The organism is Vibrio gallaecicus, from assembly GCF_024347495.1.
Classification (GTDB): domain Bacteria; phylum Pseudomonadota; class Gammaproteobacteria; order Enterobacterales; family Vibrionaceae; genus Vibrio; species Vibrio gallaecicus.
The window spans coordinates 2191515-2249185 of the sequence record NZ_AP025490.1 but is presented as its reverse complement, the minus strand read 5'-3'; the positions used below and the strand labels follow the sequence as shown (position 1 = coordinate 2249185).

Annotated in this window: 32 protein-coding genes, 1 other RNA gene and 1 pseudogene (2 of these 34 cut by a window edge); 23 read left to right on the top strand and 11 right to left on the bottom strand. The window is 43.1% G+C overall.

Going from position 1 to position 57671, the window contains the following annotated elements:
- Together OCU78_RS09610 and OCU78_RS09605 are read left to right on the top strand one after the other, a co-directional pair.
- Positions 1-368 carry the 3' portion of an Lrp/AsnC family transcriptional regulator gene (locus OCU78_RS09610; RefSeq protein WP_137374622.1) on the top strand. Its footprint begins 91 nt before the window's first position, so only the last 368 of its 459 coding nucleotides appear in the window; the start codon falls outside the window, past its left edge; the stop codon is at positions 366-368.
- Between the two features lie 67 nt (positions 369-435).
- Complete coding sequence (locus tag OCU78_RS09605; protein WP_137374621.1) at positions 436-1098, top strand: hypothetical protein; 663 nt, start codon at positions 436-438, stop codon at positions 1096-1098.
- Between the two features lie 218 nt (positions 1099-1316).
- On the opposite strand, the gene tesB is transcribed toward OCU78_RS09605, so the two are convergent.
- Positions 1317-2180: an acyl-CoA thioesterase II gene (gene tesB, locus OCU78_RS09600; RefSeq protein WP_137374620.1), complete on the bottom strand. Its 864-nt coding sequence runs from the start codon at positions 2178-2180 to the stop codon at positions 1317-1319.
- Between the two features lie 161 nt (positions 2181-2341).
- Here tesB and OCU78_RS09595 point away from each other — a divergent pair, with 161 nt between their 5' ends.
- On the top strand, positions 2342-2770 hold the full coding sequence (locus OCU78_RS09595) for a YbaY family lipoprotein (RefSeq protein WP_137374619.1): 429 nt from the start codon (positions 2342-2344) through the stop codon (positions 2768-2770).
- A 52-nt stretch (positions 2771-2822) separates the two neighbouring features.
- Here OCU78_RS09595 and OCU78_RS09590 read toward each other — a convergent pair whose 3' ends face one another.
- Complete coding sequence (locus OCU78_RS09590; RefSeq protein ID WP_137374618.1) at positions 2823-3125, bottom strand: MGMT family protein; 303 nt, start codon at positions 3123-3125, stop codon at positions 2823-2825.
- Positions 3126-3176: 51 nt separating this feature from the next.
- Between OCU78_RS09590 and OCU78_RS09585 the strand changes: the two genes are divergently transcribed.
- The 6 genes from OCU78_RS09585 to OCU78_RS09560 all read left to right on the top strand — a co-directional run bounded on the left by OCU78_RS09585 (position 3177) and on the right by OCU78_RS09560 (position 10008).
- Positions 3177-3914, top strand: a complete 738-nt coding sequence (locus tag OCU78_RS09585) for a VP0952 family biofilm-associated protein (RefSeq protein ID WP_137374617.1) — start codon at positions 3177-3179, stop codon at positions 3912-3914.
- Positions 3915-4016: 102 nt separating this feature from the next.
- The gene (locus OCU78_RS09580; RefSeq protein ID WP_261856014.1) at positions 4017-6068 is read left to right on the top strand and encodes a GGDEF domain-containing protein; all 2052 of its coding nucleotides are present in this window, start codon (positions 4017-4019) and stop codon (positions 6066-6068) included.
- A 152-nt stretch (positions 6069-6220) separates the two neighbouring features.
- Positions 6221-6317, top strand: an RNA gene (ffs, locus tag OCU78_RS09575) — signal recognition particle sRNA small type.
- Between the two features lie 120 nt (positions 6318-6437).
- Positions 6438-7061 carry a TnsA endonuclease N-terminal domain-containing protein gene (locus OCU78_RS09570; RefSeq protein ID WP_137374615.1) on the top strand — a complete coding sequence of 208 codons (624 nt, stop codon included), beginning with the start codon at positions 6438-6440 and terminating at the stop codon, positions 7059-7061.
- A gap of 2 nt (positions 7062-7063) precedes the next feature.
- Positions 7064-8941: a Mu transposase C-terminal domain-containing protein gene (locus OCU78_RS09565; RefSeq protein ID WP_137374614.1), complete on the top strand. Its 1878-nt coding sequence runs from the start codon at positions 7064-7066 to the stop codon at positions 8939-8941.
- A gap of 17 nt (positions 8942-8958) precedes the next feature.
- Positions 8959-10008, top strand: coding sequence for a TniB family NTP-binding protein (locus OCU78_RS09560; RefSeq protein WP_137374792.1), 1050 nt, complete (start codon positions 8959-8961; stop codon positions 10006-10008).
- Between the two features lie 22 nt (positions 10009-10030).
- On the opposite strand, the gene OCU78_RS09555 is transcribed toward OCU78_RS09560, so the two are convergent.
- Positions 10031-10336, bottom strand: coding sequence for a helix-turn-helix domain-containing protein (locus OCU78_RS09555; protein WP_137374613.1), 306 nt, complete (start codon positions 10334-10336; stop codon positions 10031-10033).
- A 101-nt stretch (positions 10337-10437) separates the two neighbouring features.
- On the opposite strand from OCU78_RS09555, the gene OCU78_RS09550 reads away from it, so the two are divergent.
- Both OCU78_RS09550 and OCU78_RS09545 read left to right on the top strand, forming a co-directional pair.
- Entirely contained in the window at positions 10438-10983 is a 546-nt protein-coding gene (locus OCU78_RS09550) for a hypothetical protein (protein WP_137374612.1), read from the top strand.
- Positions 10977-12356, top strand: a complete 1380-nt coding sequence (locus tag OCU78_RS09545; RefSeq protein WP_137374611.1) for a DEAD/DEAH box helicase — start codon at positions 10977-10979, stop codon at positions 12354-12356. Before OCU78_RS09550 ends, OCU78_RS09545 begins: the two co-directional genes overlap by 7 nt.
- 212 nt (positions 12357-12568) lie before the next feature.
- On the opposite strand, the gene OCU78_RS09540 is transcribed toward OCU78_RS09545, so the two are convergent.
- The 3 genes from OCU78_RS09540 to OCU78_RS09530 form a co-directional block, all read right to left on the bottom strand.
- Positions 12569-13144, bottom strand: a complete 576-nt coding sequence (locus OCU78_RS09540; RefSeq protein ID WP_137374610.1) for a toxin-antitoxin system YwqK family antitoxin — start codon at positions 13142-13144, stop codon at positions 12569-12571.
- Positions 13145-13853: 709 nt separating this feature from the next.
- Positions 13854-16478 carry a putative Ig domain-containing protein gene (locus OCU78_RS09535; RefSeq protein WP_137374609.1) on the bottom strand — a complete coding sequence of 875 codons (2625 nt, stop codon included), beginning with the start codon at positions 16476-16478 and terminating at the stop codon, positions 13854-13856.
- Between the two features lie 966 nt (positions 16479-17444).
- Complete coding sequence (locus OCU78_RS09530) at positions 17445-18290, bottom strand: hypothetical protein (protein WP_137374608.1); 846 nt, start codon at positions 18288-18290, stop codon at positions 17445-17447.
- A 388-nt stretch (positions 18291-18678) separates the two neighbouring features.
- On the opposite strand from OCU78_RS09530, the gene OCU78_RS09525 reads away from it, so the two are divergent.
- The 6 genes and pseudogenes from OCU78_RS09525 (at position 18679) to OCU78_RS09505 (ending at position 27183) form a co-directional block, all read left to right on the top strand.
- Entirely contained in the window at positions 18679-23421 is a 4743-nt protein-coding gene (locus tag OCU78_RS09525; RefSeq protein ID WP_206383707.1) for an Lcl domain-containing protein, read from the top strand.
- A gap of 46 nt (positions 23422-23467) precedes the next feature.
- Positions 23468-23848: a four helix bundle protein gene (locus OCU78_RS09520; RefSeq protein WP_137374607.1), complete on the top strand. Its 381-nt coding sequence runs from the start codon at positions 23468-23470 to the stop codon at positions 23846-23848.
- A gap of 193 nt (positions 23849-24041) precedes the next feature.
- Positions 24042-24116, top strand: a pseudogene (locus OCU78_RS22975) (hypothetical protein); the annotation flags it as partial.
- Positions 24088-25686: an RNA-directed DNA polymerase gene (locus OCU78_RS09515; protein ID WP_373367631.1), complete on the top strand. Its 1599-nt coding sequence runs from the start codon at positions 24088-24090 to the stop codon at positions 25684-25686. The pseudogene OCU78_RS22975 and the gene OCU78_RS09515, both read left to right, overlap by 29 nt.
- Complete coding sequence (locus OCU78_RS09510) at positions 25679-26179, top strand: Lcl C-terminal domain-containing protein (protein ID WP_137374605.1); 501 nt, start codon at positions 25679-25681, stop codon at positions 26177-26179. Before OCU78_RS09515 ends, OCU78_RS09510 begins: the two co-directional genes overlap by 8 nt.
- Before the next feature lie 584 nt (positions 26180-26763).
- Complete coding sequence (locus OCU78_RS09505) at positions 26764-27183, top strand: hypothetical protein (protein ID WP_261856013.1); 420 nt, start codon at positions 26764-26766, stop codon at positions 27181-27183.
- 433 nt (positions 27184-27616) lie between these two features.
- Here the strand turns inward: OCU78_RS09505 and cas6f are convergent, their stop codons facing one another.
- From cas6f to OCU78_RS09485, 4 genes are read right to left on the bottom strand one after another with little or no spacing between them, the layout of a single operon-like run.
- Positions 27617-28222, bottom strand: coding sequence for a type I-F CRISPR-associated endoribonuclease Cas6/Csy4 (gene cas6f, locus OCU78_RS09500; protein ID WP_137374604.1), 606 nt, complete (start codon positions 28220-28222; stop codon positions 27617-27619).
- Between the two features lie 9 nt (positions 28223-28231).
- On the bottom strand, positions 28232-29281 hold the full coding sequence (gene csy3 / locus OCU78_RS09495) for a type I-F CRISPR-associated protein Csy3 (protein ID WP_137374603.1): 1050 nt from the start codon (positions 29279-29281) through the stop codon (positions 28232-28234).
- Positions 29282-29287: 6 nt separating this feature from the next.
- A complete protein-coding gene (locus OCU78_RS09490; RefSeq protein ID WP_137374602.1) occupies positions 29288-31375 on the bottom strand; it encodes a type I-F CRISPR-associated protein Csy2 in 2088 nt (695 codons plus the stop codon).
- Between the two features lie 2 nt (positions 31376-31377).
- Positions 31378-32589, bottom strand: coding sequence for a TniQ family protein (locus tag OCU78_RS09485; protein WP_137374601.1), 1212 nt, complete (start codon positions 32587-32589; stop codon positions 31378-31380).
- 387 nt (positions 32590-32976) lie between these two features.
- On the opposite strand from OCU78_RS09485, the gene OCU78_RS09480 reads away from it, so the two are divergent.
- From OCU78_RS09480 to OCU78_RS09455, 6 genes are all read left to right on the top strand, one after another.
- The gene (locus OCU78_RS09480; RefSeq protein WP_137374600.1) at positions 32977-33672 is read left to right on the top strand and encodes a hypothetical protein; all 696 of its coding nucleotides are present in this window, start codon (positions 32977-32979) and stop codon (positions 33670-33672) included.
- Position 33673: 1 nt separating this feature from the next.
- Complete coding sequence (locus tag OCU78_RS09475) at positions 33674-34315, top strand: hypothetical protein (RefSeq protein WP_137374599.1); 642 nt, start codon at positions 33674-33676, stop codon at positions 34313-34315.
- Positions 34300-34626: a nucleotidyltransferase domain-containing protein gene (locus tag OCU78_RS09470; protein ID WP_167494062.1), complete on the top strand. Its 327-nt coding sequence runs from the start codon at positions 34300-34302 to the stop codon at positions 34624-34626. Before OCU78_RS09475 ends, OCU78_RS09470 begins: the two co-directional genes overlap by 16 nt.
- Before the next feature lie 375 nt (positions 34627-35001).
- On the top strand, positions 35002-36711 hold the full coding sequence (locus OCU78_RS09465; protein ID WP_137374597.1) for an ABC transporter transmembrane domain-containing protein: 1710 nt from the start codon (positions 35002-35004) through the stop codon (positions 36709-36711).
- Positions 36708-38924: an ABC transporter transmembrane domain-containing protein gene (locus OCU78_RS09460; RefSeq protein WP_137374596.1), complete on the top strand. Its 2217-nt coding sequence runs from the start codon at positions 36708-36710 to the stop codon at positions 38922-38924. The genes OCU78_RS09465 and OCU78_RS09460 overlap by 4 nt, the downstream gene beginning before the upstream one ends.
- The gene (locus OCU78_RS09455) at positions 38917-40230 is read left to right on the top strand and encodes an HlyD family type I secretion periplasmic adaptor subunit (RefSeq protein WP_137374595.1); all 1314 of its coding nucleotides are present in this window, start codon (positions 38917-38919) and stop codon (positions 40228-40230) included. Before OCU78_RS09460 ends, OCU78_RS09455 begins: the two co-directional genes overlap by 8 nt.
- Positions 40231-40326: 96 nt before the next feature.
- On the opposite strand, the gene OCU78_RS09450 is transcribed toward OCU78_RS09455, so the two are convergent.
- A protein-coding gene (locus OCU78_RS09450; protein WP_261856012.1) for a VCBS domain-containing protein crosses the window boundary here: on the bottom strand, positions 40327-57671 show its 3' portion. 1189 nt of this gene lie beyond the right edge of the window; the window shows 17345 of its 18534 coding nt (coding positions 1190-18534); the start codon falls outside the window, past its right edge — the gene reads right to left on this strand; its stop codon occupies positions 40327-40329.

Genomic DNA, 57671 nt, shown 5'->3' with positions numbered 1-57671 from the left:
CGACTACACCGTGCTGGAAAAGGTTAAAGCGTTTAGAAGAAGAAGGGGTGATAGAAAAGCGAGTCGCTTTGTTGAACCCAGAAAAGCTGGACCTTTCTTTTACCGCTTTTGTCCTAATAAAAACCAGTGATCATTCTCATGAATGGTATGGTCGATTTGTCAGTACTGTCTCAGAGTTTCCGGAGGTAATGGAATTTTATCGCATGGCCGGCGAATATGATTACATGATGAAGGTGCAGGTGAGAGATATGAAATGCTTCGATGAATTCTATAAGCGTTTAGTGAATAGCGTTGATGGGATTTCGAACGTCACTTCTACTTTTGCCATGGAGCCATTGAAATATACAACCGCTCTGCCTATCTGTTAAACAAAACTGTTGATGGAACGGTTTCATTTCTAATCTAAAGTCCATTAAATCTATTGTGGAGCGACTTATGTTTGCAAAGTTCACTACTGGTGTTCAGCTACTTTTAGCTGTATCGATTTTTTATCTCGGCTACTCCATTCATGGGTTTACGAGTAAAGTGGGTGACGTCATTGATACGTATCCACAAGCCATCACTGATTTGGAAAGCCTTACAAATGGTCTACAAGTCGGAGAGTGGTTAGTTGTTGCGAAAACTGCAGAGGAATTGCTGCCTCAAGCATTAGAAGCCGTTGAGCAAGTTCGACTTACCGTTGAGCAAGTGAACCAAACTGTCAGCTCTGTGGATAAAAAAATACCGTTGATATTAGATGAAGTAGAGAGCATACGCTCAACCTCTGTACCAGCAGTGCTTTCAGAAGTTAAACGCGTTCGAGTGGATATAATCCCACCTATGCTAACTGAGCTAAAAGGGTATCGGACGCAAGTTGTGCCGCCATTATTGTTGGAAAGTGAAGGCTATCGTCACAATACGGTACCGGCCGTTATTGCTGAATCAGAATTGTTACGTGCAGAAATCCCGCCGATACTGGTGAAAGCGGATCAAGTAATTGATAAGTCGAAAAATTTAGCTGAAGAAGCGACTCAAGGGGCTGTCAAAGGTGTTGTTTTATCTCCAATTAATTTACTCAGAGATGCTGGAAATGAATTGAAGCTAAAAGTGCAAGAGTAGCTAAAAGTACAAAAATAGCTTTACTTTGAGCACCCTAAAATTATCTGCCGCTATTGGGATGAACAAGAATAAATAGCTAGCTATGGTAGAAGGGAAATATTGAAGGGTTCAAGTTAATGGTAAAGCAGTAAGTAACAGCGTAAAAATTAAAGCTCTGGTGTTTCCAGAGCTTTAATTATTTTGAAACCATCATAAACATATGGATGATTCAGATTGCGTTATTTATTTGTGAAACGCATTACGCCTTCTTGAACGGCTGTTGCGACCAACTCACCTTTTTGGTTGAATATTTCGCCGCGTACAAGCCCGCGAGTGTTACTTGCTGTTGGGCTTTCGATGACGTAAAGAAGCCATTCATCCATCTTAAATGGGCGATGGAACCATATAGAGTGATCAATGGTTGCAACTTGGAAGTTGGGCGTCATTAAAGATACTTCATGGGGGTGTAATGCGGTTACTAAAAATCCCCAATCCGAAGCGTAAGCCATAAGGTACTGATGGATAAGTTGGTTATCTGGCATCTCACCATTTGCACGAACCCATAAATATTGTTTTGGCTCAGTCTTTTTCGGCTTTAATGGGTTAACGACGGTGACTGGGCGCATTTCAATGGGTTTTTCACCGCAAAAAGTCTTTCGCAATTTCTCTGGTAAAAACTCAGCAATATGGCTGGCTAACTCTGTTTCTGAAGCAAAGTTTTCAGGGCCTGGAATCTCCGGCATGGTGTTTTGGTGTTCAAAACCAGGAGCATCACCGTGATAAGACGCGGTTAAATAGAAAATAGGTCGGCCATTTTGAATCGCTTTCACACGTCGAGTACTAAAGCTTCTGCCGTCTCTCAGGTTTTCTACATCATAAATAATTGGCTTTTCAGGATCCCCAGGGAAGAGAAAGTAGCTATGAAATGAATGCACACTTCTATCTTCTTCTACAGTATATCGAGCTGCAGATAGGGCTTGTCCTAATACTTGACCACCATACACTTGAGGTAATCCGAGATTCTCACTTTGACCACGGAAGAGCCCTTCTTCCAGTTTTTCTAGCTGGAGTAAGTTTAATAATTCTTTTAATGGTTGACTCATTGCCAGCGTCCTTCTTAAAAAATACTCGTCAGAATAATGTGTTAAATTACTAGCTCAGTCAAATAACTGTCAATAAATCATAGGGATTCAAGACAGAAAACGAAAGCTTTCATATACTGAGTCAATGTCGCATTTGACAGGTTTAATTAAAGAGAGAAAATATGAAAAAGGCACTGCTTATTGTGATTTCGCTAGTTACATTGGGGTTACTATCAGGTTGCCAGTCTGCACCCAAACCAGAATTGGAAGGCAGTAGCATTAAAACGGTTTCAGGTACGGTGACTTATAGAGAACGAATTGCATTACCTGAAGATGCATTAGTGACGGTGACCCTTGAAGATATCTCCTTAGCTGACGCACCTTCAATTGTTATAGCAAAACATCGTTTTATGACAAACGGGGAGCAGGTACCATTTAAATTTGATCTGGGCTTTGATAGCAAAAAGATTAAAGAAAATCACCGCTACAGCGTAAGAGCAACGATAGAAGTGAATAACCGCTTACGTTTCACTACAGATACCGTTGCCCCTGTCATTACCGACACATATAAAACGGACTATGTTGACTTGCGTTTAGTTGGAGTGAGATAAGCCACACAATCAAGTTATCCATACGAAGTATGAACATTGTCATTTGGCAGCTTTATGGCTGCCATTTGTATATTCGGAGTTTGACTTTACCTTTTTCACTGACTTCAATACCTTCTCTTTCTAGTGCCGATTTCTGGCGTTCGAAACTTTCACCGACCAGTGACAATTCACCTTTACTATTAATCACTCTAAACCAAGGAAGCTTACTGCCTTTTGGAAGGTTACCCAATGCTTTACCTACATGCCGAGCGTAGCCAGGAAAACCTGCAAAACGTGCGACATCTCCATAAGTTGTTACTTTTCCTTGTGGAATTTGGTGAATTACAGCAAAGATTTGAGATAGAAATTGGTCCATACTAAAAAGTCCTAGTTCAAAGTTACCACGGATCGGTAGAAGGAGAGAGCTATGGTATTTACCACATTTCAATTCCTAATCACTACATTATTAGCAGTAGTGTGTGCCAGAGCAATCAGTTTAAGTGATGGAGACATTCCAGTGCTTGCTATGGTTATTCCTGCGCTTTGGATACTGCCACAAGGCGGTATCGCTGGTTTAGCGCTATTGGCTTCTATGACTGCTTATGGGCTCACGCTTCCGCTGCAACCTATCACACTCTCAGTCAGTGTATGGGTGTTGTTTCCATTGCTAATGGTGGTGTTTTCAAAAAGAAGCAGCCTGTCGGTCGTTATAATATCAGGGCTTATCGTTGCGACATTACAGGTGGGGATTATGGTGACCCAATCGGCAGGAAAGCTTGAAGGCACACCATGGGTGACGATAGTACAAACTCTCGCTATCATGGTTATTTGGTGGGCAGCTAATCATTTGAAACCTATTAGTAAACACAGCTGGTGGTCATTAGGTTTGATACTTCCTTTATGGATAGCTGATTTACCCTATGCGGCATTGATAGCATTAAGTGTCACCGGAATTATGGCCTCAATGGAAGCACTTACAAAATTAAAAACCTTCAGATGGAATAAACTGTTATGTTGGACATTACCTACAGTGGGTTTTGCTGCATTAGTCGTTACCCCAAGTATTGAAGTACCCAATCCCGTTTTCGTTGTTTGGTTGTGCCTGCTTGGCACGGCGTGGATGACAGATTACATTTTAAGAGCTGAAGACGAACAGAATACATAAAAGACAGACCATATCCGGATAAGGGTATTTTGTTCGTTTGTACAGTAAACATGGATAGAGCTTACGGTTTAAACGGTAAGTTAAATACAAGAGAATTGCAGCGTGCAATATTTTTACAGGCTTATCTGCCTACTGCTTAGTGTAATGATGACTACCTCCATTACACAAGCAGGGCAGCAACATGACTCTTATATCGTCGCGACAGAAGCGGATGACATAGTAACGAGAGTACTTTTTGATGCCATTTCTGAAGAATTTCAAATTCCCATCTATTATAAAGACTTTTCCAGTTTTGACGCTATCCTTGACTCTGTAGCGAAAGGTACCAGTGATTTTGCTGCTAATGTCACTCACACTGAACAACGCTCACTAGTCTTTGAGTTTTCTCGTCCAACCAACATTGAATACACTTTTCTATTTAGTGATACAGGCAAAGATTTAGATGAGGTAAGTATCATCGGTGTCCCTAAAGACACAATCTATGGAAGTCTCGTTTTATCTCATTTTCCTAATATGGAAATTATTGAGTACCAAGGGCATGACGCTGCTAAAGCGTTACTCAAAAATAGCCAGGTAGAGGGAGTTGTTGATGCAATTAATCAGCTTAAACCTATGCTTATGGCGGGTTTTAATTCACAACTTTTAAATAACCAACTAACAATCAAACCTGTCTCTATTATTGCAAAGAAAGGTAAACATATTACAGATCTTACTCGATTTACCGATTTCATCTATTCTGAAGGTGTACAACGTTTACTAAGAGAAACGGTTAATCAGTATCAGTATGATCTTAGAAGAAATGCGCTAAGAGAAAGGGTCGTGACGAGCGATATTGATACGACACAGCCGCTTAAAGTGAAGCTGGAAAATATTTACCCCTATGCGCAATTTGATTTACCGGGTCAGCCCTATGGTATTAGCGCTGAAGTGTTATTTGAAGCATGCGATATCCTCACTTTGAAATGCCAAGTTGTAAATGAATCAAATGAAACATGGCAAAGTATGTATCAAGATTTTCTGAATCAAGAAATTGATATTATTGCGCCGTTGGTCATTTCACAGCAAAGAAGAAAAGTTGCCAATTTCACTTCTGCGCATTATTCCCCGCAGTCCATTCTAGTAAAAAGAATTGGTTACAAAGACAGGGTTTATCAGAATATATCTGAGCTTATTTCTGAAAGGATTGGTGTTGTAAAAGACGACTTTTTTGATGAACTATTAAGCTTGTTGCTCCCTAATAAATCTCTTCATTACTATGATAGTAATGCAGAATTGATAGATGCTTTACTTAATGAAGAAGTGGATTATGTAGCACACAGTTTGGCAGGCTTAAGTCATGTGTTTCGTGAGCAAGGCTTATTACCCATTACTCCAGCGCAATCAATCGGCAATATATATCAATCTCAAATAGCGATTGGTTTAGTCAAGAATGAAAAAGGTGCCTTGCTGACCCCTTTATTCGATAAAGCATTAGCAATGATAGACACCGATCGAATTAATCAAAAATACGATCAACTGCCAGATTGGCGAGAAACGTTGGAAGCCGAGCAACAGCTGTCCCGACGATCTCAAGGTCTGTTTGTCATAGTATTAGGGTTTATGCTTGTTACAACTCTCTTGCTCAAGAAGCAAGCTTATACAGACTCACTGACTAAATTACGTAATAGGCGTAGCTTACAGAGCAAGTATCGTAGAAAAGTGAAACCTTGGCATACTGTCGTTTCACTCGATATTAACCATTTTAAACAAGTTAATGATACCTATGGGCATGAGGTTGGGGATTTAGTTCTTCAACAATACGCCAACGTAATAAATACGCATTGGAGAGGGTATAGCTACCGTGTTGGTGGTGATGAATTTGTTTTAATCGGGGAAGCTAAGAGTAGTGACTTAGATACAATTGTTGAGCAACTAAGTGAATTCATGTTTGTGAGTGAAATACATAACTTGTATCTCTCAATTACCGTTTCAGTTGGCGTATCAGCTAATCGTAAACGAGATAAGCACTTATCAGAGATCTTGTCTAAAACCGACTCGGCAATGTATCAATCTAAAAGAGATATTGGGAGGAAATGCACTTTTGTTGATGGCAATGGTAACTGTGACAAAGTGTATAATCGATCTTGTGAGAAAAACGCTCAAAAAAGTGCTTAGTACGATGGCACAATAGGCAGATTGTTTGAATAAGCAACGGTTAAACCAAAAAAGTAAGATTCCTCTACTAAGGTACTTGCAATAGAGATCCCGATGCTTGATAATCCAGTCACTCACTAAGGCAAGCCTTATTGAAACAGAACCTATGGAGGCCCTGGTCCTCCCGCAACACTAACTCGTGAACTCGGTCAGGCCTGGAAGGGAGCAGCCGCAGCGGGCGACGTGTGTGCCGGGATGTGGCTGGGGCTTCCACCCATTTGATGTTTGCAAACTAAGTTAGCATAAATTGCAAAGAAGTTAGCAAATTTGCACTATAAGTCAGCATAGTCTATTTTTTGTTGTAGGTTTACAACAAAAGTGATGCGCACTATGTTCGACCAAACCAAAAAATCCTCTCACGTTCACAACATCTGCAAGTTCATGAGCTTGAAAAATGATGCTGTTGTTCGCACTCTCTCTGTTTTAGAGTTCGATTTTTGTTTCCATCTCGAATATAACCCTGATGTTAAAGGGTACATATCTCAACCACACGGTTTTTATTACTACTTTAATGGTCGCAAGTGTCGTTATACGCCAGATTTTTTAGCCGATAATCATAACGACCAATCTACTCTTATTGAGATTAAGCACTCAAGCCAGATTTTAAAACCAGACTTCAGGCTCCGATTTGCTGAAAAACAGCGAGTAGCACTAGAAGAACAAGGAAAACGCCTTGTTTTAGTGACAGAGAAACAAATTCGTATTGACCCAATATTTAGTAACTTAAAGCTGTTACATCGTTACTCTGGTTTGCATACCATCACTAAAGCGCAAAAGTCTGTTCTCGGATTTATACAACGTAGACAGAAAGTACAATTACGCGAAATCTCCGACCACTTAGGACTGTCTGAGCATGAAACTCTGATATCAACACTCTGTTGGCTATCGTCAGGGAGAGTTAAGACTGATATTAGAAGCTCTGATTTTGGTTTGAATAGCTACGTTTGGTGTTAGGTATGACGTCAGATTTTGATGACGTTTTTGGTTTCATTGATGAAATGGAAGCTTCTGCCAACGAAGCGGAATTAGTAACCCAAATACCGAGTGATTTATTTGAAGAAGATAAATCGTATCTCCCTTCCATTGATACCTATACTGTAAAAACTCAGCAAGAAGTATTACGACGTCTTAAAGTCATTCAATTTACTGAAAAACGTCTAAAAGGTGGGTGGACAGAAAAAAATCTTGTACCGATTTTAAATCAGGTTGAACAAGAGCTAGGGCTATCTCCACCGAGTTGGCGAGTTCTTGCCGGCTGGAAGAAAATGTATTTTGAATCAGGGAGAGCCGTTCTTTCGCTCATTCCTAAACACGCCCAAAAAGGAAATAGAACCGTTCATACAGATTCACAGTCGCTCATTGATGAAGCGATTGAAAAAAAATACCTGACTAAAGAGCGTTTAAGCGTTGCAGAGGCTTACCGCTATTACAAAAGCCGAGTAATTAAAGCCAATCAAGAAATAGTCGAAGGCAAAATCAAGCGAATTAGCCAAAGAGCATTTTATGACAGAGTGAATAGTTTACCACCCTATGATGTTGCAGTGGGAAGGTATGGAAAGCGATATGCAGATAGAGAGTTTCGTTCTGTAGGCCAGCAAATAGAGGCGACGAAACCGATGGAGTACGTTGAAATTGACCACACTCCAGTCCCTGTCATACTGATTGATGATGAATTGGATATTCCATTAGGTCGCCCATATCTAACCATGCTCTATGACAGGTTTAGTAAGTGTATCGTCGGCTTTAGCGTTAACTTTAGAGAGCCTAGTTTTGATTCCGTCAGAAAAGCACTATTGAGTACTTTGCTAGACAAGCGCTGGGTAAGCGAAAAATATCCCTCAATAACAAATGATTGGCCATGTCATGGAAAAATAGACTATCTGGTCGTTGATAATGGTGCCGAGTTTTGGAGTGATAGCCTAGAGGACTCTTTGAGACCTTTGGTGTCGGATATTCGATACAGCCAAGCTGCCAAACCGTGGAGAAAGACCGGTATAGAAAAGTTATTTGATCAACTAAACAAGGGGTTGGTTAACGCTCTGCCTGGAAAAACATTCACAAACCCCACTCAGCTTAAAGATTACGATCCTAAAAAAGAGTCTGCCGTTAGAGTTTCTGTATTTATGGAGTTAATACATAAATGGGTTATCGACCGCTATCACATGGACTCTGATAGTCGAGAAAGGAATGTTCCTTATCATAAGTGGAATGAATCGAAATGGCTTCCAAATTTCTACCAAGGACAAGCTGCGGCCGAGTTACGTATTGAGTTGGGGTTGTTAAGGCACCGGACGATAGGGATCGCTGGGATAAGGTTGCACAATTTGCGCTATCAATCGGATGAGCTCATAGAGTATCGAAAATACAATTCGGTTAATTCACAAAGGAAACTCTTCGTCAGGACAAAAACCGATCCGTCGGACATAAGCGCTATCTACGTTTTTCTTGAATCAGAAAAGAAATACATAAAAGTCCCAGCGGTTGATAACAGTGGGTATACCAATGGACTTTCGTTGTTCGAACATGAGCGAATTCAAAGAGTGCGCAGGTTGAATACCCGAAGCCTCGTCAATGAAGAGTCTTTAGCCGATACCTATCTCTATATGGAAGCTCTTATTGAAGGGGAAGCAGAGAGAATGCGTAGTTCTAAAAACAAAAAGCTCACCCAACCTAAAACAGGGAACACTTCTAAGATTGCAAAATACAGAGATGTTGGCACGGAAGGACCTAGCTCAATCGTTAGAAAAAATGAAAGCAGTAATTCAGCATTAAACGTTGTTAGTACTCAACTATCATTGGACGATGATGATCTTGAAGAGATAGAGGGCTACTAATCGTGAATGTTACTTCCATGCAGTGTGAACAGTTGAAAGCCTACGATAATTGTTTTATTGAGTACCCCGAAATTACGGAGATCTATTCGATATTTGACCAACTTCGCTTTAATCAATTACTAGGCGGTGAACCTGAGTCATTCCTATTAACAGGCGAATCGGGAAGTGGAAAAACCGCTTTGATCAATAACTACCTTTCACGCTTCAATACAGGAACGAGTTGGTCCAAGCAAACAGTCCTAAGTACCCGAATTCCTAGTCGAGTAAATGAACAAAATACTTTGACTCAATTTCTCGTTGATCTGGACTCAAAATCAGGAGGACGTTCAGTACGAAAGAGGAATGAAATTGCACTTGCTGAAGGAGTGGTAACTCAGTTAAAACGTAAATCTGTCGAGCTCATTATTGTTAATGAGATTCAAGAGCTTGTGGAGTTTTCGACTGCGGATGAAAGACAAACCATCGCTAATACATTTAAATATATCAGTGAGGAAGCCGGTGTATCCTTTGTATTGGTTGGAATGCCTTATGCTGATGTTATCGCGAAGGAGCCGCAGTGGAACTCTCGATTGAGTTGGCGCAGAGAAATCAATTATTTTAAATTGCTTCAGGTTGAAAGTGACGCGAAAAATACCAACACTCAATACAGTATTGATGCTAAACAAAAGAAACACTTTGCTAGATTTGTGGCTGGACTAGCCTCTAGAATGGGCTACGAGCAAACACCAATACTGACTAAGAATGAAATTCTATATCCCTTATTTTCAATGTGTCGTGGAGAGTGTCGAAGGCTCAAGCACTTTTTGAAAGATGCCATGATAATGAGCTTTAAAGAGAACAAAAGTACGTTGAACAAAGAAGTACTATCTAGGACATTCATACTGAAATTCCCCTATTTGGAGAACCCATTTGAATGTTCATTAGAACAGGTGATGTTAGAGCAAATAGATAAAGGTTCAGCGTACAATACGAGAGCGATTACAGCAGAGGATAGGATTCTCGCCCCCCGATTTACAGATGCATTACCGCTGAGTACGTTGTTAAGTACAAGTAGCCTAAAAGTATAAAGCTGCGATGTTGATAACCAAATCATTGAGACGCTAGTTTTTCCAGCAACGCCACCTTCTCTTCATCACTCATCTTATCAATGGCGCACGCTAACTCAGCGCTTAATTCGCTCCTACAGAAAAAGTAGTTTAGCGGCACGTCTAACTCTTCAGCCATGCGCTCAAGCGTACCAATATCAGGTACATGCCTGCCTTTCTCGTAATGATTCATACGACCGCTAGCAGAACTCTGCTCCATACCAATTTTCACCCCTAAATCTTTTTGGGTGATCTTGGCTTTTTTACGCGCAGCTTTGAGCCTCGCTGGGATGGGGTTGTCTTTTTGCACTTACACATTTCTTTTCAACCTTTAGATAACTTAGATTGTCTAAGTTTTACTGATTTTTGTATACTTAGCAATCCTAAGTTTTTATTGCCTGTAAGAGTCACATGAAGAAAGTAACCAGAATTAACCCTCACATGTTTAACCTATTGATTGAAAAAGGGATGGATAATTTCTCCGTCACAGAAGCTAGGGATGCTTTGCTGACCAGTTGTGCGACCTTCCCGAGTAAGGACGACGCTCGAAAGTATGTTTATAAGCAACTTCTATCACTTGAGGAGAAAGGTTGGCTTTCTGTTATTGGGACTCGCAGAGACAAACGCTACCATCAAACTAACGAATTCAAAGCGCTCACAATTGAGCCTAGATCGGCTCGAAATAGGAAAGCTAAGGTCGATTCAATAGCTGTTCAAACTCCAGAGTGCTCTCTAAATGCATTAGAGCAAGAGAAGAAGCAGCATGAAGGTGAGCTGGCGATTACTTTAGGTGAGATTGAGGAATACCAATCGTTGTTAACGCGTTTCCCAAACAACAAGCAAGATATGCAGCCGCTATTCAATGCAGCAAGAGAACGCTCAGCTAAGCTATTAGGCAGAATTAATGCACTAACCAACTGGATGCAAGTCACGCAAAGTAAGGCTCATCAATGTTAAGAGCATGGCAAGCCGAGTGCGCATCTCAAGCTATCGAGAAACTCACTTCAAACAAGCATTCACACTTCTTCTGCCAAGCGACCCCTGGAGCTGGTAAAACCGTTATGGCCGCCGAGGTCGCGAGTCGGTTATTTAAACAAGGCATGATTGACTTAGTGCTGTGCTTCTCGCCCTCTCTGACTGTTGCTGAAGGGATGCAAAAGACCTTTTCATGGAAGCTCGAATGTTCCTTTAATGGAGGTTTGGGTTCTCTTGGAGGATCTTACACCTACCAATCAATCCGTTTTTTGGATGAAAGCTTTTGGAACACCGTCAGTAAATATCGAGTTTTAGTCGTATTTGATGAGATCCACCATTGTTCGTTTGATGATGAGGGGCGGTCAAACTCATGGGGGCTAGAAATTGTCTCTAAGATCCAAGGCTTTGCTCGTTATACTCTGGCGCTGTCGGGCACCCCTTGGCGTTCTGATCGACTACCGATTGTCATGGCTGAGTATTCAGACCCTGATGGTAAGGTTGTTTGCGATTACCAATACGGCTTGCAACAGGCTGTTGAAGACGAAGTATGCCGCCGCCCTAAAATCGTTTTAATAGATAATGAACATTTGAGCGTTAAGGCTGGCAGTGACAATCAACACTTCGCTTCAATTCTTGATTGCCTTAAACAATCCGATGTCTCTTATCAAAGTGTAATTCATAACGAAGACGCTATGAATTACATATTGAATAGTGGTTGCCAAAAGCTAGCGCAGATAAGGCAAGAGTCCCCAAGAGCTGGAGGCTTAGTGGTCGCATCTTCTATCAAGCACGCTAAAGACATTCAAAAGCGACTTGCTGAACACTTTAATCAATCAGCGTGCATAGTGACTTATCACCATGATAATCCGTTAAATGAAATTGAGTCGTTTCGTCATTCGAATGTTCAGTGGATAGTCAGTGTTGGGATGATAAGTGAAGGAACGGATATTCCAAGGCTGCAGGTTTGCTGCCATATGAGTTCGGTAAAAACGGAACTGTACTTCAGGCAAGTACTTGGGCGAATTTTAAGAATCAATGATTCACCCAACCAAGAAGCGTGGTTGTATACCTTTGCCGAAGAAAGTTTGATTGGATTTGCTGAAAGAATTGAGCAGGATATTCCAGAAGATTGCATATTGGTTAAGCATGATACCAATTTCGCAGTTTACGAGAAACCCGCTTCAAAGTCAGAGTGCCAGCGGAGTGAGCGGAACGGGTTGATCCCTATCGATGTAGAGAATGAGATCGTTTGGGAAAATAGAAGGGGCTCTACTGTAGAGCTACCTTCTTTACTGAATGAAGATCTTTACTTTGGAAACTTTAGACAAAGGATTTTATCGGCATTTTTGAACTGATTCGTTTACGGTCCAAGTACGACTTTGAAACTCGTATTTGGACAAAAGTTTGCCAGTGACTTCCCTAAATTAGCAATTCATGGATAACTAAAAGTATGGTAAAGCTAATAGTTATGAAGAGCTAATGCGATGAGTATAATCGTACTAGCAAAAAAATTGGTTTATGTTTAGGTGTGTATTAAGCGACGTTACGGTAAATCGACCACCTATCTTTACTGCCCACCTATAACCCCTTTGCCATCTATAAAATTTGATCGGCTGGTTAATATCCCATCAGGTGAATACACCTTAAAAGCTCCGTGAAGTGTGCCGTTCTTGTAGTTAATCTCACTCTTAATAGCCCCACTCTCGTAATACTTCTTAGTAGTGCCTTCTAGCTGGTCGTTCTTGTAGTACATCTCACTATAAAGAGCACCACTCTCGTTGTACATCTTAGTAATGCCTTCTTGCTTGCCGTTCTTATAGTTAATCTCACTATAAAGAGCCCCACTCTCGTAGTAAATCTTAGTAATGCCTTCTAGCTTGCCGTCCTTGTAGTTATATTCATCCTTAAGAGCACCACTCTCGTTGTACATCTTAGTAATGCCTTCTTGCTTGCCGTTCTTGAAATTAGCTTCAACCTTAAGAGCACCACTCTCGTAGTACAGCTTAGTAATGCCTTCTTGCTTACCGTTCTTGTGGTTAATTTCTCTCATAAGAGCACCACTGTCGTAATGCTCTGTTTTTACCTCAGAAAAACAGTTAAAAGACACTATTAAGCACAAGAACACCAAAAAAATATTTTTCATAAAAATCCTAAGTATAGAGTGAGTGACCTTCACCAGTTAAACTGGACATCAGCCAAAGAGAAAAATGGTATCAAGCCTCTAACAAATCGTTAGTCATTACTCGTAAATATGTAAAATCCGTGACTTTGCTATCAGAAGAGCTCTTAAAGCACGTCAAACGCTCTTAGCGAAGATTTTAGACGCTTAATCAACCAATATGATTCCATGCCGTCTTAAAAGTTTATAACGATTTACAGGGCAAAAGTCAGCGTGTTCATTTTAGTCAAGAACAGCACAATGACCCCCATTTTTCGTACTTTGTGCGTTTTGGGGGGCAGATTATTTATATTTGGTCAAAATTCACTCGACCGATAACGTAGGCTTCTTGGCGAAACCAATAATGGGGTACTTTCGAGCTAGAAAGTACCACGTGTAAGAATTCATGCCATAAGGTTTTGGACAAATATGTACCAGTGGTTTTGCTAAATTAGCAAAATATGGATTAGATATAGTATCGAAAATTCCGCATATCACTTTAAATCGTAAACTTTGCGGCAGAAGCAAGAAAACCCTCAGTGGCGCAACACAAAGGGCTTTACCTGAAACCCAATCTCGACACTGAATAGCCGAAAAGGAAATTAAAATGCAAAAACTCACTCGAGATCAAGCGGATTTAAAAGCTAAACGCCGGTAGCAGCTAAAGTGACCGTTTAATTACTCAGTAAATAGCTCATTTTTCCACTTTAAACACGTATATTTTAGATTGTATTGCGCCATGAGATATATGATTTCCTAAATTGAGAACATCGTAAGCTGGATCTTGTAATATGCTCAACACTGAAAGGCTTTGGTCAATTGGAGCAACGTTTGTTAACGCTAAGGTTTCAATTATTTCAGTGAGCTGACCACTTCCTCCTTGCACATTAAATATAACTAAGCGACCTTCTTCATATTTCCAATTAGCATTGATTTTCTCATCACCACCTTCTCCATTGTTGATCGTAAGCGTGACATGCTTTCCTTTTTCTGTTTGTGTAAAAGAATACGTTTCATCGTGACCAATTAATTTAAATGCGCTGACATCTTGAGTCCATGTTTTTAAGGTAGACTCTAAATTCTCGAATGGATCTGCATTAGAACTCTTTTTACACATATTAACAGCGTTTTGAAAATCACTGATTCGTGATAACTGTTCAGGTTGATCTTGTTCGTCAAAATTTGAATCAAATTGGTCACATTTATAGACACCTTGATATTTAATACGCAACATCAGAGGTTCCATTTTATCTCGGTAAATAGGGGCTAAATCAGTCGTAACCGCATAGTAATGCCCGTCAATGATTTTTCCATCTCGTATACCAGTTAAATCAGAAAACACTACAGTTGGTTGCTTTAACTCATTGATATTGCAACCTTGTGATTTCACGGTGTAACCAGTTTCGTCAGAAATATATATATTGCTATAAATCTTGTTTATCTCTTCACAGCTTAACGATTTACTAAAAGTAATCGATACACTCGGTTCTTGATTTAAGCCTGGATATCCATTGAGTTTAACACTAGCATCGCCGGAAATGTATTCATTCTCCTTCCACACTAAGTACTGGTACGCCGCACCACTAGCGTCGAGATGCTCATCAACATGTTTGAAATTTGTAAAGAAGTGTCTTACCCACGTACTTTCATTCGTTCGACCTTTTGGTTCTTCATGTACAAGGTACCCATTTCCTTCATCGATGGGATGGAGGATAGTAAAATCATCAACAACCGTATTTCCATTATCGAGTGTGGTTGCCGTCAACGTCTCGCCATCAATCGTATAAGTACCAACATTTTCTATAGGCTCTTCACAGGTAAACGGAGTTTCGCTCTCTAATGAAAAATAAATTGTCTTATTTTCAAATTTAACCGATCGGCAGCGTAAGTTCGGATGCTCTCCGGAATCGCTGCTGTTATGAATTTGATAAAATACAGTCCCTTCTAACGGATGATTGACCGTGATACCTTGGTCTTTAACCGTCAGTGGAATAGTAATTTGACTCCCTTTACTGTGTTCGATATCCGTAGCAGTAATAGTGATGTCAAGATTACCTGATTGAATAGGCGTACCACTAATTTGGAGTTGCTGTTGGTTAATTGATACATTCAAGCCATTCGCTTTTGGTGCGGTAGTCACTGTATAAGTAATCACATCTCCATCTGGATCGGTAAATATGTCGTTAAGTGAAAAAACTTGCTCAGGAAAATTAATGCCTTTGACAAATTCTAACGCTTTGATGTCAAATATAAATTCTTCTGCTTGTGTAGGGTTTAGGACTGGCGCTTTATTTGAGGTTATTAGTGTCAATTTAAATGGGACAGGACGAGATTTTGCGCCATTACTATCGATGACATAAATATGAAAAAGATAATTTCCCGCTTTATTTTGTTGAATACCCGAAATAATACCTTCGTCAGAGATCGTCACATGAGGTTGGTCACCTGTTAGTGATTTGATTTTAAACGTAAGCTTGTTAGCATCTGAATCTGTGAATTTGAGTTCGACACTTCGATCAATTTGTAGCATCTCTTCTCCATCAACAATCGATGCTTCGTAAGGTTCTAAATCATTTCCAATAAATTTAGGTCGATGATTAATTGCAGGCACTAGGGTGCCATCCTCTTTTACTGTAGGCTGGATATCTTGAAGATCTACCAATTTATTAATGTCTTTAATTTGTTCGGCAATTGCTTTCACGAGGTTTAATTGCGTTGCAGCAGCGTAGTTTGACTTACCTTGAGCATCAACTAATGCTTCGCCGATAATTTCGAGTTTTTTACTTTTAACTTGCTGTTCTGGCGTTAAGGATTGCGCAGAGGCGAGGTAATCACCAAATGCTGTTGTTTCATCAACGTCTATGCCACTATCTTGAATGGCTGCAAGTAAATCCTTTTTTACTTCTTCTGCGGTTAACCTATCATTGATGGTCAATATATCAACGACGAGATTAGTGAAAGGGGTAACGACTTTCGATCCTGCGGGGGCTTTAAGAATAAACTCTTTTTCAACTACGCCGCGCGTTAAGTCTATGGCTTCACCGGCTTTTGCTGTAACGCAAATTCGTTTATTTTGATAAACGGTATCAACATCTAATTTACCTTGCTCATTAGTCATGCCCAATGTTTTATCGCAGGTATTGTCTTGATTGGTATCTACCAAAACTTCTGCGTTATGTAGGTATCCATCAATTGCAGTGACGGAAAACGTTGTTGATTTGGGCTCTGAGTCACTGCCACCACAGCCACTTAAAAGAGCAGCGGTAATTGCAGGTGCTAAAAGCGTTTTTTTATGTTGATATAGCCAAGATGTTGTCATGAGTATTCCTATATTTTTTGTAATTTATATTTATTGATGCCGAGCGATCGGCAAGCCATGAATTTTTATGGTTAAACCTTGACCGCGATATGGTCTTTCACTATTTCCTTACACTTACAATTAGTCACTGTTTTTGTTAATTCATTGAATTACACCAGGCAGCATATCTGGTAATCATCAATGGGCTCAAGCCATGCAGGCAGACTCAACAAAAAAGTCGATATATAGTTTTATATGATTGATAAATAAGTAAATGGAACAGGAGACTTACGATACAAATTGGAAGGTTTGGTCTTGAAAATTTGATAAGATAGAATGAATAATGGGTAAGGTTAAAGCTATCAACAAGAGAGGTAACTAAACAAGTGGATATTGGTGAATCTACCCTCTATTTGAGGTAGAGAGAACCAGAATCGTTTCAAGATAAGGATCGCTAATCTCATTGATATCACGCTAGAGCAAGCAAAAGAAAAGCAATTATTAAACAAGCGTCAGATAATCAAAGCACTCCTCCTCAAGACTGTGTATCTAATAAGAATAGCGCTCTAATAGCGAAAAAATTCCCTCTAAAAACGCCAAGTCTCATTTTCTCGTTATCAGAAAATACTTTTGATAGGATTAAGCATTGTCATGCGACTTCTAATGAAGGTGACAAGTTAGGAGGGTATTGTGTTAGCAAGTTATCGCTGCTTTTCGTGTTAATATGGCTGCAGATATATTACTGAGCATGAACCTACAGCAAAGATCTACACGCCCTAGTCATATGATGCGAGTTTTACCTGAACTCGAATTAGAAAACGAAACCCAATGAGCAATCAATGCGTATGTCGTTCTAATTTAAGCATCAAAATAAGAAGAACTAAAAGTAGCAGAGATCTGCTTAATGTCTTATGTACAAGAGTGTTAGCTTAGTCCAACAAACGTCGAAGAGTCATATTTAGTGTTGTAACAAAGCCACTGCAACTCCTAGCGTTTTAATTTGACACGACCAATAGCAAAAGGGCCATCTGATATCGGATCTTCTTCCGTGTGCTGTGAGACCCAATACCCGTTAATGGGACCCGAACGGGGCAAATGAAGTATTAATGTGCCAATCCAGCTCTCTTGATTAGCTTCATCTTCAATTGCATAAATCAACGCAGCGGTATCTCCAATGTGAGTACCACTAGCAGAAAAAATGGCTGTTTTATCGACTTCACCGCCTTCTAGAAGAGAAGACCATTCGAGAGTACCTGTCATTTCTATTTTTTCACCACGGGTTGTAGTTATCAGATCGATCAATTTGTAGTTATACAGCTTCGAATGCAGGTCAAGCGCTTGCCCTAGTTCATTGGCATCAAGGTCTTCTGCATAGCCCTGAAAAGTTGAATTAAATTCAACTGGTAGTAACCATTTTTGGAAAACAGGAACTGCTTGAAGAATACCCGATATAAATATTGCAACTAATAGCGCAAAACTAACAAAGCGAAAGTAGGAATTAGATCGATTTAGAGAAGATTTTTTCTCTATTAGAGCGCTATTCTTATTAGATACACAGTCTTGAGGAGGAGTGCTTTGATTATCTGACGCTTGTTTAATTATTGCTTTTTCTTTTGCTTGCTCTAGCGTGATATCAATGAGATTAGCGATCGCCAATAACTCCTTATCTTGAAACGATTCTGGCTCTCTCCACCTCAAATAGAGGGTAGATTCACCAATATCTACTTGTTTAGCAAATTCTCTTGTTGTGAGCTTTCGCCTTTTTCCATTTCTTATTCCATCTGATCGATATTGCTGGACAATCTCCTCCAACTCTGTACGAGACTTTTTCAATTTAGTTCCTTTTTATCAAGTATTTAAAGCTATATAGACACTATAAGTATGAGCGATGTGGCATTGCTTGAATATATCAATAAGTGCCGGATATATTTGCCACTGCTATCTAATAAATTATCAAAAACAGGAATCGATTGTAAGTATGGTGACAGGAAATAATGATGCTTGTTGAATTACATATCGACTATCGCTTAAGTGGCTGTAAGAGAGATGGAATACAGTCGTACAAAATCAAGTTGAGGTGACGGGGGCTAGAAAGCACAATTTGATTGACCGACAAAACACTACGGATGAAAACTATCCATTTCGGATTCGGCAGCAGTTAATGGAAACATAGCCTGATATTACGTCGATTGTTCTGGATTTACCTTTTCAAGGGAGAAAAATGAAATTATTCAAATTGATAAGCTCGTTACTATTTATATTTATGTTAACGGCCTGTGGTGGGGAGAGCTCACCAGAAAGAGAGAACAGAATCCCCTTTGTTAATGCTGGAGATGATTTTACTGTAGTATCATCCGAAACCGCCACTTTTAGTGCTAGTGCCTCAGACCTTGATGGTACGATAGATAAAATTGAATGGGTGCAACAACTGGGCCCAAATGTAAATTTGTCAGCAACCGATACATTAACTGCGAGTTTTGTCGCGCCAGTAGTAACAAAAGATGAAGTATTAACGTTTAAAGTGACTGTCACTGATAATAATGGCGCTAAGAATAGTGATTCAATCAATATAACACTAACAAATAACGTATTAACAAGCGTCCCCGAAATATTAACAGTTACCAGTGTTAGCACAAGCGCAGTGAAATTAGCTTGGTATGAAACCGAATATCTTACTGATGTGACTTATGAACTCTATGCAGAAACGGAAAAAGGTTTTGACTACACTACCAAGCAACCTAAAGTAATAACTTCCAATGTTAATGAAGCGGAGATAGCTAACCTAGTAGCGGGCCAACAATACTACTTTTTAGTCGTTAGAACCTATAGTGGGCAAGCTTATCCTAGCCTACTTTTTGCACACCAAACCTCATCTATTGAAACAGTATTACAGCCTAACATTACACTAAATACACCAATGGATAATGGCTTATCAAAAGCAACTGTACTACCAAATGACAGTTTTGAATTCTCTAAGCTTACAGCAACAGAGATACCTAAAGCAGGTGATATCATTATTGGTAAAACAACTAATGATACAGCATACCTACGTAAGGTGACTGCAGTGACTGACAACACTGATAAAATCACTGTTGTCAGTGAAAAAACGTCGCTTGATCAATTGGTTTCTCAGGTTGAAATTAACTCAACATTGCTGATGAATGCGATACCGATTGCAAAGGCTAAGTCTAAATATGCTGGTGCAATGAAGCAAGCTCAATCAGGTTACCGTTCAAGTGGTAACCTATTACATGCAGAGCAGGTTAATTATATTGAAGAAGCTGAAATATCCTCCGCCTTTAAGAGCCGCTTGCTTGGAGTAAGTGCTAGTCAACCATCCAAGTCTTCACGTTCAACAGATGGTTTAGAGGTTGACTGTATTGAGAGAAATGGCGTTACATTATGTGGTACCACAAATGTTGTGATCAAAGCTTCAGATAACCTCATCCTCAGTTATAACGTAAAACTAAGTGATGCAATAAAAGATAAAAAATATGAACTTATTTTAGAACCACTTAACCCTAAGAAACTTAAAAAATTAGAATCACTTAAACCTAATGAATCGAAGTCCTGCAAATATGAAAAAGGCGCATTAACGGTATCAAAAACCAATGACGACCGCCTAATTTTCAAAGCACAGTCAGATAAGATTAAGGGGGTTTGTAATTACAGTTTTGTTTTACGTGCAAAAGTAGATGGTACACACTTTGTAGACAAACGCATTAGTGTTGATGTGATGGAAGAAAAAGCTGAAGCGGGACAAAATTTACAAGTTTCAGCAACTGCCGATTTTGATATGGGTATGGATGTTCTATTTGATTTTGAGCCAAAGCTTCAGACCAAGCTTATGCTTGAAGGTAAAAAAATAACAGAAGCAGAAGTGATTGCTGACGTCGACCTGTCATTGATGGTATATGCGCAATTTCAAGCAGCAGCCGAAGCCAAAGCAAATAAAGACTTTAAATTATTCAAACGAACTTTTGTGCAAGTTTCTCACGCTGGGCTTGTGCCTATCTATCAGCGAATTACTTTAAGCTTAGATGCGAAAGCATCCGCGGAGGTAAGTGGGCAGGTTACTGCTGCAGCCGTGGCTAAAGCCTACTCTAATATTAAGTTCGGCGTTAGGTTATGTACCACGGGCACAGACCCTTACTCTAAGGAAGACCCTGAAACAGGTAAACTCGCGCCTTGTGAAATTGGCAAATATTACCCTGTCTCTTCTAGTGAGTTTGACAAAGAGATCACTGTTTCTATTGATGGGTCAGTAGAGGCAACTGCTGAAATTCGTTTAATACCAACACTTGAAGTGAGCTTTTATGAAGTAGCAACAGGCACGTTATCAATGCAACCTTGGTTAGATATGAATTTTGGTGCTCAAGCCAGTGCTCAGTTACCACTGCTAACAGGTCTTGATGATGATGTTTACCAATATCAACTCACTACATTGAACTCAAACCTAGGCTTAGACCTTTACACAGGCATAAATTTAGACTTTCTGTTTGTTGAATTTAACCCCATTGAGTATGGCAAAAAATGGACGGGTAAATACACTATTTACTCACTGCCGCAATTAGAGATTGAGTATTTAACTAATCGAACGGAAGTAGAAGAGAGGAACGGGGTTACTGGTCGACTCTTTACCGTAAAAGGTGTAGTCAACGACTCGGGTAAAAATAATGAATTTAATGATGAGAGTGCCGGGTTTGATGTGGTGCCACGAGATGGTATTGAGTATGAACCATTACAAATTATAGTACCCGGCAAAGCGTATCAACAAAGCTTCTGGCTACCAGATGAGTTGCCTGTGCCTGGTTCAAATGAAACAAAACCAACCGTGGAGTCATTAGATGTTTACTTTTCTGGTTGGGGTAACCTTGGAGCCTTCGCAAGGCGTTATGTAAAAACAGCCATCAACGTCAGTGATGATGTTGATGAAGATGGTTTATCAGATAAATGGGAAAATCGTTTCTTTGAATCATTACAATATGCTGCGAGCGACGATGTAGACTCTGATGGTTTAACCAATTTACAAGAATTTGAACTAGGCACCTACCCGCAAGTATGGGATTCCGATAGAGATTGCTTGCCAGACGGCTGGGAAGATACAAACCAGCTCAATCCACTGTTTAATGATGCTAAGCTTGACCCTGACGCCGATGGTTTAAGCAATCACCAAGAATTTTTAGGTGAAGATAACATTCATATTAATAGCAGCAGCTTTTGTTCAAACCCGAAATCCATGACTAGTGATACACCCAATACAGAGGGTAGAAACTGGTTAAATGGTAACGATGCAAGCGTTAATGCCAGTGATCCACAAAACCCTGATTCTGATAACGATGGGTTAAGTGACGGTTGGGAAAAACACTATGGATTTAACTTTACGCTAGCAATAAATGAAAACAATAATCAATGTGATCTTGACGAGTTAGACTTATTGGCAAATCCTGCCCTATGTGATGCTGATGGTGATGGCTTATCAAATTTGCTTGAGTTCCAAATAGGAGGCAATCCCAAGTCATTAGATACAGACAATGACAAGATGCCGGATAGCTGGGAGTATCAAAATTCGTTTGACTTGTCGAACGAATCTGATGCTGGGCAAGATAAAGACCGAGATGGTTTTTCAAACCATGAAGAGTTCGTTAACAAAACTGACCCAAGTCGTATCGATTTAGGGGTAACGTATGCCTTTGTTAATGAATTAACGCAGTTGCAACTTAACTGGCCGAACTTTGTAAACAGTTTAAATGATTTGTATAGCGTCAAAGCATTATTTATTACTCGCTCGCCGACATTTACTGAAGCTCAAGCCGGTTTTAATGCGGAGTATCAAGCAATTGTGTTGGATATGAGCCAGAGCCAAACAAGCTTTTTAGATGCACAAGCACCTGAAACAGGGGCGTATTCTTACCAATTGGCAGTGCAGTTCGCTGACGATGTGATAATCACCGCCAATAGCATCGCCATTGAGCCTACCACAAAACCACAGTTAACCGTTGACGCGCCAAATCAAGCGAACTTTGCGCAGCAGGTGCGAGTGACATTAAAATGGTCCGCAAGTAGCCAGTCAACAATCAGCAGCTATAGCATTGTTGAACAAGCAAACTGGGCCTTTGATGAAAGCAGCATACAGCTTGATAGCGGTGGTGAAATAACCTTCACTACACCAGATAAAGGTGAGGCGACAACACTGGGTTTCACTGTGTCTGTAAATAACGACAAAGGTTTAACCAACACACAGTCATTTACCATTAACTTAGTGGAGCAAGTCGTGATTATTGCCACCGGCAAACTCAACGACACAGGCATCACCACCTGCTCTGATGCTTTAAATAATGGCCTTAATTGCCCTGTGACGGGTTATGAGGGGCAAGATGCTGAGCATGGGCGCGATGCCTTAGCGGCTAAAGGAGCATTAAGCAAAGTCGGTGCAGGGGCTGGTGGTTTTGACTTTACGAAGCTTGATACCAATGGTCATCCCCTGTCTGCGAGTGCTTCAAGCTGGTCTTGTGTTAAAGATAATCACACCGGGCTAATTTGGGAAGTGAAAACCACAGACGGAGGCTTGCGTGATAAACAGCATACTTACAGTTGGTACAATAGCTCGGGGATTAACGATGGTGGCTATGCGGGCACGGAAAATAATGGCAGTTGTGTTGACAATGAAAATTGTGACACTGAAAAATATGCCTTACAAGTGAATAATCAGGGCTTATGTGGGAGCAACGACTGGCGTTTGCCAAACAGAGAAGAACTGCGTTCGCTGGTTGATTACGGCGCTTCTTATCTTGCGATAGAGACTGATTATTTTCTTAATACGGAGTCCACTGTTTTCTGGTCCTCCTCGCCCTATGCGGGCAGCAATGGCGGCGCGTGGTACGTCTATTTCTACGGTGGAAACGGCGACTGCGATAACAAGGGCAACAGCTTACATGTTCGTCTTGTGCGCGGCGGACAGTGATTTGGCGCGCAGCGCTTTGGTGTTTTGCTGTGTTAAGGAGTAAAAGATGAATTATCATCAACTACCAATATGGCGACAGTCGCAAGGATTACTGCTCGCAGTAGAGGAGTCTGTACGACAATTTTCTCGTTACCATAAATACACTATCGGGGATGAGTTAAGGCAAACTGCGTTGCGATTATGTAAAGCGATTCATCGCGCCTTTACTCGCCACAGGAGTAAATTAAAATTGGTGCAAACGGTGAGTGAGTTGATAGATGATTTAAAATTTCAGTTGCAATTGGCAAAAGAGTTAAAAGCATTTAACGGCTTTGCTCAATTTCAGCAACTGACCGAATTGGTTGTCAGCTTGGGTAAGCAAGCGGGCGGTTGGTATAAAAAAACACGAGCAGAATATTTACAAGGTAACAGTTTGCCTGATAAATAGTGTCTCAAATCACTGTGCGCCTAACTCACCTATTTAGTGTGTTTTGTAATAGGTATAAAAACGACCCTATTCTACCTATTGGATGAAAGCGGTTAATTTAAGTAGATAGGTCATTGGAAGCTAGGGGGAAGACCACTTAAAATGGTCCTCCTCGCCCTATGCTAACAACAATAACAACGCGTGGAACGTCAATTTCAACAATGGAAACGACAACAACAATAACAAGAACAACAACAAACATGTTCGTCTTGTGCGCGGCGGAAAGTGACGTGCAGGCCGGTGAACACGCAGTGAACGCAGCGATGCGTACTAGCGGTAAACCGTGCTATGCGTATTTTAATTTGCAAGCTATTGACAGAGCCTACCGTCAATGTAGGAAAGGCAAACAAAATACGATTGGTGCCTGTTTATACCAAACCCAGCTACTAGACCATCTGGTTACTACCCGAGATAGTTTGCAAGCCTTATGCTGGCAGCCAAAACCACCAATAAGTTTTGTGGTGACCAAACCGAAGGCAAGGGAGGTTTATGCCGCTCAATTTGAAGACAGGGTGGTACACCACCTCTTGGTTAATGAATTAACGGGTCTATTAGACGCGCAATTTATTTTTGATGCAGCGTCAAACCGTAAAAACAAAGGCACGCATTTTGCTGTTAACCGCTTGCAGTATTTTATGCAACAACTTGATGGTCGAGGTTGGTTTTTGCAGTTGGATATCGCTAACTTCTTTAATAGTGTGTCAAGACCCATCTTACTTAACTTGCTTAATAAGCACTTAACTAAGCAAATTAAGAAGAACAACCTGACGACAGAAAAATCGCGACACTTGTATTGGTTGTGCCTGCAAATTATCGGGCAAAAAGTGGAGGTTGAATGCGCTATAAAGTTGGGGGGTGAAAATGAATTTGCTAACGTGCCAGCACATAAAAGATTAAGTAATGCGCCGCTTGATACGGGGTTGCCAATAGGCAATTTAACCAGTCAATTTTTTGCCAATATTTATATGAACGAACTCGACCAATTTATTAAGCACCATCTTAAGTGTCGCCATTATGTGCGTTATGTTGATGACTTTATTCTTTGTCATCAGAGTAAAGCACAGCTACAGAAGTGGCAAATGGAAATTGAGAAATTTCTTGAGCAAAAACTGGCGTTGTCATTAAAAGAGGAAAAAATACTTGCCCCATTGACACAAGGTGCAAATTTTTTAGGTTACATTATTAAACCTTATTACCGCTTAGTGCGAAAACGCGTATTAGGTAATTTGCATGAAAAATTGAAGCAATCACAGCGGCGGCTCAAACCGTCTCTACATCAATGGGACTTTCAACCTGAACTTGTGCAAAACTTGCAGGCGGTAGTCAATAGTTATTGGGGGCACTTTAAACATGCTGACAGCTATCAGTTAAAGCAAACCTTGTTTAAGCGCTATGCTTGGTTGAACTTATTATTTTCTTGCCCGCAACAACTATGCCCGGCTTGGTATCCGCCCAACGTGCGTAGTTTTGCTAGTCAATGGTACTATTTTAAACAACGATTCCCCACTTTCGTATTATTGATGCAGTGTGGAAACCAGATCGTGATAGAGCGTCGCCATGAAAAAGCAATGTCTTGTACCTTTAACATATATAAGCATCCTCGCTTAACTAATTTAATACAAATACCGATTAGTCAATTAACGCAGGCATGCCACGCTTTAGCGCAAGGCAATCTTGCATATCTATTTTGTGATGAACAAGGCCATCTAAAAAATGGCTTGAAAAAACGTTGTTTACGCGTGTTATTTAACCCAAATGTGAATGCTAATGACCTACCGACAGGACCTTTAAATGAATAAAATACCATTAACCCTATTATGTTGGTTATTGCCCTTAAACGTAATGGCAACGTGTAATGATGCCATTGATAAATCAACCCCTGACAGTCGCTTTACTGTCAATGGGGATGGAACGGCGACAGATAAACAAACGGGGTTGACGTGGATGCGCTGTAGTATTGGGCAAACATGGAAAGCCGGCAGCTGCATAGGGAGCGTATCAGGCCATACTTGGCAACAAGCGCTTACCCTTGCTAAGGCGCATGCTTTTGCGGGGGAAAATGACTGGCGGCTGCCTAATATTAAGGAGTTAAACTCGATTGTCGAGGTAAGCTGTATAAATCCTGCGATAAACTCGGTTATATTTCCCAATACCGCTTCAGATTATTGGTCCTCCTCGCCCTATGCTCACGACTATGACGGCGCGTGGAACGTCAATTTCTACTTTGGTTACGACTACTACGATAACAAGAACGACGACTTTCATGTTCGTCTTGTGCGCGGCGGACAGTGATTTGACGCGAAGCGCTTTGGTTTTTTGAACAAAAGCGAGGACTCGCGATGCTGCATGGCTTTGTTGAGGCGTTTAAACTTCAACCCAAGATCAGGCTTTTGAGTCTCTCAATGTCATAGAAATATAGAGAATCAACCGTAATATTGGTCAAAACACAGTGATTCAGTGCTTGCTGGCGAGTGTTTTTTGAGCGTTTCAACAGAACCACTCTAAAACTAGCGTCGTGTTTTTTACCATTTCTTATGAAAATACGGTGATAGCGATAATGTCTGTCTGAACAATTCACTATTGCGTAACGGTCGAAATTAAGCGGTAAACGATCGTCATAGGATGACCGTCAGGTATCAACACCAGTATGGGAAATCGACTGGTTTGTTTTGCTACTGAATCATTACGTTAACGCGCAATGGGGCAAAAGCTTGTTAGCGCTTTTGCTACATTAGCCTGAACCTTGGTTTGTAGTGGTACATTAACTACTCATGATTTATCCTATTGACGTAACTATAACAGCCGAGCCTGAGTTGAAATTGGATAAAAATAAAGAAAGCCCCCTACCGGAGAATCACATAACTCCCGAACTTTTTGTGCAACACGCTTGGGGTATGGACTTTAGAGTTTCTATCGCTGACTCGGCGGTACTTCACTCTGATTTCATCAAACAAGCCTCCAAACTCGCCGATGACAAAGACATAGGTGTTCACTATTTAGACTTTTCTGAATACGACACGGCAGCGGCGGCATTATCCGCAAAAGAAAATTCAGGTTTTCTTAAAGCGCTCGAAGATGGAAGCAAAAAATCTTTGCTGTGGTTTGTTCATTGCGACTCACTCGCGCCTTTGAATGTCGCTGTTACATACTCTCTCCGTACAGCCTTAACGACGAGACCAGGAAACAACACACAGTCAGTATTCATCGCGACCAAAGCATCATTGTTAATGATGTTTGCTAATCGTGAAGCACCTTTTTACCAAAGTCATTATAATTTAACTGGCTACAGTAGCTAACTTTATAGCACTTCCAATCATCCTAGGTGCAAATATTGTTTCTACCTATTCAATTTGGCAAAACTGATTAGCGAATAAGCTCTAATGAATATATTTCGTAAACAATAGCTCTGGAACGAGTTAACATTCAAACCCAACAAAAAACCATCAAGCCTAAACTTGATGGTTTCGATTACTAACTGCTTGTTCAGCAGGTGGGTTGCTTTCTTCCTGGCCTATTCTTAGCTGCCTATGCGGCAGGACAGCCGTAACTACTTTGAGTTCAATTTTATAGTTTTTTCTTAGCTGCCTATGCGGCAGGACAGTGTTAACTATAGTCGCTAAGCTGTTAATTCCACGGGTTTTACATCACAAATCCATAAAATACCCTTTTTCTTCTTGCGTCTGTAACTCCTTGTTTTTACTTCCCCGAAAAAGAGCTTTCAAAAAAGGGTCAAAAGCGCAAGTCAGGGACAGTTCCTCTTCTTTCTTCGTTCGTCGCTAAGCCATAGCTATTGAAGTTCGCAGCACCGCGCTCACTAACAAGCTCCTTTTGTACAAACAGAATATAATCTTCCCCTGATGAGCCACTAGAGATTGGTATTCGATGAAAACTATCGATGACACGCTCTTCATTAGTTTCTGGTAATGATGGTTCAACACCAGATAGTTCGGCTCTAACCATGCTTCGTTTGATTCGACGCTTCTTAGAGCCTAAAAAGCTTTTCCCGATCGTTTGGTTACGGGTAAACCTCACCTCAGCCGCAATGTCAGGCACCTCACAAACACTGGAGATCTCAAACAAACCTTCATTTACCATCAAAGAAAAATAAGGCTGAAAAGAGAGTCCAACCATCACCTCTTTATCTTCGGCAACAAAAGCAATAGTTTGACCAACTGTAGATTCATTCCAATCAGGAAAGCTCACACCAATCCTATTCATCGCTTGTCGGTTATTCACCATAAACAAGTGCATTTGAGAGATACAACGCCCTGCTAATAACTCATAGTCGGCTCGAACATGCGTGTAACGTATTAAGAAGTAATAACGCTTAGTCATACATCTCCCTTATTTAGCCTTCGCTTTAGACTTTGAACTTGAGCAATTAAAGAGACCGCCTTTGATCAAGACAGACATAATAAAATGCACATCATTTTGGATGATTTGAGAAGTTGTCATACTTTCAATCCAGTTTTCTGTATTTCTGAGTAGTTGGTAGAAATCGTTTCCATGCGCTACATGTCGCCTTGCAATCACGTATTCTCGGTCTGCCCCGTATTCATTCACTCTTAATGGCTTATCTGCGTCTTCATGCCACCAATCATCAATCGATTGCAACGCTGCACCAATTTTTTGACCATGAAATGCAACAGTTTCCTTTCCGTTTAATAGTTCGACAGTAGCTAACTGCTTAGTAGGGACGCCATCTTCTCGGCTATCTAAAAACTCTTGGCTTGGGTAAACCTCATCTCCCCAACCAACTCCAATTTTAGCTTTGACATCCATATAGAAATATTCGGTCGGATCAGACAGGGCTCGCATCAAATAGGCGGTGAGCTTTTCGAGGCATTCTGCTGAAGCCTCATCCCAATAACCATACCAAGAAAGCCTTGTTGCATTCTCGACAATCAAAGTTTGCGAGTCACTGGTGGTCACTTCTATCGACAGCTTTCGACACTCTCTGTTACGCCAAAGCCAACGGCCAAGCAGGATATTCTTCGCGTATCGATGAGCGAGCTCCTGATAGCCATTGAGCTCTTTATAAGTATTAGCCAGTAACGAAAGTTTACTGCGCACTTCATCATCACTACAGGTATCTGGAGTTAGAGAGTTGGCTCGAATTCGAAGGGGGAATGCACAGTAGATATCATCGACACCCGGCTTTACGTAACACTCTTCGATGAGCTGAGGATTGGAGTAAGCTAAATCTTGTGGAGCAACATTCTTTTTTACAAACTTGCCACCTTTATATGCTTCTGCATAACCCCCTTTTGGTGCGCGCAACCTAGTTCTATCAATTTCAAGGGGACACATCTCACCACTTTTCGAAAGATGGTAGAAATATGCTTTGCCAGCGGAAAGAGAGCGTACGTAGTTCAGCTGAGTACAAAGTTCCATAAACGATTAATCCCTATAGTTTTTTATAAGAATAGTTTCGCTACTGCATTCTATCGACCAAAAGGCATGGTTTAAAAAGTGATCTCTTCCACTAAAACGTACTTCTATTGGATTCACTTTTTTAGCTATCCCTATCGCATTCTCTGCATAAGCGTGACAACTGGTGATTGAGTTGCCCCGTTTAGTTGGACGTTCTAACAAATGGTAGCCGATGGAAACTGGCAAGTTATCAGCGTCTTTAGTGATTAAACGTTCTAGCCCATCAAAATCATTCGGCTGTTTTTCACTTGGATATAACCATCGCCCGTATGCTGGTAACCCTTTTAAGACATGGAAAAGCTCACTCCTGCTGGTAAATGTCTTAAGCCACTCAACCTGCGTCGATGGCTGTGGTTGGTATAATGCCCCTCCGGCGAAAGCAACTGGAAGTGCCGTTTTAAGTGCGGACTTAAAATCTGAAATTCGGCTGTCACTATAGACTCTGATAACTAGGTCTATTTCTAGATCCGCCAATCGTTCACTACGAATAGTTGGTCGCTTCGCATTAGAAACCGTTCGTGCTTTGGCGACTGAGTTGGGTTCGGTAAGCTTCGCTGTCGGTTGAATTTTTTCACTTCGAACATAAAAAGAGAAACTCGAAAACTCAAACGGAGAATCACAATTAACTAGCTTGTTAAACTCTCTTTGGTAGTGGTGCATGAAACCCCAAATAGCCGTCAAAGAAGGAGCGCCACACAGATATGGGCTACTCATTGCGACCGCATCTTGCACTCTCATTGATGACAAATAGATATACTGCTCACCCGTTACCTTATCTTCATTGCTAGTTGGTTTACTGATTTGTTCAAGTACCCATACGATTTGGGCTTTGGCGACCTGCATAAGCTTAGGGTGATAGGCAAACTTCGCGGCATACTTGTTGTGCTGAAACGTGAGATGCAAGCGACTGTTAAATTCACTAGCTAGAGAGCCCAGATCCGATTCTGGTAGCGCCAAAAATGCTTGAGCTAAAGTGTCATCATGTTCCAATTGCTGTTGATTAGGGTCAGCATCAACGATATCTCTTAACTCAATTAAAGGAAGCATCCACAGGGCTATCTGCTTTCGCAATATCTTACTTCTAACCTTACGAGCGCTCCCCCTTTGCTTCTGTGTTTTTGATGGTTCTAATCCAATTAAGTGATTTAACACATGACAAATTTTGGCGTTAGTTACCTGATAGTCATCTAAGTAGTGGCCACTCTTTTTGCGACTTTCAGTTAACGTCCCACCCTTCGCTGGTTTGACATCTATCGGGTAGTTTAGGACTTTCATATACCCACCTAAACTGCCACACAGGTTCCCGATACTTGCCGAGTTTGGTAGTGACGAAGACACAAAGCTGAGCTTACTTTCTCGACTTCTCGATCTCACTTCTAACTCGCTCTGAATAGCATGACTGACCACAGGTGTGACTGAAACATAATCATCCCCCCATGGAAACCGAAGTTGCTTGCTGTAAATGCTGACACTGTTAGGAAAACTATTCTCAGGGAGCTCTTCTGCCAGTGTATTTTGTAAGCGAGTAAGTGACTTAGCGCTTAAACCAAATTCTTTGAGCAACTCAACCCAAATAGGGCTTTCTTGCTGTATAAGTGAAAGAATACATACGGGCTGTGATTGCCAACGAAAAGGATTCAATAACCACAATGTATGGCGATACATCGCGGAGTTATGCGCCCACCCCAAGCGTTGCTCTAATACTGCGCTTGAAATAAATGCCTCGGTTGTCACAAGAGGCTGTGCAATTATTCGCTGATCTTTAACTCGGCAGTCTGGAAACTTTAGATTATGAGTGTGGAACCATTTGATTTCATCAAGGGACGCCTTTAGGTTCTCAGCCGCTTTTAAATGCCTTTTAGCACGGGCTACATCCAACCAATCCGAGCATCTATCTGATTTATGGCTTGAACTGAGATTAAGCAAGATCGTTAACGCCTTTTTTTCAGCCCCTTCAACACAGACATTCTCCGTATAGGGCATGAACATCTTCTTTAGCGCAGTCTGCTTTACTGCTTCGCCTTTAATTGTTAATAAGTCACTTAATTTAGTCATAATTACCACTCAGGTAGATACACACTTAAACCATCACTTTCAGAGCTCATTCGAGTCAACTTTGTCTCGATGACACTTCTTAGAGTAAACGCCGACTCGTGACTCGCTATCTTTGTATGCATTCGCGGCCTGATAGCGGCTTTAATCTCACCAAACTCATACAGCCGATACACTTCATCTGTTGTACAGGAAAGTAATGTAGAAGCTTCTAAGGGGCTGAGCAGTACATCGCCGATATTTCCTTTCGCGCTTGAAGGCACTGTTGCCATTAGCTTTGTAAAGTAAGCTAGCACCTGTGCAAGTACGATATTGTGACTCAACTGCCGACTGGGTAACTGACGGCAATCTTTAAGCAGAGCACCAAAAGCTTCATTGAAAAACACCTTCTTCCAATCTTTTACTCGAACGAGTTCTGCCTTCTCTTTCAAAGCATCGAGGTCTTGCCACAGTGCCGTTGGCCAAGCGCTACAGTACTCAATGAATGACTCAAAACTGAGGTCATCGATATCACCATACCGATTTACATACCAAAATAAAAAGCCATAGCGCTCAGATAACGTCATCTCACCCTTCAGTAACCCCAAGGGTTGTGAATCATTTCCAGATAACCATCGAGCGACCAAGAGCTCAGCCTCTGGCGCATCTTCGACTGGCGAGTTTCGGAGTTCAAAACCACATTCACATTGGCTAATACTCTCGGTACTTTGATATTCAAGTCTCGACTTACACTCAGGGCAGTGATGAACCAGTTTACAGCCATGATGTTCACAAGCTTGGTGAGAGATAAATTGCCACTGCTGATGAATGTAGGGAGCTTCGCCAATACATAGGGGGCAAATAGGCGTGAAGCGCTTACGAAGAAAAGCATAAGGATAGTCAACACCAAATCTATGAACAGCTTTGTATTGCGGAGAGAATTGAGCTTTTGAATGTGATAACGCTAGGCGCAATACACCAAAGTTATTGAGCTTTAATTGGTTCTCAAGATGAATAAGAACCCGCACCCGCATTTGGCTTGTGGTTTGAGCGTGGTAGGTATTGACTCGGTTGAACTCTAGGGGGAAAGCACCAGCCATCGCCTCATGCTGATCCATGGTGTCAAACCAGATATCTTCGGCGAAATGAGAGAATCGCTCGTAACCTTGCTCTTGCGATAAGCGCAACAAGAAGCTTTCGAGCGATTCGTCAGGGTAAAGTTGAATGCCTGTATTCACATGCCACCACTAAAACTTAGAATATCTAAGTTTTAGTATGGAAGATAACTAGTATATTGCAACCATAAACTTTAGTGATTTTCATAATGAAACATCCTCAATCTTACTCATGGTACTTTCTAGCTCAGAGATACTTACTCATATCAAACTGATGGCATTAGACTAAGTAACTTTTGCCCCAAAATTAGTTAGAATCATTACTCAACACAGCTCAAACTGTTCCCTTCTTCCCGTACTTTTGTTAAGGCAGTCACTTCTGAACAAATCCTAAAAATGTATAGTTATGCATACTACAGCGACGCATAAAGCTTAAGTCACTCAGGTTGATAGCGTGCTAAATGGGGCTTGTAGCGTTGATTAATCAACGTGGTCAGTAAAGGAGTATATATGGCTAGTTCAAGAGGGAAAGCTTCTCCCAATGCACAGACTCAAAGAAGGCTCTTCGCCTCTTCCGCAGGATATTGCCAAAACCCTAGTTGCTCAGAAAAACTATTCGACGAGGCAGAAGGACAGCGCTTTCTAATAGCTGAGTTGGCTCATGTGTTCGCAGCCCAAGATGACGGACCCAGAGCGAACGCAGAACTAAGTGAAGAAGAGCGAGGAGCATTCGAAAACCTAATTGTTTTGTGTGCCAACTGCCATACAAAGGTAGACAAAGCACCAGATGCTTTTCCCGATTCAACGTTACATCGTTGGAAAAGAGAACATGAGCAAAAATTACTGAAGCTCTTTGGGGTTCAGGATTTTGATAACAGAGAATCGGTTCGGGATGCTGTTGAACCTCTTCTTGTTGAAAATCGAGCCGTTTTCGAAATGTACGGCCCTCACATTGAGCAAGCGAATAATCCAGAAAGCGGCGCAGCAGAACAATGGAAGCGCAAGGTTTTGACAATAATTATTCCTAACAACCGAAAAGTCTTATCGATAGTGGATGCCAATCGCCATCTACTGTCAGACAACGAAAAGATCACGACAGAGAAGTTTCGCCAGCATATAGATGACCTCGAAGCTTTTCATATCGAAGAAGTCAGGCAAGACTCATCTCGTTTCCCTGTTGAGATGGCAAATATTTATAAGGATTAGTATGGTCACAGCAATCGAATGGGTAAAAAATAAGCTTTCAGATGACGGTGAGGTAAAAGTTGTCGGCAGGACAACTGAAGATTTTCTTGTAGTAGAAGGAAAGCACGGTTACACGTTCAACATAGCGGTAATTGGTATAAGAGGTGTTGTTAAAGATAAGGATGTGCTTCCCTTGTTTGAAACAGCCAATAAGCCTCAGTTGGTGGTAAATTTACCTTCAGACATTTTATGGGATGGGTTAGCTATTGACGCTATTCATGCTGAAGATGCTGCCTTCGGTACTTATGGAGATATAGACCGAGCGGCTAGAACAATGGATGCAGGTTCCTTTCGCAATAAAAATATGGGGTTCTTCATAAATGGTATGCAACAGCACAGCAATGTAATAAGTGTTTCGTATGTCTATGACTCTGTTTTTCGCGTTGACCGTGTTAGAGGAACTAGCCTCACAATCGCAGTAATTGACGCTTACAACATGAGTGCTGAAGATGTTCGCAATGCGAAAACTCGCATTGGTAATTTTGACATTGTTGTGAAGTCGACAAGCTACGGTTCGATAACAGCCCAAGCCGAATCTGCCGCAGCATCCATGGGAGCTAAAGCCCTAACTTATAGAGATTTATTAGTGTGTCTAGCAAGATAACACGTTTAAGTATTGTTGCAGAATTAAGGAATTTAGCGTGCTCTCTTGGTTCTATTGCAACAAATACGGAGTGGCACCTATTTGGGTCGGTAAACCGTGATGATCCTAATCCGTCGGATATCGACCTAATGATATTCTGTCGCGACGATAAGCAAGCCGATGACCTCAGAGAGGCGATCGACCTTGACGCATTTGAATTACCGTTACACCTTTCTTTATTAACTTTTGAGGAAGCCGATTCAATAAAGGTAACTTCAATTCAAAATAGTACTGCTGTATTAACGGTGAACTCTATCGGAATATGCAAATAGGACTGTTGGAATCCGTTTCTTGTTGAAACTCGCCTTTATCCAGAGCTGTTACAGTCGGCACTTTCTAGCTCAAAAGTGCCCCAATATCATTTAGTATAAAAGCTCATTCATAATCCGTTAATATGAGTCACACATACATTTACTAATCTAAACAAAGCTCTAATATTGAAAATCTTGATTTGAACAGAACTAGCTAAAGTTAGATGTTTTTCGTTATAACTTAAATTAGTGATAACGTGCGATTTTGGCTGTAAGATTCTCTCGAAATAACAAAACTTTAGCAATGTCTTAAAATTAAACTAAATCAGCTCGTTACCTTGCATAACCTAGTAGCCTGTACCAATCTTATTTCATAAGCATGGATAAGGATTGTGTATGCCCGCAAGTTCAATGAAAAACAAAGAGGTGGTAGGAAAAGTCCTACTGCCTTCTTTGCTCATAAATCTTCTCTCTCTCGCTGTTCCTTTATCGGTTTTACAAATTTATGATCGTATTTTACCTAACCAAAGTTACGGTACTGCCACACTATTGTTGGCTGGTGCGACGTTGGCTGTTGCCATGGAAGCGCTGATCCGGTTTGTGCGTACTTGGCTTTTGTCTGCCGCTGCCAGTAATACCGAGAAAGCGACCTATCAATCCTTGGTTGAAAGAGTGACAACAACTTCATCAGTTCACCTTCGCCATATTGGTGTTGGCAGGGTGGCAGAGGGGTTAGGTTCCGTATCAAAAGTTAAAGACTGGTATTCCGGCGGGGTGATCGCGGGCTTTATTGATCTGCCTTTTGCATTGATCTTTTTGGGATTGGTGGCTTACATCGGCGGAGAGCTAGTGGCGATACCTTTGGCAGTTTGGCTGATTACTCTCGGAATTGTTTGGTTATCTTCTATTCGCGTTAAAAGTCTAAGTGAAGAAGCCTCCCAGAATGAGCAGGAGCGAAAAGCGTTTTTGATTCTGCTAAGCCAGACCATTCAAGGAATCAAGCGCCAGGCTGTTGAGTCGCGAATCTTCAATCAGTTTAAATCCCTCAATAACGTTCGTTCTCAGTCTAAAGCGAGAGAAGAGGAACAGAACGCCTTCGCCCAAGAGTGTATTCAGCTAGCAGCATTAGCGACGTCAGTTTTACTCGTGATTACTGGTAGTTTGTGGGTGCTTGATGGTCAATTAACCACTGGTGGGTTAGCGGCATGTTCTATCTTATCTGGCAGAGCCGTCGCGCCATTAAGCGCTCTGGTTGGGGTTCGAATTAAGCTTAATTCAATACACAGCGCTAATCGGGCAATTGAAAAATTGAGTGACCTGTCTGTTTCAGACTCTTCGAATTATCAAGAATCGGTTTCCGAACAGTCAGTTTCAGAGCATTCATATTCCGATCAATCTCAAGCGCCAATTGCAGGTCTCGAAACTCTGGACGACTTTGAAGTGCTAGAAATCAAGCAAGCAACCGTTGCAAGGTATAGTGAACTTGCTCATGCGGATGTAAAGCTGAGTAGAGGTGAGTTGGTATTGTTAGAGAGTGAAGAACGCCATACAAACAGTCATTTATTGTCATCGATTGCAGGCATTGATGAGCTGAAATCGGGTGAATGTTTCATTAACGGAACTGCAGTTACAAGTGCATCTGTAACTAGCATTGCAGCCTTCTGTGGTGTTAAAGGTCAATTGGTGTCGGGCACTATTCTCGATAACTTGTGTGGTTTTGATCCTGAGAGAACGAAAAATGCCAATGACTATGCTAAACGCTTGGGATTAACCAAAGAGATTACTCGCTTACCAGATGGGTTAGAGACACAAATTGGTCATACGAGCGCTTCTTTACTAAGCATGGGCAACGTGAAAATGCTTAACATCGCGACCCAACTGGCCAGTGCTAAACCAATTATCATGTTAGAAAGACCGGACTCTTCACTTGATTTGGACGCGCTTGGAAATCTAGCGAAAGTGTTGGAAGAAGAAATGTCCGTAGGACGTTCGATACTGATGGTGAGCTACCATCCTAAACTTCGCGAATTAGCTGATCGAATAATTACTGTGGAAAGTCGCGCCATTCCGGAAGAAAGTGAAAGTAATCAGGAGGCCGTCGCATGAATCGTTTAGATACTGGTAATCCTTCAGGTACGAGCAACCGTGCAGAAACCAGCGTGCTAAAAGAGGTGATGAACCATTTAGAAACCGAGAGCCTTTCCGTTCTTAAGCAATTGGAAGTTAATGCTAATATCCAGTTGTTCGCGCATCAATGGGTCGATGAAAATGGCATTGAATCAATAGACGATATGTTTGCCCTGTTCGACAGGCTCGCATTGCCCTATCGCTTGGTTGCCAACTTAGATGAAGTTGGCGAACATAAATTAGTATTGCTGGTATTTGGTGAACAGGAGTTGGTCTCTGGTCATTTAGAATCCAAGCAATTTGTTGCTTTTAGCGCCAATGACGACATCACCGATGTCCCGCAGTTTTGTGTTGTTATCGAAGGACCACCATTAGAGAAAGCTTCTCCTGATTGGGTTGGCGAACGCTTCCATGCATTTCGTCCCATCATACCTAAATTGCTGCTGGTCAGCTTTATCACCAACTTATTTGCACTTGCCGTTCCATTCATCACGATGTCGATCTACGACCATGTGATTGGTGGTGACGCAGGACATGAGCTTCAAGGTATTGCCATTGGTGCGGCTTTGTTGTTTGTAATGATGGGCTGGCTAAGAACATTGCGTAGCCGAGTGTTTGCTTCAGTCTCAAACCGAGTGAGTCGCGAGATATCTCAATCTCTCGTTCAGCGCCTGCTTCGAAATAGTTATGCTCAAAATCAGCAAACAGCGTCTTCTAGTCAGCAAAACCAAGTGATGATGTCGGAGCGTATTTCAGGTGTGTTATCAGGACCATTAGGAAATGCTCTATTTGATCTGCCATTTATTGCTATTTTTGTATTTGCGATAGGGGTTCTAGGTGGTTGGTTGGTATTGGTTCCTATCGTATCTTTGATTCTTTATTACCTATTAGCTAAGCGTTCGATACGCTCTAGCAGCAAGCGCTCAATGCAGTCGACGGTAGCGGGTACGAATCGTCAAAACATGACTAATGAACTGTCATCTAAGCTTGCCTTTATTCGCAGCGCTGGGTTCTCAGAACACTGGATTCAACGCTTCAAAAAAGCCAATCTTCTTGCCTCTACAGTCACCTTTAATCAATCGGTTCTACAAAGTCGATACACTTCGATTTACTACTTTATTGGTGTGGGGTCTACATTAGCCGTGATGGGGCTAGGTATAGGGCTCATTTTTGAACAAGTAATGACCCCCGGTGGTTTGATTGCTTCAATGATGTTGATATCTAAAGTGACTGGGCCTGCTCAGGTGTTGGCAAACAGCGCGATGCGTTTTAATAGCTTTAATCAATCCAAGCTGCAGGTGAACCGTATTTTGTCTCAGCCATCTGAGCGTGAATTCAGTTATCAGCACCACTCGCTGCCTACGGTAGCGCCCAACTTGAAATTAGATCAAGTGACACTGCGTTATCCCAAGCAGAGTCGCCCCGCCTTGAATGGTGTGAGTTTTGATATTGAAGCCGGTGCAATTGTTGCGATTACTGGTCCTTCTGGGAGCGGTAAATCAACATTAATTGAAGTGCTGTCTGGCTTGCAACCTATCCAAAACGGCATGGTCGAGCTTGAAGGGGTTAACCTCGTTCAATACGATCCACAGTTATATCGCCATTGGTGTTTCATTCGAGCTGCTTATCCTGATTTGCTCACGTTGAGTATTCGAGAGTGGCTAAGTGACGGTCATAAAGTCGAAGATCAGAAAATGATCTCTGCGATTGAAACGGTGGGCGGGAAGCGTTGGTTAGATATACTACCTGGTGGGTTAGATACTTCCATCAGTAGTATTCAACCGGATAGTCTTTTTGACATGTTGTCAGGCAGCGTCGCGCAGATCCTCATTGATGCAAAAGCGCTGGTTTATGACTACCCAATGTTCTTAATGGATAACCCAGTGCCTGATGCCCATCCAAATGCCAAGTGTGTATTCGCTGAATTTTTGGCTTCGAAAAAAGGAAAAGCAACCGTGATCTACACCTCTCACGATCCAGACTTAATCAAGCTTGCAGATAAAGTTGTGGTGCTAAATGAAGGGGCTGTGGTTTATGCCGGTCCACTAGAGCCGGAGCAGCCTTCAGAGCCACAAGCTTCTCAAGAACCATTATTGGGTCAAGATTCATCGTTATCTCAAGAGCCATCAGTTCAGCAAGATGTAGCCCATAAAGAACAATCAGAGTCTAAGCAAGGAGTCGCTAATGGCTAAACAACCTATAGAGAAGGGCAAGCGCTACGGCGAACTTGTTGAATCACAGAATACCGCTCGTACATTGGCATTGGCGACGTGGTCGGTTGCTTTGTGTGTTATCGCTTTTGCCACTTGGTCTGTAGTCACTCAAGTTGATGAAATCGCTAAAGCTAAAGGAGCCGTGATTCCAGAAGGTGAGAAACAAGTATTACAAAGTGCGATTGGCGGTAAGTTAAAGCAAATTCTAGTTAAAGAAGGTCAATTGGTTGAGAAAGGTCAGCCGCTTGTGGAATTTGATGCCACATTTCAGCGGACCGCCCTCGAAGAATTGAAATCTCAACAAGTGACGCTTCTAGCCAGTGTAGAACGTATGAATGCTCTGCTTGAACAACGTGAGCCTAACCTTGCTGAGTTTGAAGTCGATTACCCAGAGATAGTCAGCCAGCAAAAGGCGCAGTTGAATGCGCAAAAAGCCCTTTATTTTCAGAAACGTGTGGTGCTTGAGAAAGAGAGTGAGCAAATTGCAGAGCAGCTTCGAAGTGTCGAAAAAGCATTGCCGAGTTATGAGAAAGAGCTGAATGCGACTAAGCAAGAATTGAACATACTGGAAAAGGGCTATAAATCGGGCAATATCTCTCGTTTACGTGTGCTCGAGATGAGTCAAAAGCTGGCCAGTATCGAGCAGAAAATTGAAGAAGCTCGTGGTAAGAAGTCGGTATTGATTAGGCAAGCTGACAGTAATGATCAAAAAATCATACAACTTCTTGCTGAAGCCAAAGCAAAAGTCAGCGATGATCGCTCTAAAGCTGTATCTGATTTATCAGCACTGAATGCTAGAGTACGTTCAAGCCAAGCGAAATTGACAAATACAATGTTAGTGTCCCCGCTACAAGGCTTGGTGCAAAGCTTACCAAGCACGCAAAATGGTGGTGTTATTCAACCGGGTGGGACAGTGGTTGAAATTGTTCCTGTTGGTGGGAAAGCTGACTTTAAAGCCCGTTTGTCGCCAAGAGACATTGGTTTCGTGAGTGTAGGGCAGCCGACTCGTATCAAAATTGATGCGTTTGATTACAGTCGCTTTGGGGCGCTGAAAGGTGAGGTGGAAAGTATTTCACCAACCACCAGTCAAAGTGAGCGTGGCGAGATCTATTATGAAGTCGTAGTGTCGGTTGATACGCCATACTTCCGCGATAACCCGGAAAGCTTCTCTATTTTGCCAGGTATGACGGGAGAGGTAGACATTACAACAGGTGAGAAATCAGTATTCCAGTATTTATGGAAACCGATCTACACCAATGTCAGTGTCGCATTTGGTGAAAGGTAATCGTTACATAGAGTCGTTGAGAGTAAACGAATAACAACAGCAAATAATAAAAAGGGAGCACATCATGTGCTCCCTTCTGTTTAGTCTCGTTATCGGTTAACTATTTGCATCAATGTCCGGCAGCCCGTCTACGTCGTTGTGATGATGGTGCTCATCATCTTGGTTATGGTTGATGTTTGCATCATGGTGTTCCAGCGCGTCTGACATATCCAAGTGCGCTTGGTCATGTGTGGCTGCATCTGGTTGGTCTACTTGTGCAAGTACGATATCCATGTCTGCAGGTTGATCGTGAACTGTTGTCGATGTCGGATCGGGTTTAATGCCCAATGCATCCAGATAAGCGGCTGCACCATGGTGGCTGGTTTTCTGATCGGGTTCTTGATGGGTCTGCTGGGTTAAATCCAGATTACTATCATCGCTTAGAGTGACCGTAAGGTCGGCTTGCGAAGCCATGTCTGACTCGTCATGTTGAGCAGGAGGCGGTGGTGGGGGAGCGGGGTGTGATGTATGGACCAAAGGTGTGATTGTCATATCAACCACTTCAGTTCCAACTGTCAGCTTTCCACTATGTCCAGGTCCATGACTGAGTATCTGGATATTCACATGGGCGACAACTTCATCTTGATTCGTCCCTTGCAATGCTACTTCAAATTTATCTTCATGTTGACCGAGATCTGAAGCGCTGCCATGAGGACCCGTGTGAACTTGGGCTTGTTCTTGATAATGTAAATGACCAGTCTGAGGGTCAATAGTTAATGTTCCATATTGCCCATGGTGGCTGGTGACGTACTGTCCATTCGGTAAATGGATTCGCCAACCGCTTTGTGCTGTTGGTACTGGAGTTAAAGATGGTAATAGTGGTGGAACCCCAAGCGTGCCAGATACTTGGTGGCTTCCCGATGGTGGTCTGACAATGATAGGTTCAGGAATAGCGCTTGCAGCGAAACCTTGGCTACCTGCGGTATTACCGTGTTCGTCAGTCATTGTTGCTTGTACATTAGAACCGGGATGAACTTCAATTTGTATTCCATGCTGTAGAGTATGAGCATCTAATACATGATCCTGACCGTTAACGACAAGATGCTCTCCGATTTTGGCATCACCAGGAGGCGTAACGGTTGCTGTGATCGTATTTGCATGGCCTCGGGCTATTTCAGCTTTACTGTATAAGTTGTCTGCCCCTGCGTTTTCAAAAGTAATCGTAGGAACGCTAACCTGTGTATCTATATGGACAGAAAGAAGCGCAGACGTAGCCGGTAGCACTGATGAGGGAGCCAGTGCTTTGGCGGATAGATTATGATCGCCGTCCGATAAGCTGCTTACCGCAACACTATATTGTCCAGATGCATCAGACAGCGCATGTCCAACGGGTGTTGAACCATCGTAAACGGTCACTTGCGAATGCGGAATATCAGTGTGTCCGGTAATTGTTGGGGTAGTGTCGTTGGTAAGGTTGTCAGTGTTCGACGAACCCGAGTCACTCGTTGATGCCAAATCCAATGTCACCGAGTTTGTTGGCGCTACGTTGGTGACCATTTGCATGGTTGGTAGTGTCGTTGTAACTGTAGGTTGTTGAGGCACTGTGGTTGATATTACTAGGCCACCCGTTGGTGACATGGTGACATGTCCCGAGGCATCAAAGGTGATGAATTTCGAATCCTCAGTATGGCCGTCGCTGACTTTGACTTCGAATACATCGACACCATGATAGGAGTTGGTGGCAGAGTTATAACTCATTCCTGTGATAGACGTATTTGGTGTGTAGACGTAGTCACCGGTATTTGGATCGACGGACAGTGAACCGAATTGACCCGCAGAACTAACGACAGAGAAGGTATGAGAGTCAGTAACATCTACATCGACCTCTGTTAATGTGCCTGCTGTTGATGATGTCTGGTTAACGGCGAGAATCGGTACGTCGTTGGTACCAGTAATGGTGACCTGAATTTCATGCGGGGTGCCGTCCTCGCTGTGAATCGTGACCGTATCTATTGCCGTTTCTCCTTCTGCCAGTTTTTGTACGGCAGGGGAGAAGTTATTCATATTATATTGCCAACTACCATCTTCTAAGAGCAGCAAGTGTCCACCAAGTTTGGTGTCATAACCAATGCCTGCATTATTTTGAGCGTGACGCATTGGATCGAATTTATCTTCACCTGTATCAGCATCATTGATGGTGAGTTGCCCTTTGGCGATCAACCACTGCATACCATAGAAGCTATCTTCAGTAACGCCGGCAGTGTCTACTCCGGCAATGGTAGCAGCATCATTAACTGCTGAAAGGGTTGTGTTTGCGCCTGTATGAGTCGTCCCCCCATGAGCATCTGTCACGTCATAAGTGAAGTGCACTTGGCCGTTGTAGTCTTTGGTTGGAGTAAAGGTATAAGTACCATCTTTGTTATCGACAACAGACCCGTGATCGACTAGCAGGTGAGCAATGGTAAGCTTACCCGTGTCATTCGCATCAACGTCGACAGTATTAGCAAGCAAATCGGCCTTGGTAAAGGTAAGAGCTGTGTCTTCTCTACCAGTGGAAAGTGTCACTTCAGAGCTGATGTAAGGTCTGTCGTTATCGCCATGAATGGTAATCACAATGTCTTGCGCAGTACCATCTTTAGAATATATGGTAATCGTATCCGTTAATTGCTGCCCATCGCCTAATTGATCGATCTGAGTGGCAACGTTTTGTTGGTTGCTACCGACTGTGACCTTATAGTGCCAATTACCATCAGCATTTAATATTAATTGACCATAAGTGCCATGGTACGAGTAGCCCACGCCTTTTGTATCAAATTGTGCTTCGCCATTATCAGGGTCAATAATCTCTAACTTGCCATCAGTGTATAAAGGGTCATTGGTTAATTTAGCCATCCCAGGTTGTGCGTAGTTTGGTGACCGGTCATGATAGGTACCATGTCCTTCATCGACATCGCCAGTTGTAGCTCCAGTGATTACTGCCGCATCTCCAACCGCATCAATATGGAGTGTGTTAGTAGCCTCTTGTGAGTCAACATGCCCATCGTTAACTGTATATTTAAACTGAACATCGCCATTAAAATCTTGCGCAGGAACGAACTGAAGTTTACTGATGTCAGCTGTAGAGATGTGTTGCCCTGTTGTAATATCGTGTCCATCTAGTAAAAACTTACCTTGTGTTGCTGATGGTAGATCGGTAATCGCTACTGAATGTAGCGTATCGCCAGTGTCGATATCGGTGAATCCAAACTGACTGGCTTGCATTTGGTAGTGTGTGTCTTCAGTGCCGTTACTTAGCGCAACTTGGGTAACGGTTGGCGCGTCATTGGTGCCAACAACGTCTATGTGCAACTCGTATGCCGTTCCATCATAACTATGAACACGGTAGACAACGGTTTCAGTTTGCCCTTGAGCAAGGTGTTGTAAATTGGCATTATTAACGCTGTACCCCCAATTGCCCATGCTATCAATACGTAACATACCACCAAACGGATCGTGAACTGCTGATTCACCAAACTGGCTGTACTGGAATTTATTCTCTCCGCTATCTGGATCCACAACTTGTAGTCTTCCATTTGCGAGCTCAGTTGTAACTCCTGCATTGTGGGTGCTGTGTGAACCATCTTCAGTGACGTGGTCAGTTGTCACTTCTGAAATGATGGCGCCGTCTGGGGTAGCCGTGAGTGTGGTAGACGCCCCCGTATGAGTCGTTCCGCCATGCGCATCTGTCACATCATAGCTAAAATGAACCTGACCGTTATAATCTTTGGTTGGTGTGAAAGTGAAGGTACCGTCTTGATTATCTAGAATAGACCCATGATCGGCATGAAGATTCGTAATCGTCAGTTTGCCTATGTCGTTCGTATCTACATCTATGGTGTTTGCCAATAGCTCAGTTGCAGTGATGGTTTGCGCGAGGTCTTCTTTGCCACTGTTGAGCTGTACTTCTGAAGAACAATATGGACGGTCGTTATCGCCATGAATGGTAATAACGATGTCTTGAGCCGTACCATCTTTAGAATAAATAGTAATCGTATCTGTTAATTCTTGCCCATCGCCTAATTGATCGATCTTTGTGGCTACGTTTTGTTGGTTACTACCAACGGTAACCATATAATGCCAATTGCCATCTGCATTTAGTATTAATTGACCATAAGTGCCATGGTACGAGTAGCCTACGCCTTTTGTATCAAATTGTGCTTCGCCAGTGTCTGGGTCAATAATCTCTAACTTGCCATCAGTATATAAAGGGTCATTGGTTAATTTAGCCATCCCAGGCTGTGCGTAGTTTGGTGACCGATCATGATAGGTGCCATGCCCTTCATCGACATCGCCAGTTGTCGTTCCTGTGATTACTGCTGCATCCCCAACCGCATCAATATGAAGAGTGTTAGTAGCCTCTTGTGAGTCAACATGTCCATCGTTAACTGTAAATTTAAACTGAACATCGCCATTAAAATCTTGCGCAGGAACGAACTGAAGTTTACTGATGTCAGCTGTAGAGATGTGTTGCCCTGTTGTAATATCGTGTCCATCAAGTAAAAACTTACCTTGTGTTGCTGATGGTAGATCTGTGATGGCTATGGAGTGTAGCGTATCGCCAGTGTCGATATCGGTGAACCCAAATTGACTCGCTTGCATTTGGTAATGTGTATCTTCAGTGCCATGTGCAAGTGTCGTCGCAGTGATGGTTGGTTGATCATTGGTGCCTGTCACCGTTATTGTTATATCGTGAGCAGTGTGGTCTGCAGAATAAACACGATATACAACTTTTTCTACTTCACCTTCAGCTAATGATTGCAAGCGACTATTGGCTACTTCATATCCCCAAGCGCCACTTGGTGTAATGCGTAAAAAACCACCAAAGGGATCGTGAATCGCCTGTTCTCCTAATAACAGATTGACCTGAAAATGGTCTTGCCCTGCATCAGGATCTGTCACACTCAGCAAACCCGATGCAACGACAGGCTGTAATGAACTGTGACCCACATTATGATCTTCAATAATCGTTCCGGTATCACTACCGCTTATAACCGCTTTATCAGCAACTGCACTTAAACTGCTGGTAGCTCCAGTATGAGTGACACCGCCATGTGCATCTTTGACATCATAGGTGAAATGAACTTTACCGTTATAGTCTTTTTCTGGTGTGAAAGTGTATGTACCATTTTGGTTATCTAAAATCGAGCCGTGATCTGGATGAAGGTTTGCTACTGTAAGCAGTCCAGAGTCATTTTTATCGACATCTATTGAATTTTGTAACAGTTGTGCAGCTGTAATGGTTTGTCTTGTATCTTCAGTACCTGCATTGAGTTGTACTTCTGAAGAGCAATAAGGCCTGTCGTTACTACCATTGATAGTGATGACTATATTATGTGGTGTTCCATCTTTTGTGTGAACGGTGATAGTGTCTGTGAGTGTTTCACCCTCACCTAACTTATCGATAGCGGAGCCTCTGGTTGTGGGCCTTCCACCAATGTGACTGAGACTTCCAGCATCGGCATAGTAATTCCAATCGCCATTTGGATTTAAAATTAAGTCACCATATGTACCGTGATAGTTATACCCCACATTATTATCAGCAAAGCCAGACTGACCAGAGTCAGGATCAATCACAGATAAATGTCCATTAGCGTTTAGTGTACTAACTCGAAGTGTCGCCATACCGGATTGAGCATGATCTGGTGACATATTATCTCCAGCCGCTTTCTCAGTGACACTTGCAGTATCTACTCCACCTACCACAGCATTATCATTAGTGCCGTTCACCGTAATGGTTATTTGATGCGGAGTGCCATCTGCTGAGTTAACAGTAATAACATCAGTGGTTGTTGCGCCATTACCTAACGCTTGAACGGCTGGGTTAGTGTTATCTAAGTCGTACGTCCAAGCGCCATTATCCGTTAGATGTAATGTACCTAAGGTGCCTTGGATATCGGTATTCGCAAAGTGTGCTTCACCGCCATCGGTATCAGTAATGGTTAATGTGCCAGTAGTTTGTAGTTGTGTTTCTTCTGTCACTGCGCCAGTTGAACTTCCACCAATTACAGCTGTATCATTAGTACCATTGATGGTTACCACGACATCATGCGTTGTACCGTCTTTCGAAGTCACTTTAATTGTATCTGTTAACTGCTCACCTTCGCCTAAGGATTGAATCGCTGTTTGAGAATTATCGGCAGAGTAACTCCAGCTCCCATCTTGACTGATCTCCAATTTACCATAATGACCTTGTAGGGCCGTTTTGTTAAATCCATGGGATACAAAACTACCTTCACCTGTATCTATATCGACAATATCTAACTTACCTGTCGCAGTCAGTTCATTACTCTGAGGATTAGCGCTCACATCTTCTTTTAATGCCCCCGTATCGACACCACTAATGACCGGCGTATCATTCGTGCCCGTCACCGTAATCACTAAATCTTTAGTATCTGTTGCACCTGCAGAATCGGTCACGGTAACAGGGATAGTGAACGTGCTTATCTCACCTGCTTTAAGGTGTTGGAAGCTTGCATCTGTTGGATCTAGGTTGTAGCTACCATCTGCATTGAGTGTAAATCCACCCTGTGTTGATGTGGTTGTGAAGGTTGCAGTATCACCCGTATCAATATCCGTTGAGGTGAGTTGACCTGTGACTACTGCACCATCTTCAGTGGCGCTCACTGGCACAATCGGATTAATAACAGGCGCATCGTTTGCCGGTGTTACATCAACATTGATAGTTTGACTGGTTGTCGTATGCCCATCAGTCACTGAAAGAACAACTGTAGCAGGACCATTGTAATTAGCATCAGGCGTAAACACGATTTCACCTTGCGCATTCAGCGAGGCACTACCGTGTGTCGCTGACACACTCGGGGTCAACGTATCCATCGTATCAATATCCGTTGCATGGAAGGTAATTGTTTTACTGCCATCCTCGGTTACCGTTTGCGTCGCAACAGGGGTGATAACAGGTGCATCATTGGTACCATTGATGGTTACCAAAATAGTTTTCTGTGTGCCATCAACTGAGGTTATTGTTGTCGACTCTGTTAAAGTTTCACCAACACCTAAAGCCTGAACAGCCGCTTGTTTTGAATCTGCGGAAAATAGCCAAATGCCACTTGGTATAAGTGTAAATGAGCCGATCCCGTGGTCGCCAACAATGCCAGATTGCATCGGAAATGTAGCTTCATTCGTATCTACATCGGTAATGAATAGCTTGCCTTGTGTAAGCATGTAGTTTGGGTGAACATTCAACTGATTTGTTAAATCTTGATCTTCGGTAACTGCTCCCGTATTTGTACCAGTAATAACAGCCTTGTCATTAGTTCCATTAACGGCAATGGTCACTTGGTGAGTTGTACCATCTGCTGAAGTAACTGTAATGGTATCGGTTGTTGCAGCGCCTTTACCTAGGGCTTGCACCGTTGGGTTTGTGTTATCTAAATCGTAAGTCCACTGCCCAGCATCGGTTAAATGCAATGTCCCAAGCGAGCCTTTAATATCAGTATTTGAGAAGTGTGCTTCACCGGTATCGGTATCTGTAATAGTCAGCGAGCCTGAGGTTTGTAACTGCGTTTCTTCGGTCACTGCGCCTGCAGAAGTCCCACCAATTACAGCCGTATCATTAGTCCCATTCACCGTAATGGTAATTTGATGCGGCGTACCATCTGCTGAGTTGACAGTAATAGTATCAGTCGCTGTCGCGCCTTTACCTAAGGCTTGAACTTGTGGATTCGTATTATCTAAATCGTAAGTCCAAGTGCCGTTATCAGTTAAATGTAAAGTGCCTAATGTGCCTGCAATATCAGTGTTGGAGAAGTGTGCTTCACCAGTATCTACGTCAGTGACAGTCAGTGTACCTGACGTCTGAAGTTGAGATTCTTCAGTCACTGCACCAGAGTTTGTACCGCCAATGATGGCCTTGTCGTTAGTGCCATTAACCGTAATAGTAATTTGATGTGGTGTGCCGTCAGCAGAATGAACAGTAATGGTATCGGTAGCGGTTGTTCCTTTACCTAACGCTTGAACGGTTGGGTTGGTGTTATCTAAGTCGTAAGTCCATGTCCCCGAATTAGTGAGGTGTAAGGTGCCTAAAGTCCCAGCAATATCGGTATTGGAGAAGTGTGCTTGACCGGCATCAACATCAGTCACAGTCAGTGAGCCAGAGGTTTGAAGTTGAGATTCTTCGGTGACCGCGCCAGCACTTGTTCCGCTTATCACGGCTTTGTCATTGGTACCATTAATAGTAATCTTGATGGTCGATGGTGTGCCATCAACAGACGACACTGTGAAGGTCTCTTCGACTTTATCGCCAACGTTTAATTGGTTAAATGCGTTGTTCGCAGTGAACATCCAATGTCCATTAGCATCAATAGCCAGCTCGCCATTAGTGCCTGTAATGGAACCGGGTGTAAACGTATTATCTGGATTATCTACGTCGGTATTGGTCAACGTTCCTGATGTCGTTAGCGCTTGGTCGGTTTCATCGATGGCGACGGTCGCGCTGCTGACTGTGGCAGCATCATTGGTACCATTAATCGTCACCTTGATGGTCGATGGGGTGCCATCTACAGATGACACAGTGAAGGTTTCCTCAACCTTATCGCCGACGTTTAATTGATTGAACGTGCTGTTCGCGGTGAAATTCCAATGTCCATTAGCATCAATAGCCAGCTCGCCATTAGTGCCTGTAATGGAACCGGGTGTAAACGTATTATCTGGATTATCTACGTCGGTATTGGTTAGTGTGCCTGAAGTCGTTAGCGCTTGGTCGGTTTCATCGATGGCGACGGTCGCGCTGCTGACAGTGGCAGCATCATTGGTACCATTAATCGTCACCTTGATGGTCGATGGCGTGCCATCAACCGAATTGACGGTAAAGTTTTCTTCGACCTTATCGCCAACGTTTAATTGATTGAATGCACTGTTCGCGGTGAACACCCAATGACCATTGGCATCAATGGTCAGGTCACCGTTAGCACCTGAAATAGAACCGGGTGTAAACGCATTATCTGGATTATCTACGTCGGTGCTGATCAACGTGCCTGATGTCGTTACTGCCTTGTCAGTCTCATCCACACTTACAGTTGCGGTACTGACCGTTGCTTTATCATTAGTGCCATTAATTGTGACTTTGATGGTCGATGGTGTGCCATCTACAGATGACACAGTGAAGGTTTCCTCAACCTTATCGCCGACGTTTAATTGATTGAACGTGCTGTTCGCGGTGAAATTCCAATGACCATTGGCATCAATGGTGAGGTCACCGTTAGATCCTGTAATCGAGGCGGGTATGAAAGTGTTGTCTGGGTTATCTACGTCGGTACTGGTCAACGTTCCCGAGGTGGTAACCGCTTGGTCGGTTTCATCGATGGCGATGGTCGCGCTGCTGACCGTGGCTTTGTCATTAGTGCCATTAATCGTGACCTTGATGGTCGATGGGGTGCCATCGACCGAATTGACGGTAAACGTCTCTTCGACTTTATTGCCGACGTTTAATTGGTTAAATGCGCTGTTCGCAATGAAAATCCAATGACCATTGGCATCAATAGTCAGATCGCCGTTGGTGCCTGAAATAGAACCGGGTGTAAACGCATTATCTGGATTATCTACGTCGGTACTGGTTAGTGTGCCTGAGGTACTAACCGCTTGGTCGGTTTCATCGATGGCAATGGTTGCAGTGCTGACCGTGGCTTTGTCGTTGGTGCCATTAATCGTCACCTTGATGGTCGATGGGGTGCCATCTACAGACGACACGGTGAATGTTTCTTCGACCTTATCGCCAACGTTTAATTGATTGAACGCACTGCTGGCGGTGAATGACCAATGTCCATTGGCATCAATGGTGAGATCGCCATTAGTGCCTGTAATGGAATCTGGCGTGAAGGTGTTGTCTGGATTATCAATATCGGTGCTGGTCAACGTGCCTGAGGTGGTCACCGCTTTGTCGGTTTCATCGATGGCAATGGTTGCAGTGCTGACCGTGGCTTTGTCATTAGTGCCATTAATCGTGACTTTGATGGTCGATGGGGTGCCATCTACAGACGACACGGTGAATGTTTCTTCGACCTTATCGCCAACGTTTAATTGATTGAATGCACTGTTCGCGGTGAACACCCAATGACCATTGGCATCAATGGTCAGGTCACCGTTAGCACCTGTAATGGAATCGGGTGTAAACGCATTATCTGGATTATCTACGTCGGTGCTGATCAACGTGCCTGATGTCGTTACTGCTTGGTCGGTTTCATCAATGGCAACGGTTGCAGTGCTGACTATGGCAGCATCATTGGTGCCATTAATTGTGACCTTGATGGTCGATGGCGTGCCATCAATCGAATTGACGGTGAATGTTTCTTCGACCTTATCGCCAACGTTTAATTGATTGAACGCACTGTTCGCGGTGAAATTCCAATGACCATTGGCATCAATGGTGAGATCGCCATTAGCGCCTGTAATGGAATCTGGTGTGAAGGTGTTGTCTGGATTATCAATATCGGTGCTGGTCAACGTGCCTGAGGTGGTCACCGCTTTGTCGGTTTCATCGATGGCAATGGTTGCAGTGCTGACCGTGGCTTTGTCGTTGGTGCCATTAATCGTGACCTTGATGGTCGATGGGGTGCCATCTACAGACGACACGGTGAATGTTTCTTCGACCTTATCGCCAACGTTTAATTGATTGAATGCACTGTTCGCGGTGAACACCCAATGACCATTGGCATCAATGGTCAGGTCACCGTTAGCACCTGTAATGGAATCGGGTGTAAACGCATTATCTGGATTATCTACGTCGGTGCTGATCAACGTGCCTGATGTCGTTACTGCTTGGTCGGTTTCATCAATGGCAACGGTCGCACTGCTGACCGTTGCTTTGTCATTAGTGCCATTAATCGTCACCTTGATGGTCGATGGGGTGCCATCGACCGAATTGACGGTAAAGGTTTCTTCGACCTTATCGCCAACGTTTAATTGATTGAACGCACTGTTCGCGATGAAATTCCAATGACCATTGGCATCAATAGTCAGATCGCCATTAGTGCCTGAAAAGGAATCGGGCGTAAACGCATTATCTGGATTATCTACGTCGGTACTGGTTAGTGTTCCCGAGGTGGTAACCGCTTGGTCAGTCTCATTGATGGCAACGGTCGCGCTGCTGACGGTGGCAGCATCATTAGTGCCATTAATCGTCACCTTGATGGTCGATGGCGTGCCATCTACAGACGACACGGTGAATGTTTCTTCGACCTTATCGCCAACGTTTAATTGATTGAACGCACTGTTCGCGGTGAAATTCCAATGACCATTGGCATCAATGGTGAGATCGCCATTAGCGCCTGTAATGGAATCTGGCGTGAAGGTGTTGTCTGGATTATCAATATCGGTGCTGGTCAACGTGCCTGAGGTGGTCACCGCTTGGTCGGTTTCATCGATGGCAATGGTTGCAGTGCTGACCGTTGCTTTGTCGTTGGTGCCATTAATCGTCACCTTGATGGTCGATGGGGTGCCATCTACAGACGACACGGTGAATGTTTCTTCGACCTTATCGCCGACGTTTAATTGATTAAACGCACTGCTGGCGGTGAATGACCAATGTCCATTAGCATCAATGGTGAGGTCACCGTTAGAGCCAGTAATCGAGGCTGGTATGAAAGTGTTGTCTGGATTATCTACGTCGGTACTGGTTAGTGTGCCTGAAGTCGTTACCGCTTTGTCGGTTTCATCAATGGCAACGGTCGCGCTGCTGACCGTTGCTTTGTCATTAGTGCCATTAATCGTGACTTTGATGGTCGATGGGGTGCCATCTACAGACGACACGGTGAATGTTTCTTCGACCTTATCGCCGACGTTTAATTGATTAAACGCACTGCTGGCGGTGAATGACCAATGTCCATTAGCATCAATGGTGAGGTCACCGTTAGAGCCAGTAATCGAGGCTGGTATGAAAGTGTTGTCTGGATTATCTACGTCGGTACTGGTTAGTGTGCCTGAAGTCGTTACCGCTTGGTCGGTTTCATCGATGGCAATGGTTGCAGTGCTGACCGTTGCTTTGTCGTTGGTGCCATTAATCGTCACCTTGATGGTCGATGGGGTGCCATCTACAGACGACACGGTGAATGTTTCTTCGACCTTATCGCCAACGTTTAATTGATTGAATGCACTGTTCGCGGTGAACACCCAATGACCATTGGCATCAATGGTCAGGTCACCGTTAGCACCTGTAATGGAATCGGGTGTAAACGCATTATCTGGATTATCTACGTCGGTGCTGATCAACGTGCCTGATGTCGTTACTGCTTGGTCGGTTTCATCAATGGCAACGGTTGCAGTGCTGACTATGGCAGCATCATTGGTGCCATTAATTGTGACCTTGATGGTCGATGGCGTGCCATCAATCGAATTGACGGTAAACGTCTCTTCGACCTTATCGCCGACGTTTAATTGATTGAACGCGCTGCTTGCGGTGAAATTCCAATGACCATTGGCATCAATGGTGAGGTCACCGTTAGATCCAGTAATCGAGGCGGGTATGAAAGTGTTGTCTGGGTTATCTACGTCGGTGCTGGTCAACGTTCCCGAGGTGGTAACCGCTTTGTCGGTTTCATCGATGGCAATGGTTGCAGTGCTGACCGTGGCTTTGTCGTTGGTGCCATTAATCGTCACCTTGATGGTCGATGGGGTGCCATCTACAGACGACACGGTGAATGTTTCTTCGACCTTATCGCCAACGTTTAATTGATTGAATGCACTGTTCGCGGTGAACACCCAATGACCATTGGCATCAATGGTCAGGTCACCGTTAGCACCTGAAATAGAACCGGGTGTAAACGCATTATCTGGATTATCTACGTCGGTACTGGTTAGTGTGCCTGAAGTCGTTACCGCTTTGTCGGTTTCATCGATGGCGACGGTCGCGCTGCTGACAGTGGCAGCATCATTGGTACCATTAATCGTCACCTTGATGGTCGATGGCGTGCCATCAACCGAATTGACGGTAAAGGTTTCTTCGACCTTATCGCCAACGTTTAATTGATTGAATGCACTGTTAGCGGTGAACACCCAATGACCATTGGCATCAATGGTCAGGTCTCCGTTAGCACCTGAAATAGAACCGGGTGTAAACGCATTATCTGGATTATCTACGTCGGTGCTGTTCAACGTGCCCGAGGTACTAACCGCTTGGTCGGTTTCATCGATGGCGACGGTCGCGCTGCTGACAGTGGCAGCATCATTGGTACCATTAATCGTCACCTTGATGGTCGATGGCGTGCCATCAACCGAATTGACGGTAAAGGTTTCTTCGACCTTATCGCCAACGTTTAATTGATTGAATGCACTGTTAGCGGTGAACACCCAATGACCATTGGCATCAATGGTCAGGTCTCCGTTAGCACCTGAAATAGAACCGGGTGTAAACGCATTATCTGGATTATCTACGTCGGTGCTGTTCAACGTGCCCGAGGTACTAACCGCTTGGTCGGTTTCATCGATGGCAACGGTCGCGCTGCTGACTGTAGCAGCATCATTGGTGCCATTAATCGTGACCTTGATGGTCGATGGTGTGCCATCGACCGAATTGACGGTAAAGGTTTCTTCAACCTTATCGCCGACGTTTAATTGATTGAACGCACTGTTCGCGGTGAAAATCCAATGTCCATTGGCATCAATGGTGAGGTCACCGTTAGTGCCTGTAATGGAATCGGGCGTAAACGCATTATCTGGGTTATCTACGTCGGTGCTGGTCAACATTCCCAAGGTGGTAACCGCTTGCTCGGTTTCATCGATGGCGACGGTCGCGCTGCTGACAGTGGCAGCATCATTGGTACCATTAATCGTCACCTTGATGGTCGATGGCGTGCCATCAACCGAATTGACGGTAAAGGTTTCTTCGACCTTATCGCCAACGTTTAATTGATTGAATGCACTGTTAGCGGTGAACACCCAATGACCATTGGCATCAATGGTCAGGTCTCCGTTAGCACCTGAAATAGAACCGGGTGTAAACGCATTATCTGGATTATCTACGTCGGTACTGGTCAACGTGCCTGAGGTGGTCACCGCTTTGTCGGTTTCATCGATGGCAATGGTTGCAGTGCTGACCGTTGCTTTGTCGTTTGTGCCATTAATTGTGACCTTGATGGTCGATGGCGTGCCATCAATCGAATTGACGGTAAAGGTTTCTTCGACTCTATCGCCAACGTTTAATTGATTAAACGCACTGCTCGCGGTGAAATTCCAATGACCATTGGCATCAATGGTGAGGTCACCGTTAGATCCTGTAATCGAGGCGGGTATGAAAGTGTTGTCTGGGTTATCTACGTCGGTACTGGTCAACGTGCCTGAGGTGGTCACCGCTTGGTCGGTTTCATCGATGGCAATGGTTGCAGTGCTGACTATGGCAGCATCATTGGTGCCATTAATCGTCACCTTGATGGTCGATGGTGTGCCATCAACAGACGACACAGTGAAGGTCTCTTCGACTTTATCGCCGACGTTTAATTGGTTAAATGCGCTGTTCGCAGTGAACAACCAATGACCATTGGCATCAATAGTCAGATCGCCATTAGTGCCTGAAATAGAACCGGGTGTAAACGCATTATCTGGATTATCTACGTCGGTACTGGTCAACGTGCCTGAGGTGGTCACCGCTTTGTCGGTTTCATCGATGGCAATGGTTGCAGTGCTGACCGTTGCTTTGTCGTTTGTGCCATTAATTGTGACCTTGATGGTCGATGGCGTGCCATCAATCGAATTGACGGTAAAGGTTTCTTCGACTCTATCGCCAACGTTTAATTGATTAAACGCACTGCTCGCGGTGAAATTCCAATGACCATTGGCATCAATGGTGAGGTCACCGTTAGATCCTGTAATCGAGGCGGGTATGAAAGTGTTGTCTGGGTTATCTACGTCGGTACTGGTCAACGTGCCTGAGGTGGTCACCGCTTGGTCGGTTTCATCGATGGCAATGGTTGCAGTGCTGACTATGGCAGCATCATTGGTGCCATTAATCGTCACCTTGATGGTCGATGGTGTGCCATCAACAGACGACACAGTGAAGGTCTCTTCGACTTTATCGCCGACGTTTAATTGGTTAAATGCGCTGTTCGCAGTGAACAACCAATGACCATTGGCATCAATAGTCAGATCGCCATTAGTGCCTGAAATAGAACCGGGTGTAAACGCATTATCTGGATTATCTACGTCGGTACTGGTCAACGTGCCTGAGGTGGTCACCGCTTTGTCGGTTTCATCGATGGCAATGGTTGCAGTGCTGACCGTTGCTTTGTCGTTTGTGCCATTAATTGTGACCTTGATGGTCGATGGCGTGCCATCAATCGAATTGACGGTAAAGGTTTCTTCGACTCTATCGCCAACGTTTAATTGATTAAACGCACTGCTCGCGGTGAAATTCCAATGACCATTGGCATCAATGGTGAGGTCACCGTTAGATCCTGTAATCGAGGCGGGTATGAAAGTGTTGTCTGGGTTATCTACGTCGGTACTGGTCAACGTGCCTGAGGTGGTCACCGCTTGGTCGGTTTCATCGATGGCAATGGTTGCAGTGCTGACTATGGCAGCATCATTGGTGCCATTAATCGTCACCTTGATGGTCGATGGTGTGCCATCAACAGACGACACAGTGAAGGTCTCTTCGACTTTATCGCCGACGTTTAATTGGTTAAATGCGCTGTTCGCAGTGAACAACCAATGACCATTGGCATCAATAGTCAGATCGCCATTAGTGCCTGAAATAGAACCGGGTGTAAACGCATTATCTGGATTATCTACGTCGGTGCTGATCAACGTGCCCGAGGTACTAACCGCTTGGTCTGTTTCATCGATGGCAACGGTTGCGCTGCTGACCGTTGCTTTGTCATTAGTGCCATTAATCGTGACTTTGATGGTCGATGGGGTGCCATCTACAGACGGCACGGTGAATGTTTCTTCGACCTTATCGCCGACGTTTAATTGATTAAACGCACTGCTGGCGGTGAATGACCAATGTCCATTAGCATCAATGGTGAGGTCACCGTTAGAGCCAGTAATCGAGGCTGGTATGAAAGTGTTGTCTGGATTATCTACGTCGGTGCTGATCAACGTGCCTGATGTCGTTACTGCTTGGTCGGTTTCATCAATGGCAACGGTTGCAGTGCTGACCGTTGCTTTGTCGTTGGTGCCATTAATCGTGACCTTGATGGTCGATGGTGTGCCATCAACAGACGACACAGTGAAGGTCTCTTCGACTTTATCGCCGACGTTTAATTGGTTAAATGCGCTGTTCGCAGTGAACAACCAATGACCATTGGCATCAATAGTCAGATCGCCATTAGTGCCTGAAATAGAACCGGGTGTAAACGCATTATCTGGGTTATCTACGTCGGTGCTGGTCAACGTGCCTGATGTCGTTACTGCTTGGTCGGTTTCATCGATGGCAACGGTTGCGCTGCTGACCGTTGCTTTGTCATTAGTGCCATTAATCGTGACTTTGATGGTCGATGGGGTGCCATCTACAGACGACACGGTGAATGTTTCTTCGACCTTATCGCCGACGTTTAATTGATTAAACGCACTGCTGGCGGTGAATGACCAATGTCCATTAGCATCAATGGTGAGGTCACCGTTAGAGCCAGTAATCGAGGCTGGTATGAAAGTGTTGTCTGGATTATCTACGTCGGTGCTGATCAACGTGCCTGATGTCGTTACTGCTTGGTCGGTTTCATCAATGGCAACGGTTGCAGTGCTGACCGTTGCTTTGTCGTTGGTGCCATTAATCGTGACCTTGATGGTCGATGGTGTGCCATCAACAGACGACACAGTGAAGGTCTCTTCGACTTTATCGCCGACGTTTAATTGGTTAAATGCGCTGTTCGCAGTGAACAACCAATGACCATTGGCATCAATAGTCAGATCGCCATTAGTGCCTGAAATAGAACCGGGTGTAAACGCATTATCTGGGTTATCTACGTCGGTGCTGGTCAACGTGCCTGATGTCGTTACTGCTTGGTCGGTTTCATCAATGGCGACGGTCGCGCTGCTGACAGTGGCAGCATCATTAGTACCATTAATTGTGACCTTGATGGTCGATGGCGTGCCATCAACCGAATTGACGGTAAACGTCTCTTCGACTTTGTCACCGACGTTTAATTGATTAAACGCACTGCTCGCGGTGAAATTCCAATGACCATTGGCATCAATGGTGAGATCGCCATTAGCGCCTGTAATGGAATCTGGCGTGAAGGTGTTGTCTGGATTATCAATATCGGTGCTGGTCAACGTGCCTGAGGTGGTCACCGCTTGGTCGGTTTCATCAATGGCGATGGTCGCGCTGCTGACTGTGGCTTTGTCATTAGTGCCATTAATCGTTAATGTAATCTGATGTGCAGTACCATCGGCTGAATGTACTGTAATGGTATCGGTGGTTGTTTTATTCGCGCTTAATTCTTGAACCGCAGGGTTTGTGTTATCGAGAACGTACG

Excerpts from the sequence above, each read along its gene's own strand:
- OCU78_RS09520 (WP_137374607.1), top strand. The coding sequence starts at position 23,468 with ATGAATTATCATCAACTACCAATATGGCGACAGTCGCAAGGATTACTG.
- OCU78_RS09585 (WP_137374617.1), top strand. The coding sequence starts at position 3,177 with ATGGTATTTACCACATTTCAATTCCTAATCACTACATTATTAGCAGTA.
- OCU78_RS09565 (WP_137374614.1), top strand. The coding sequence starts at position 7,064 with ATGACGTCAGATTTTGATGACGTTTTTGGTTTCATTGATGAAATGGAA.
- tesB (WP_137374620.1), bottom strand. The coding sequence starts at position 2,180 with ATGAGTCAACCATTAAAAGAATTATTAAACTTACTCCAGCTAGAAAAA.
- OCU78_RS09510 (WP_137374605.1), top strand. The coding sequence starts at position 25,679 with ATGAATAAAATACCATTAACCCTATTATGTTGGTTATTGCCCTTAAAC.
- OCU78_RS09480 (WP_137374600.1), top strand. The coding sequence starts at position 32,977 with ATGGCTAGTTCAAGAGGGAAAGCTTCTCCCAATGCACAGACTCAAAGA.
- csy3 (WP_137374603.1), bottom strand. The coding sequence starts at position 29,281 with ATGGAACTTTGTACTCAGCTGAACTACGTACGCTCTCTTTCCGCTGGC.
- OCU78_RS09465 (WP_137374597.1), top strand. The coding sequence starts at position 35,002 with ATGCCCGCAAGTTCAATGAAAAACAAAGAGGTGGTAGGAAAAGTCCTA.
- OCU78_RS09605 (WP_137374621.1), top strand. The coding sequence starts at position 436 with ATGTTTGCAAAGTTCACTACTGGTGTTCAGCTACTTTTAGCTGTATCG.
- OCU78_RS09525 (WP_206383707.1), top strand. The coding sequence starts at position 18,679 with ATGAAATTATTCAAATTGATAAGCTCGTTACTATTTATATTTATGTTA.
- OCU78_RS09595 (WP_137374619.1), top strand. The coding sequence starts at position 2,342 with ATGAAAAAGGCACTGCTTATTGTGATTTCGCTAGTTACATTGGGGTTA.
- cas6f (WP_137374604.1), bottom strand. The coding sequence starts at position 28,222 with ATGACTAAGCGTTATTACTTCTTAATACGTTACACGCATGTTCGAGCC.
- OCU78_RS09590 (WP_137374618.1), bottom strand. The coding sequence starts at position 3,125 with ATGGACCAATTTCTATCTCAAATCTTTGCTGTAATTCACCAAATTCCA.
- OCU78_RS09460 (WP_137374596.1), top strand. The coding sequence starts at position 36,708 with ATGAATCGTTTAGATACTGGTAATCCTTCAGGTACGAGCAACCGTGCA.
- OCU78_RS09475 (WP_137374599.1), top strand. The coding sequence starts at position 33,674 with ATGGTCACAGCAATCGAATGGGTAAAAAATAAGCTTTCAGATGACGGT.
- OCU78_RS09455 (WP_137374595.1), top strand. The coding sequence starts at position 38,917 with ATGGCTAAACAACCTATAGAGAAGGGCAAGCGCTACGGCGAACTTGTT.
- OCU78_RS09515 (WP_373367631.1), top strand. The coding sequence starts at position 24,088 with ATGTTCGTCTTGTGCGCGGCGGAAAGTGACGTGCAGGCCGGTGAACAC.
- OCU78_RS09560 (WP_137374792.1), top strand. The coding sequence starts at position 8,959 with ATGCAGTGTGAACAGTTGAAAGCCTACGATAATTGTTTTATTGAGTAC.
- OCU78_RS09540 (WP_137374610.1), bottom strand. The coding sequence starts at position 13,144 with ATGAAAAATATTTTTTTGGTGTTCTTGTGCTTAATAGTGTCTTTTAAC.
- OCU78_RS09570 (WP_137374615.1), top strand. The coding sequence starts at position 6,438 with ATGTTCGACCAAACCAAAAAATCCTCTCACGTTCACAACATCTGCAAG.
- OCU78_RS09550 (WP_137374612.1), top strand. The coding sequence starts at position 10,438 with ATGAAGAAAGTAACCAGAATTAACCCTCACATGTTTAACCTATTGATT.
- OCU78_RS09545 (WP_137374611.1), top strand. The coding sequence starts at position 10,977 with ATGTTAAGAGCATGGCAAGCCGAGTGCGCATCTCAAGCTATCGAGAAA.
- OCU78_RS09535 (WP_137374609.1), bottom strand. The coding sequence starts at position 16,478 with ATGACAACATCTTGGCTATATCAACATAAAAAAACGCTTTTAGCACCT.
- OCU78_RS09490 (WP_137374602.1), bottom strand. The coding sequence starts at position 31,375 with ATGACTAAATTAAGTGACTTATTAACAATTAAAGGCGAAGCAGTAAAG.